Below are 56,993 nucleotides of genomic sequence, written 5' to 3'. Positions count from 1 at the left end.
GGGGAACGAATTCCAAAGTGGGAGCGAGCCTGCTCGCGAAGACGGCGGCAAGGTTTGGAACCTACATCTGCGTCGCCATCCCCTCGACATTCATCGCTGCCTGACGCAACGCTTCTGAACGCGTCGGGTGCGGATGGCAGGTCAGGGCAATATCCTCGGCCGAGGCGCTGAACTCCATCGCTACACAAAACTCGCCGATCATCTCGCTCACGCTCGGCCCGACCAGGTGCACGCCGAGGACTTCGTCCGTGCGCTCGTCGGCGAGGACTTTGGCGAAGCCTTCTGTCTCGTGATTGATCTTCGCCCGGCTGTTGGCAGTGAAGGGAAACTTGCCGACCTTGTATGCACGGCCCTCGGCCTTGAGCTGTTCTTCGGTCTGGCCGACGCTGGCCAGCTCCGGTTGGGTATAGATGACGTTGGGGATCAGCGCGTAATTGACCTCGCCAGCCTTGCCGTGGATCTGCTCGACGCAGGCCATGGCCTCGTCTTCTGCCTTGTGCGCGAGCATCGGCCCGGACGTGACGTCGCCGATCACCCAGACCCCGGCGGCTTCGGTGCGATGTTGCTTGTTGGCGAGCATGCCGCGTTTGTCGGTACTGAGGCCGACGTTCTCCAGCCCCAGGCCCTGGGTGTACGGCCGGCGCCCGATGGCCACCAGCACATAGTCGGCTTCGATCAGCTCAGCCGTGCCACCGGCGGCAGGCTCGACGCTCAGCTGCACGCCTGTAGCTGAGCTGGTAGCGCTGGTGACCTTCGAGCTCAGTTTGAAGGCAATGCCTTGCTTGCTCAGCGCGCGCTGCAAGGTCTTGCCGGCCTCGCCATCGACGCCGGGGCAGATGCGATCAAGGTATTCGACCACGGTGACCTGCGCGCCGAGTCGGCGCCATACCGAACCCAGCTCCAGGCCGATCACCCCGGCACCAATCACTACCAGATGTTTAGGCACTTCACTCAACGACAGCGCGCCGGTGGAATCGAGGATGCGCTGGTTGTCGATCTCGACGCCGGGCAGGGGAGTGGGTTCGGAGCCGGTGGCAATGATGATGTCCTTGGCGCTGAGCTCGCTCTTGTTGCCCTGATCGTCGGTCACGGAGACTTTGCCCGGGCCGTCGATGTGACCCCAACCCTTGATCCAGTCGACTTTGTTCTTGCGAAACAGAAACTCGATGCCCTTGGTCAGGCCGGCGACGCTTTCGTCCTTCTGTTTCATCATCTGCGCAAGGTTCAGCTTCGGTTCGACCTCGATGCCGAGATTGGCGAACTCCGTGCCCACCGCAGCGGCGTACAGCTCCGACGCGTGCAGCAAGGCTTTGGACGGCATGCAACCGACGTTCAGACAGGTGCCGCCGAGGGTTGCACGTCCTTCGACGCAAGCGGCCTTGAGCCCGAGCTGGCCCGCGCGGATCGCCGCGTTATAACCGCCGGGGCCACCGCCCAGAATTACCACGTCATAGTTGCTCATGCGCTTGCTCCAGATTGCTCGATGGGAATAGCCAAGATTAGTCGCGATAAAAATTATGCGCGTAATATGAGCTTCGCCGGACATTTCGGTCAAGGCTTCAGGCAAGCGACAGCTGCGGCATCCTTGAATAAGCGTAATTGTGTACGAATATTTCACAGTTTGCGTTATATCGTAACGCTATGAACGCTGAGCCGACATTTTCGGGGTGTTATGCAAGTCGATCTTGAGTTGGACGCCACGCCAGTCAATGGGCTGCCGCGCTTTCAGCAGGCAGCCGCGCAGTCACGCAAATTGCGTCGGTTGGCGTATGGGCTCGGCGCAGTGGCTGTGTCGGGCTGGGTGCTGGCGTTTTTCGTCGGCCTGTTTGCGCCGCAGTCCCTGTGGTTGCCGTTGTTGATCAATCAGGGCGCAGCGTTGCTGGTGCTGGTCGCCGGTCTGCAATCGGCGTGGTGGGTGACGCGATGGCGCGCGCGGGTGATGCATCCGCCCGCTTCGCAATCGACCGTCGTGGAGAAGGGAGCCGCAGCCGAGGGCTGGTACGAAAGGCTGCTGGAGCGATTGAGTCAGCAGAGCCGCCATCTGCTTGGACAAATCGGTGCGCCGACGTTGTGGCTCGGCGGCTGGGCGTTGCTGGTTCTGCTTGGTAGTGAGCAGGTGTGGAATCTCACGTTGCCTGCGGCGGCCTTGGGGCTGTCGGCGAGCATCGGTGCGGCATTGGCGTTGTTGCTGGCGTTTGCCCTGCTGGTGCTGGAGCGGCAAATGGCGCAGGAACCGCCGGCGCAATGGCCGGAAGCGGCTGCGCTGGCGCAACTGACCCGGGTGGTGGTCACCACCCTGTTGATCGGTGCGGTGTGTCTGTTGTTTGCCAGCGAAAGCGCAGTCTGGCCGGTACGCGTGGCGGTGCTCAGCGCAGTCCTGCCAATGTTGGTTGCCGGCGAACTGCTGTTGCGCGCGTTACTGTCTGTCTTCAGCCCGCGGCGTGAACAACTGGAACCGACCCTGCTCGCGCGCAGTTTTATCGCCGATATGCTGCGCTGGCCGCCGCAGCCGTGGCTGGCGCTGCAGCATGAAATGCACAATCGGTTCGGCATCGATCTGCGCCAGATCTGGGCCTTCAGTTACATGCGCCGGGCGTTGTTGCCGGTGTTGGCAGTGGTCGCCCTTAGCGGTTGGCTGCTGACAGGGGTACATGAAATTCCCCTGCAAGGTCGCGGCATCTACGAGCGCTTCGGTAAACCGGTACAGGTTTTCGGCCCGGGTCTGCATAGCGGCTTGCCTTGGCCATTGGGACGTGTGATCTCCGTTGAAAACGGCATGGTCCATGAACTGGCAACCAGCGTCGGCGACAAGCCAATCGCCGTGCAGTCCGACTCCGCTGAAGGCCCGGCGCCGCTGACCGCCAACCGTTTGTGGGACGCCAGCCACGTCAACGACAAATCCCAGGTCATCGCCAGCAGCCGCGGCGCGCAACAGGGCCTGCAAATCGTCAACATGGACGTGCGCTTCGTTTATCGCATCGGTTTGAACGACGAAGCGGCACTTGCTGCGACCTACAACAGTGCCGATGTACCGACGCTGATTCGCAGCACCGCCAGCCGCATCCTGGTTCACGATTTTGCCTCGCGCACCCTCGACGGTCTGCTCGGCGACGACAGGGCAGGGCTGGCCGAGGAAATCGGTCGCGCAGTGCAAAGCGATCTGAACAGATTGAACAGTGGCGTGGAAATCCTCGCCACAGTCGTCGAAGCGATTCATCCACCGGCCGGCGCGGCGAATGCCTACCACAGTGTGCAAGCGGCGCAGATCGGCGCGCAGGCGTTGATCGCTCGCGAACGCGGGGCGGCTGCGCAGGCCACTAACGAGGCGCAGTTGCAGGCGAGTACGGCGCGGGATCAGGCAATGGCAAACGCGCGGGAGATCAACGCCGCTGCGCAAACCGCCGACCTGAAATTCAGCGCCGAACAGAAAGCCTTCGTCAGTGCTGGCCAGGCTTTCGTGCTGGAGCAATATCTCAGCCAGCTCAGTCAGGGCATGAGTAAAGCCAGGTTGCTGATACTCGATCATCGACTCGGCGGCAGCGCAAATGCGCCAACCATCGATCTGCGTACTTTCACACTGCCGACTGATCCGTCGCCCGCCCGTACCACCGCTCAACCAGGAGCCACCCATTGAGCCAGTCGCCTGTTCATGACGTTCACGACCACAGCGGCCACGACCATGGCCACGGCGGGCATCACCATCATCATGGTCATCACCACCATCACGGCGAGGTGCCAGAAGTCGGACCATTTCCGTGGCGGCGTATAGGCTGGGCTGCGTTGCTGGTGGCGTTTGCCATCGCTGCCGCGAGTCTGGTGCAAGTGCGCTCCGGTGAAGCCACGGTCATCACCCGTTTCGGTAATCCTTCGCGGGTATTGCTTGATCCCGGGTTGAATTGGCGCTGGCCGGCTCCGTTCGAAGCGGCGATCCCGGTGGACCTGCGCCTGCGTACCACCTCAAGTGGTTTGCAGGACGTCGGCACCAAGGACGGTTTGCGCATCATCGTTCAGGCCTACGTGGCGTGGCAGGTGCAGGGTGATCCTGAACACGTGCAGCGTTTCATGCGTGCCGTGCAGAATCAGCCGGACGAAGCGGCGCGGCAGATTCGCACTTTTGTCGGCTCAGCGCTGGAGACCACGGCCAGCAGTTTCGATCTGGCCAATCTGGTCAACATTGATGCCAAACAAGTGCGCATCGGCGATTTTGAAACGCAGTTGCGTCAGCAGATCGAGCAACAGTTGCTCGCTACATATGGCGTGCGCGTTGTGCAGGTGGGTGTCGAGCGTTTGACTTTGCCATCGGTCACGCTTAGCGCCACGGTCGACCGCATGCGTGCCGAGCGTGAAACCATTGCTACCGAACGCACGGCTGTTGGCAAACGCGAAGCGGCGCAAATCCGTGCCGCCGCCGAGCGCGATGCGCGGATCGTCCAGGCTGATGCAATGGTGAAAGCCGCTGACATTGAAGCGCAATCGCGAGTCGAGGCTGCGCAGATTTATGGGCGCGCCTACGCCGGCTCGCCACAGCTTTACAACCTGCTGCGCTCGCTCGACACCCTCGGCACCATCGTCACGCCGGATACCAAATTGATTCTGCGCACCGATGCTGCGCCGTTCCGTGTATTGGTCGACGGCCCACCGACGCTCGACAACAAAGTCGGATCGCAGCCATGAGCGAAGAAGTTCCACGTGGAACACATGCATTGAACAGTCCGTGGATTCAGGCGGGACGTCTGACCTTCATCGCCCTGTATGCGATCACCGTGTTGGCGGCGCTAGCATGGGCGTTCTCGAATGTCCGGCAGATTGATCCGCAAAACCGCGCCGTGGTGCTGCACTTCGGCGCGCTGGATCGCGTTCAGAATGCCGGACTGTTATGGGCATGGCCGCAACCTTTTGAACAGGTGATTCTGCTGCCAGCGGCGGATCGGGTGATCGAGCGCCGAGTGGAAAATCTGTTACGCAGTGACGAAGCGCTCAAGGCAGACCGGGTGGCATCCTTCGCCACGCCATTAAGCGATGCACTCGCCGGATCTGGTTATTTATTGACCGGTGACGCCGGCGTAGTGCAACTGGACGTGCGGGTGTTTTACCAAGTCTCGGATCCCTATGCGTTCGTGTTACAGGGCGAACATGTGCTGCCAGCACTCGATCGGCTAGTGACGCGCAGCGCCGTGGCACTGACCGCCGCGCGAGACCTCGACACCATTCTGGTCGCTCGCCCGGAATTGATCGGCGCCGACAATCAGGCAGCCGAGCGCCGTGAGCGATTGCGCGGTGATCTGGTGCAAGGCATCAACGCGCGTCTCGCTGAACTGAAGGCGAGCGGGCAGGGCATCGGTATCGAAGTGTCGCGAGTCGATGTGCAATCGAGCCTGCCGGAGCCAGCGGTCAGTGCCTTCAATGCGGTGCTGACCGCCAGTCAGCAGGCTGACAAAGCAGTGGCTAACGCGCGCACCGATGCCGAGAAACTTGCCCAGTCCGCCAACGAACAGGCAGACCGCACGCTCCAGGTGGCTCACGCGCAGGCAGGGGAGCGTCTTGCCAAAGCCTCGGCCGATACCGCAACCGTCTCGAGTCTGGCCACGTCTGCCGACCCGCAAATGCTCCTGCGTCTGTATCGCGAGCGCATACCGAAGATCCTCGGTCAGGCCGGGTCGGTCACCACCGTCAACCCGAAAGACGATTCCCGGTTGATCATTCAAGGAGCCAGTCAATGACGGCGACCACCGCTGCTCCAAGCCTGTTGTCCTCCGCCGAACAACGTCGCGCCGCGCGCCAATTGACCCTGGCGATGCTTGCGCTCGGGCTGCTGGGTCTGGGGCTGGTCTGGCGCTGGATACTCCCGGAGCAAATCGGTGTCAGCCAGTTGCTGCTCGGTTTCGCCTCGTTGCTGGTAGCGGTTCCGGTGATGCGTTCGGCGTGGTACAGCCTGCGTTACCCAAGCCTGCACGGCATCACCGATCAGTTGATCGCGCTGGCCATGCTCGGTGCCTGGGCGACCGGTGATCTGCTCACTGCGGCGTTGTTGCCGATCATCATGATCTTCGGCCATGTGCTTGAGGAGCGCAGCGTGATCGGCTCCCAGGAAGCGATCAATGCGCTTGGCCAGTTGACCCGCAGCCATGCGCGCAAGCTGCAAGCAGATGGTTCGATCATCGAAGTGGACAACGGCACGCTCAGCGCTGGCGATGTTGTCGAGGTGCGGGCCGGTGATCGGGTGCCGGCGGACGGTCGGGTCTTATCGGGGCAGGCAAGCCTTGATACCGCGTCGATTACCGGTGAGTCGGTTCCGGTGGAAGCGGGCGTCGGCATGCTGGTGTTCGGCGGCGCGATCAACCTCGATGGATTGCTGCGCGTCGAAGTCACTCGCACCGGCGACGAATCCACCTTGGGCAAAGTCATCGCCCTGATGCAAAACGCCGAGCGCTCGAAACCGCCGATCACGCGATTGCTCGAACGCTATGCCGGCAGCTACATGGTGCTGGTCTTGTTGCTGGCGGCGGTGACCTGGTTCGTCACCCATGATTCCCAGGCGATGCTCGCGGTGTTGGTGGCGGCGTGTCCGTGTGCGTTGGTGCTGTCGGCGCCGGCCACGGCGATTGCCGGTGTCGCCGTCGCCGCGCGTCACGGGATCCTGATTCGCAGCTCGGCGTTCCTCGAAGAACTCGCCGATCTGACCTCGCTGGTGGTCGACAAGACCGGCACGCTGACTTACGGCACCTTGCGTTTGCAGTCGATCGACAGCCCGGATGCGGACACCGCCGAAGTGCAGACACTGGCCGCCAGTCTCGGCGCGGCGAGCAGTCATCCGGTGAGCCGGGCACTCGCCGGGATGGCCGATCAGGAAGCCTATTGGCCTCTGACCAACATCCATGAGCGCCAAGGCCTGGGCGTAGTGGCGACGACAGAGAAGGGCGAAGCTGCGCTCGGTCGTCCAGAGTTGTTCGCGCAACTGGGCATCACAACGACCCTCGTTCCTGAACACGATGGCCCGATTGCCGGCCTGGCTTTGAACGGTGAATTCCTCGCCTGGCTTTTGCTCGCCGACAGCATCAAACCGGAGGCGGGCTTTGCCTTGAACGAGTTACGCGAATTGGGGCTGGGACGCCAACTCCTGTTGACCGGTGATCGTCAGAGTGTGGCCCGAACCCTGGCGCAGGAAGTCGGGCTGAATGAAGTGCAGGCGCAAGCGCTCCCGGAGGACAAACTCAATCGCGTGCTCAAGGAAATCGATCACGGCTTTCGTCCGATGGTGGTAGGCGACGGTATCAACGATTCACTCGCGCTCAAAGCCGGCGTGGTCGGCGTGGCGATGGGCGCTGGCGGGGCCGACATTGCTCTGGCGTCAGCCGATATCGTGTTGATCGGCAGCGATCTGCGTCGCCTCGGTACTTGCGTGCGCCTGAGTCGTCAGTGCCGGCGTACTTTGCAGGTCAACGTGATTATCGGCCTCGGCTGGACGCTGGCCATCGTGGTCTTCGCGGCGTTCGGCTGGCTTGGTGCGGCCGGGGCGATGATCGCGGCGCTGCTGCATAACCTGAGTACCCTGTTGGTGTTGGGCAACGCCGGACGTTTGCTGCGCTTTCAGGAGCCATTGCTCAGGCTCGACCCTCGGGATAAATGAAAGAAAATTCATCGAACCGCCGTGTGCCCAGGCAGTCATCTATCGTAAGGCGCGCCGTCTGTGGCGTTCAGCCGATGTGCCGATCACGATAGACAAGGCCGATCGAATCGATAGCCTGCTATTTTTCCAGGTTGGTCTACCCTCAGATCAGACGTCTGAAACAAGGGGGGATTTTCCATGCTCGCGCAACTTCCACCGGCCTTACAGAATCTGCAGCTACCGCTTCGCCTGCGACTCTGGGACGGCCATGAGTTCAATCTGGGCCCGACGCCCAGCGTAACCATCGTCGTCAAGGACCCGCAGATGGTTACTCAATTCACCCACCCAAGCCTGGATGCACTGGGTGCGGCGTTCGTCGAAGGCAAGCTGGAACTGGAGGGCTCGATCAGCGAGGTCATCCGGGTTTGCGATGAATTGAGCAATGCGCTGCTCGACGAAGACGAAGAGAGTCAGCCGGTGCGTGCGCACCACGACAAAGACACCGACGCCAAAGCCATTTCCTATCACTACGACCTGTCGAATGCGTTCTACCAGCTCTGGCTGGATAGCGACATGGCGTATTCCTGTGCCTATTTCGAAACCGGTAGCGAAACCCTCGAACAGGCGCAGCAAGCCAAATTCCGCCATCTGTGCCGCAAGCTGCGCTTGCAGCCGGGCGAGTATTTGCTGGATGTCGGCTGCGGTTGGGGCGGTCTGGCGCGGTATGCGGCGCGAGAGTTCGGCGTAAAGGTGTTCGGTATTACTTTGAGCAAGGAACAGTTGGCGCTGGCGCAGGAGCGGGTCAAGGCCGAGGGTCTGGAAGATCAGGTCGAACTGCAATTGCTCGACTATCGCGATCTGCCGCAGGACGGCCGCTTCGACAAGGTTGTCAGCGTCGGCATGTTCGAACACGTTGGCCATGCCAATCTCGCCGAGTACTGCGCAACTCTGTTCGGTGCGGTGAAGGAGGGTGGATTGGTAATGAATCATGGCATCACCGCCAAGCACACCGATGGCCGCCCGGTTGGACGCGGCGCTGGCGACTTCATAGAAAAATATGTGTTCCCCAACGGCGAGCTACCGCATCTGGCGATGATCTCTACCGAGATCAGTGACGCGGGGCTGGAGATCGTCGATGTCGAAAGCCTGCGTCTGCATTACGCGCGCACGCTCGATCACTGGAGCGAACGATTGGAAGACAATCTCGAAACGGCGGCGCAACTGGTGCCTGAGCAGGCACTGCGAATCTGGCGCCTGTATCTGGCCGGTTGCGCTTATGCCTTCGCGCGGGGCTGGATCAACCTGCATCAGATCCTCGCCGTGAAAGCGCATCCGGATGGCAGCCACGAACTGCCCTGGACCCGCGACGATATCTACCACCCGTGAAACGGGGCGCTCAGAGTATCGGCGAAATCAGCCGGGCGATCCGCATGCCGACCTGTTGCAGGCGGTGGATTTCCCGGCTTTCTTCTTTGGCCACCTCATCGGCCTGGGCGAAATCGTCATTGAGCATGTGTTCCACGGCGGCGGCGAACTCACTGTCGACGGTCAGCAACATCACTTCGAAATTCAGGCGGAACGAGCGATTATCCAGGTTGGCGCTGCCGATGGCGCTGATCTCGCTGTCGATCAACACCACTTTCTGGTGCAGAAAACCCGGTCGATAGCGGAACACCCGCACGCCGGCACGCACCGCCTCGAAGGCATACAGGCTGGAGGCGGCATAGACGATGCGATGATCAGGCCGCGACGGCAACAGCAGGCGCACATCAACACCGCGCAACACTGCCAGCCTTAGGGCGGCAAATACCGCTTCGTCCGGGACAAAGTAAGGGCTGGTGATCCATACGCGTTGCGTTGCTGCGTGAATGGCTTCGACGAAAAACAGCGAGCAGGTTTCGTAGGCATCCGCTGGGCCGCTGGCGAGCAATTGGCAAAGCACGCCATCCTCCGGATACGCATCTGGAAGGATCAACGGCGGCAGAGTACGAGCAGCCCAGAACCAATCTTCGGCGAACGATTCCTGCATGCAGGCCACCACCGGCCCGCGGACTTTGACGTGGGTGTCACGCCACGGCGCCAATGGTGGCTTCTCACCCATGTATTCATCGCCGACGTTATGCCCGCCGACAAAGCCGACTATGCCATCAACCACAACGATTTTGCGGTGGTTGCGGAAGTTGACCTGAAAGCGGTTGAGCCAGCCGCTGCGCGTGGCAAAGGCTTTGACCTCGACGCCGGCATCACGCAGCGCCTGCACGTAATGATGGGGCAGGGCATGGCTGCCGATGCGGTCGTAGAGCAAATGAATTGACACGCCTTCGGCGGCTTTCCGCAAAAGCAAATCACGCAAGCGCTGGCCTAGCCGATCGTCGTGAATGATGAAGAACTGGATCAGCACGGCTTCTTTCGCTTGTGCGATCGCCTGGAAAATCGCATCGAAGGTCGCAGTGCCGTTCACCAGCAGTTGCACCTCGTTGTTCGCCAGGCACGGCATGCGTCCCAGTTTCGGCATCGCGCGCAATGAGGCGTAGGCACTCGAAGCGCGAGCGGTCAAGGCTTCCTCCACCCATGGACGCCAGTTCAGTTCGGAAATGGCCAGGCGCATCTGCTCGTTGGCCTGGCGCCGCGCCTTGATGTAGCCATCGAAGGTACTGCGACCAAATACCAGATACGGAATAAGCGTGAAGTAGGGAATGAAGATCAGCGACAATGCCCAGGCGATCGAGCCTTGCGCTGTGCGCACGGTGAGCACCGCATGGATTGCAGCGATCGAACCGAGTGTGTGCAACAGGGCGATCAGATAACCGAAAATGTGCGGTCCGAAAAAATCCATGGGGCAGCCTTGCTCCGTGAGATGCAATGCTTAACAGACCATGTTCTGCGGCGAATGTCTCTATTTAATCGGCGCATGAACCGACACAATCGGCCGGCGTCTAACGGCCACAACTGATCAGGAGTTACTCGATGAACGTTCGTCTGCTGGGTTTGGCGCTGGGCCTGGGTTTGGCATTACCGGTGGTTGCGCAGGCGCAAATGCTGCAGCCTGGGTTGTGGGAAATGTCTTCGAGCAATCTGAAGGTCGATGATCAGGCCATGGATGTGCAATCGATCCTTGGCCAGATCCAGGGCCAGATCACCCCGCAGCAGCGCGCGGCGCTGGAGAAGAACGGCATCAACATCGGCGGGAAGGGCATCCGCGCCTGCCTGACGCCGCAGCAGGTGGCGACCAACGACATCCCGCTGGCCGACCCGCAATCGGGCTGCAAGCAGCAGATCACCGAGCGCACCGGCAACCAGTGGAAATTCCGCTTCAGCTGCCCGAAAGCCCAAGGCACCGGTGTGGCGACATTCCTCAGTGACCGCGAATTCACCACCGTTGCCAATGGCACCTTCAACGCCATCGGCATCAACCAGAAGGGCAGCCTGGAAACCCGTGCGGTGTGGCTGGGTCAGGATTGCGGCACGGTAAAACCCCGCGCTTAAACCCTCTGCGACGCCCACAGTTGGAAGCCATTCCAACTGTGGGAGCGAGCCTGCTCGCGAATAGATCGCAAGTGCACCTCAAGTCATGGCTGACTCAACGCCTTGTACAGCGTATTGAGGTTGTATTCGAACAGCCCGGTAAAGGTGCTCGCCGGTCCGCTCGCCGCCAGTGCATCCGAGTACAGCGTGCCGCCAATGTGCGCGCCGCTTTCATCCGCGATCTGCTTGAGCAGGCGCGCGTCCTTGATGTTTTCCATGAACACCGCTTTGACCTTGGCCTGGCGAATCTGCGTGATCAGCGCAGCGACTTCGGCGGCGGAGGGTTCGCGTTCGGTGGATAAACCCTGTGGCGCGATAAAGTCGATGCCATAAGCCTGACCCAGATAGCCAAAGGCATCGTGGCTGGTGACGATCTTGCGATTGCCCGGCGGCAGCGCGCCGAGTTTGTTTTTGGCTTCGGCGAGCAGGGCATAGATCTGCTTGAGGTAGGTCTGGCTGTTGCGCTCGTAGTCAGCCTTGTTGCCCGGGTCGGCGGCGATCAGCGCCTTGGTAATGTTGGCGACGTACAACTCGGCGTTCGCCAGATTGTGCCAGGCGTGCGGATCCGCAACGGTCTCGCCGTCTTCATCGAGCGAACGTGGAATCACCCCGCGACTGGCACTGATCACCGTTGCCTTGCTGTCGGTGCTGGTCACCAGGCGATCCAGCCAAGGTTCGAAACCGAGGCCGTTCTTGATGATCACTTTGGCTTTGAGCAGCGCCTTGGCGTCATCCGGGGTCGGCTCGTAGGTGTGCGCATCGGCATCCGCGCCGACCATGTTGGTGATCTGAACGTGCTCGCCGCCGACCTGATGAACCATGTCGGCGAGGATGCTGAAGCTGGTGACCACCGGCAATTTTTCGGCGGCCGACAAGGACATCGACAGCATCAGGCTGAACAGCACGAGTAGAGCGCGCATCGGGAAACACCTCATTGGGATGTGAGTAAAGGCGGGCGGCGCAGCAAACCGTGAACCGGTCCCAACACCACCGACAGCAGATAGCCGACCCCCGCAACCAGCACGATGGCCGGGCCGCTGGGCAGCGAGTAGTAGAACGACAGCAGCAAGCCGAGCCACACAGACACGCAGCCCATGACGGCGGCGACGGCAATCAGTATCGGCAGACGACGACTCCAGAATCTCGACGCGGCAGCCGGAAGCATCATCAGCCCGACTACCATCAGTGCGCCGATGGCCTGAAAGCCGATCACCAGATTCAGCACGACCAGAGTCAGGAACACCCCATGAGCCAGTGGCCCGAGACGACTGACCGTGCGCAAGAACAATGGGTCCAGTGTGTCCAGCAGCAGAGGTTTGTAGATCGCCGCCATCGCCATGAGGCTGACCGCCGAGACCCACAGCATGCCGGTCAGCGTCGGTCCATCCACGGCTAGCGCCGAACCGAACAGCAAGTGCAGAAGGTCGAGGCGCTTGCCGGCGATGCCAAGGATCAAAACGCCGCTGGCCAGTGAGATCGGATAGATCGCGGCGAGGCTGGCATCTTCTCGCAACCCCGTTCGCCGGGTGATCCAGGCCGCGAGTCCGGCCATGCTCAGCCCGGCTCCCAAGCCACCGAGGGTGAGTGCGGGAAGGCTCAAACCGGCAAACCAGAATCCCAAAGCAGCGCCAGGAAGGATGCCGTGGGCGACAGCGTCACCGATCAAACTCATACGCCTGAGTATCAGAAAAACACCCAAGGGCGCCGTGCTGCATGCCAGCACCAGGCCGCCGAGCAAGGCACGGCGCATGAACACAAACTCGCTGAACGGCTGCCAGAAATGGCTGACGGTGGCGAGCATCAGGCGACCTGCATGTGCGCTGTCGGCTGGATTAGTTCCCGACTGGTGCCGTACACGCAGTGGCCGTTTTTGATCAGCAGGGTATGCGGAATGTGTTGGCGGACAGCCGCCAGGTCATGGCAGACCACAAGCAGTGTCCGGCCCTCGGCGTGCCAGTGGTGAATGTGCTGCCAGAGCAATTGCTGGCCGAGTTCGTCGAGTGCGGCGTGCGGTTCGTCCAGCAACAGCACCGGGGCGTCAGCAAGGCTCAGTCGCGCTAGCAGGGCACGTTGTAGCTCACCGCCGGACAGGGCCATCAACGGGCGCTGTTCGAGTCCACTCAAATGCCAGTCTTCCAATGCGTGTTTCAGTCGCTGCGTGCGCAGCTGTGTCGAGAGTCTACGGCCCCAGAAACCTGCGGCGATGAGCTCTTCGAGGCTGATTGGAAACTGCCGATCCAAATGCTGCTGTTGCGGCAGAAAGGAAATTCCGCTTTGGCGTGGAACAGCCATTTCCACCTTGCCGGCCAAGGGCTTCTGCAAACCGGCGATGACTTTCAGCAGACTGCTTTTGCCGCAGCCGTTGGCGCCGATGATTGCGGTCAGGCTGGCGCTTTCGAACTCAAGACTCAGAGGCGTCGTCAGCGGTTGGCCGGGTGCGCCCCAGACCAAGGATTGGCAGCGGATCATTTTTGCTCCCGTCGCCAGCTGCTTTCGGCGACGGCGTCATGGGCATGCAGGCTTTCGGCATGGATCACGCGGATGTGGAATTGGTTGATGCCGGGTGTGCGTTGCAGTGCCAGGTTGAGGCGGCGCGCGGCGTCTTCACAGAACATCAGGTTCTGCCCATTGGCGAGAGCGAATGCTTGCTCGTCGGGTCGCTTTACTGCGGTCTGCACGGCGGTGCCGAGGGCTGCTTCAGCGTCATTGATGATCGCGGTCAGCGGTAGCTCGTCGATGAAATCGTCGAGATGCAGGTGCAGTTGCGCATAGCTGCGCTGGCTGTGCGGAGTGGCTACGATCCCTTTGGTTGAGCCAAGCCATGCCAAAACATCTGCGTGTTGCAGAGCCTTGTTGGCGAAATCGTCGACGAATTGCTGCTGGATCAATTGCCTTGCCAAGGCTGCGGAGCATGGGCACGTCGAGGAATAGGGCAGTTCAATTTTTAGTTCCACGTGGAACATTTGCTGTTTCAGGCTCGCTGAAATGGACGCCGGATAGGATTTCCAGCCGGCCAAGGGGCTGACCAACGCGGGTCGTTTCAGCAACAATTCGGTGTGAATATTCAGATGCGCGCAGGCGGATAGACCTTGATGCCTTGTCAGAAAACACTTGAGTACCTGATGCAGCAAAGCGGGAGAAAGGCTTCGCTGTTCGAGGGTTTCGAGTGCCAGATACAAGCGCGACATGTGAATACCACGTGCTTCACCATCGTCCAGACTCACACCAGCGTCGACTCTGGCGCTGAGGCGTTGGCCTTCAAGCAAAACGGGCAGAGCAATCCCACGCATGCCTACCCAGTCGAGGGGCAGTGCCAAGCGTGCAGATTGGGCGGCGATATCCGGGAGAGTAAGAGCATTCATGGTTGAGACCGTCGTGTTGATCTCTTTTAACGTTACATTATAACAATCCATTCAGCGACGCTTTTTTCATGAAAAGGTTTTCACTAGCAGCCCGTCATCCGGCTGCAAGTGAACCTTGCGCTGCTACCGCCCGAGCTGGAGAAGCGGTTGATGGTTGTCCAGCCGACACGACGGGTGTAGCCAACCCAAGCCTCGCCATCGGAGGCAATACCGGTAAAAAAGGTTAATTGGCCGAAGCGGCTGTTGGTCTGCGCCCAATAGCGATGGCCGTCCTTCTCGAATCCGCGCAGGTAAAGCGTGGTGCCTACCGTATTGACGCTATAGGCATTGCCGTCGGCGTCCACGCATGCCAGCAGATTAGCGCTGCGCGTACAGTGCGCCGGCCCCGGCATGTGCGCCTGTGCTTGGCTGGCCAGCGACATGGCAAAGCTCAAAAGCAGGCATTTCAACCCCTTGTTCATTGCGAGTTTCCACGATCGGCGGTGCAGCAATTTGCGAAATCTCCTCTGCCGGACTGGCAAAACCAAGTTGTTATACTATAACATAAATCGCAACCAGCCTGAGCTGCCGATCACAATCGTATGCCTTCTTTGACCCGGTTAAATGAAGCGCAACACGCCAAGCGCACCTCAAAGCGCAAATTGGCTGCCATTTATGAGGATTATCCAATGTCAGCCAAATTGCCCGTGACCGTACTTTCAGGATTTCTCGGCGCGGGAAAAAGTACACTTTTGAATTACGTACTACGTAACCGAGACGGCTTGCGCGTTGCGGTGATCATCAACGATATGAGCGAGATCAACATCGATGGCAGTGAAGTCCAGCGCGATGTCAGCCTGAACCGCGCTGAGGAAAAACTCATCGAAATGAGCAATGGCTGTATCTGCTGTACGTTACGTGAAGATTTACTGGAAGAAGTCAGCAAACTCGCTCGCGAGGATCGTTTCGATTACCTGCTGATCGAATCCACCGGCATTTCCGAACCGCTTCCGGTTGCTGAAACCTTCACCTTCCGCGATGAACAGGGGCAAAGCCTCGCCGACATTGCTTGCCTGGATACCATGGTCACCGTGGTCGACGGTGTGAATTTCCTGCTCGATTACCAGGCGGCCGAAAGCCTTGCCTCTCGCGGCGAGATTCTCGGTGAAGAAGACGAGCGCTCCATCACCGATCTGTTGATCGAGCAGATCGAGTTCGCCGACGTCCTGCTGATCAGCAAAATCGACCTGATCAGCCAGCACGAGCGTGAAGAACTCACCGCCATCCTCAAGCGCCTCAATGCCCAGGCTGAAATCATTCCAATGGTGATGGGCGAAATCCCCCTGGAGAAAATCCTCAACACCGGTCGTTTCGATTTCGATCAGGCCGCACAAGCGCCCGGATGGCTACAGGAATTGCGCGGTGAGCACGTCCCGGAGACACAGGAATACGGCATCGCCTCGACGGCCTACCGCGCGCGCCGGCCATTTCACCCGCAACGCTTCTTCAGCTTCATCGATCGGCCTTGGCTGAACGGCAAGCTGCTGCGCTCCAAAGGCTTCTTCTGGCTGGCCAGCAAACCCACCGATGCCGGTAGCTGGTCGCAGGCTGGTGGCTTGATGCGGCATGGATTCGCCGGTCGCTGGTGGCGTTTTGTGCCAAAGAATCAATGGCCGCAGGATCAGGAAAGTGTCCAGGCGATCATGGGAAACTGGATTCCAAGCGTAGGAGATTGCCGCCAGGAGCTGGTTTTCATCGGTCAGAACATAGATTTCCTACAGCTCTCCGCCGAACTCGATGCCTGTCTGCTGACCGACGAAGAAATGGCCATGAGTGTAGAAGGCTGGCGCTTGCTGCCTGATCCATTCGGTCCTTGGCACGAAGAGGCCGCCTGATGCTCGCACTCAAAGATCAGCCGCTTCTTACCCGTCATCACCAAGGGCTGACACCGGAAACGTTGACGCGAATCCTGGAAGACCAGACCAATCTGGCCGTCTGGCAACGTCAGCTGCCCGTGCACATTGCCGATTTTGCGCAATTGGTGCTGTCGCTCAACGAGCCCTTGGCCGAGTCGCTGTGTCTGGAATTGCCCGACGAAGATGCCGAACCGGATCTCGCCGGTCTGGCTGCAGGGCTGCGTGATCTGCAAGGTTTCGAAGGTTTCATGAGCGATCTTAAATGGCTGATCAGTGCCTTCGCCTGCCTGCTCGGTGCGCGGCGTATCGGCGTGCGTTTGCGTGTGCTGGACAAGGCCATGTGTCCGCGTTTTTACGTCGATCACGTGCCGGTGCGCTTGATCACTACTTACGCTGGCATCGGCAGCCAATGGCTCGAGGAGGGCGCGATGGATCGCCTGCAACTTGGCCAGGCCAATGCCGAACCGCAAGATCCAGCGTCGATTCGTCAGCTCAACAGCGGCGACGTCGCGCTGCTCAAAGGCGAAAAATGGCACGGCAATGAAGGCTTCGGCCTGATCCATCGTTCGCCGCAACCGGCACCCGGTGAACGCCGTCTGTTGCTGACCCTCGACTGGCTCGGCTGACACATCAGGGCTTGCGCCAGGCGCCCTGGCTCTGGCCTTCGCAATACGGCTTGAGATACGCCGCATCAGTGGCCACGCCGTAATAGTGGATATCCTGGCGATAGGGCATATTGGCGACTTGCGCGTTGCTGCACACGCCGAAAGCGCCGCTGGGGCACTGGTCGACGTATTGCACCTCGACCTTCTGCCCGGCCAGCGTCGGTTGGCAGAAGCCGTCATTGAACAATTTCTGCGGAATCGTCCGGTTCTGCTGACAGACTTTGACGTCGAGCCGTTCGCCCTGTGTGTGCACCACGCAGGCCTGAGCCCACGCTTCACTCGACAGCAGCGCCAACAGCAACGACCATCCCGACCAGCGCATCTTCGATCTCCTCAATAACTGTCCGCAGAAAAGTGCCCGCCATGTTGCAGAACATTCCGACCCACGTCATCGCCGGCCCGTTGGGCGCCGGCAAGACCAGCCTGATTCGTCAGTTGCTGGCGCAACGGCCTGCGGACGAGCGCTGGGCGGTACTGATCAACGAGTTCGGCCAGATTGGTCTGGACGCCGCGTTGCTCTCTCGCGACGACGATGGTATCGCACTGGGTGAGGTGGCCGGGGGCTGCCTGTGTTGCGTCAATGGCGCGCCATTCCAGATCGGCCTCGGCCGCCTGCTGCGCAAGGCCAGGCCGGATCGACTGTTTATCGAGCCATCCGGGCTGGGCCATCCGGCGCAGTTGCTCAAGCAATTGAACGAGGCGCCGTGGCTGGGCGTGCTGGCGGTTCAGCCCTGTGTGCTGGTTCTGGACGCTCAGGCATTGCACGCGGATAGGGCCTTGCCGGACGCCCAGAAGCAAGCATTGACCAGCGCGGGTTTGCTGCTGTTGAACAAGGCGCAGGATCTTGATGATACGGCTCGTGAGAAAATCGCCAGCCAGTTGCCGCCCGTCAGACTGATCTGGACGCAGCAAGCGCAACTGCCTCTGAGCGAGCTGCCGGGGCTGGCAGTAAAAGCGAACGAAGGCGCAGGGCATCTGCCGCTGCCCACTGGATTGGCACAGCTGCCAGCAGTCTGGAGCGATCCGGCCGAACCGATTTGCTTAAATCAGGCGCAGGAGGGTGGGTGGAGCATCGGTTGGCGCTGGCATCCGCGGCAGGTATTTGATCAAGCACGCATCGCCTATTGGCTGAGCGCGCTGGACTGGAAGCGGGCGAAACTGGTTATCCACAGCACCGATGGCTGGGTTTCGGGCAATGCGCTGGAGCATGCCGAGCTGAGTTGGCAAGCCAGCGAATGGCGAAAAGACTCAAGAATCGAGCTGATCTTCGCCGAACCGCAGAACATCGATCAGCTACAAGCCGGTTTGGCTGAATGCCGGATTCAGTGAGTCAGCTCAAGGCTTCCACTTGGTATGTTCCTGGCGCCACTGGCTCAGCTCGATGACTTCGGCGCGAGGCTTGTGGACTTCGACTACCGGCGGCGTATCGTCGAACGGCGCCGGGTAGGGTGCCAGTTCAATCTGCGCACTGTGCGCGCCGAACTGGGTGACGGTGCCGTTGTGGCGGCTTTCGCCGGTCACGGTGAACTCGAAGTTGTAGACCCGCGCCAGTCGCCGGCGACCGTTGGCATCCCTGATCAGACCGATTTTTTTCAGCGCGACGTTACCGTCCAGGAGTTCAACGCCAACATTGGTGCAATGCTGCTTGACCCGCTCCAGCGCGCGCTCGCGCAAGCCGTGGTTGTGCCATAGCCAGGCACCAGCGGCGGCGAACAGCATCAGCACGAAGATGTTTTCCAGGGTCAGCATCTACATCGAACTCCAAATGATGGCGTCAGCTTAACTGTCTCGTCGGTCTGTCGTACAGGCTGTGTTTCGTCGCATACTGCGCGGCTTGAATTTCAATCGTTTTACGGAATGACCCGAATGAAACGTACGCCTCATCTGCTCGCCATCCAGTCCCACGTGGTGTTTGGCCACGCCGGCAACAGCGCTGCGGTTTTTCCGATGCAGCGCGTCGGGGTCAACGTCTGGCCGCTCAACACCGTGCAGTTCTCCAACCACACCCAGTATGGTCAGTGGGCCGGTGAAGTGCTGGCGCCGCAGCAGATTCCCGAGCTGATCGAAGGCATCGCCGCAATTGGCGAGTTGGGCAATTGCGACGCGGTGCTGTCCGGCTATCTCGGCAGCGCCGCGCAGGGACGGGCGATTCTCAGCGGTGTGGCGCGGATCAAAGCGGTCAATCCAAAGATGCTGTATCTGTGTGATCCGGTGATGGGCCATCCGGAGAAAGGCTGCAGCGTGCCCACCGAGGTCAGCGACTTCCTCCTGGATGAGGCCGCGGCCTTGGCGGACATCATGTGCCCGAATCAACTGGAGCTGGACAGTTTTTCCGGGCGCAAGCCGCAGTCGCTGTTCGATTGCCTGGCGATGGCACGGGCGCTGCTGGCGCGCGGGCCGAAAGCGGTACTGGTCAAGCACCTGGATTACCCGGGCAAACCGGCGGATGGCTTCGAAATGTTGTTGGTGACGGCTGAGGGCAGTTGGCATTTGCGCCGTCCGTTGCTGGCGTTTCCACGTCAGCCAGTGGGCGTCGGCGATCTGACCTCTGGTCTGTTCCTGGCCCGGGTGTTGCTGGGCGACAGCCTGCTGGCAGCGTTCGAATTCACCGCAGCGGCAGTGCATGAGGTGTTGCTGGAAACCCAGGCATGCGCCAGTTATGAGCTGCAACTGGTGCGGGCGCAGGATCGCATTGCGCATCCGCGGGTGAAGTTCGAGGCTACCGCGATCAGTCTGTAAGACCGCGTTGCCCCCATTCGCGAGCAAGCTCGCTCCCACATTTGGTTTGTGTACGCCACAGAGCCTGTGTGGGAGCGAGCTTGCTCGCGAAAGCGTTGTTCAGAGCGCTAAAAATCTCAGGCGTCGCCCTTGATCTCCTGATAACGCTTCTCCAGCTCCTGGCGAATCTGCCGGCGCTGCTGCGCCTGCATGAAGCGGCGTTTGTCTTCGCTGTTCTGCGGTTGCAACGGCGGTACGGCGGCCGGTTTGCGCTGATCATCCACCGCGACCATGGTGAAGAAGCAGCTGTTGGTGTGGCGCACCGAGCGTTCGCGGATGTTTTCGGTGACCACTTTGATGCCAACTTCCATCGACGTGTTGCCGGTGTAGTTGACCGAGGCGAGGAACGTCACCAGCTCGCCGACATGAATCGGCTCGCGGAAAATCACCTGATCCACCGACAGGGTCACCACGTAGCGCCCGGCATAACGGCTGGCGCAGGCGTAAGCCACTTCGTCGAGGTATTTGAGCAGGGTGCCGCCGTGGACATTGCCAGAGAAGTTGGCCATGTCGGGGGTCATCAGTACCGTCATCGACAGCTGGGCGTTTCCGGGTTCCATAACGTTCTCACGGATCAAGGCTGATTGCAGGAAGCGCCTCTGCGGGCACCTGGTGGCTTTTCAAAAAGCACCGTTATCGGGACGCCGCGCGGCGGGCCGCCGTCACGCTGGTAGCGATCTGTTTCCATATATTGCACCGGCTTCCAGAGCGAAGTCGCGGTGTTAACCTGCAAAAGCCCTGCCCAAGGGCAATTCCTACATTAAAAGCGGATTTTTACCCTGCTCGCGCAGAACTCTGACGTCTGTCCGCGCGCCTCGTCATCAAGGAGCCCACGCCATGCATGCCATCAGTTTCATTCAGGATCTGGCAGTGATCATGCTGGTCGCGGGCGTGGTAACCGTACTGTTTCATCGTTTCAAACAACCGGTGGTGCTCGGCTACATCGTCGCCGGCTTCATCATCGGCCCGCATACGCCGCCGTTCGGCCTGATTCACGACGAAGAAACCATCAAGACCCTGGCCGAACTCGGGGTGATCTTCCTGATGTTCTGCCTTGGTCTGGAGTTCAGCCTGCGCAAGCTGTTCAAGGTCGGCGCCACGGCGTTCATTGCCGCGTTTCTCGAAATCATCCTGATGATCTGGATCGGCTACGAAATCGGCCGCTGGTTCGACTGGAACACCATGGATTCGTTGTTCCTCGGCGCGATTCTAGCGATCTCCTCCACCACCATCATCGTCAAAGCGCTGAATGATCTGAAGATGAAGAACGAGCGCTTCGCGCAGTTGATCTTCGGTGTGCTGATTGTCGAGGACATCCTTGGCATCGGCATCATTGCGCTGCTGTCGAGCATCGCCGTCAGCGGCACGGTGAGCTCGGGCGAAGTGTTCTCCACGGTCGGCAAGCTGTCGCTGTTCATGATCGTTGCGCTGGTCATCGGCATCCTGCTGGTGCCGCGCCTGCTGGCTTATGTAGCGAAATTCGAAAGCAACGAGATGCTGCTGATCACCGTACTCGGCCTGTGTTTCGGCTTCTGTCTGCTGGTGGTCAAGCTCGAATACAGCATGGTGCTCGGCGCTTTCCTGATCGGCGCGATCATGGCCGAGTCCCGGCAATTGCTGAAAATCGAACGGCTGGTCGAGCCGGTTCGCGACCTGTTCAGTGCGATCTTTTTTGTCGCCATCGGGCTGATGCTCGACCCGCTGATTCTCATCGAATACGCCTGGCCGATCGCGGTGATCACCGTGGCCGTGGTGCTGGGCAAGATGTTGTCCTGCGGCCTCGGTGCGTTTATCGCCGGCAATGACGGACGGACCTCACTGCGGGTCGGCATGGGTCTGTCACAGATCGGCGAATTTTCCTTCATCATCGCCGCGCTGGGCATGACCTTGCAGGTGACAAGCAACTTCCTCTACCCGGTCGCCGTAGCCGTGTCGGTGATCACCACACTGCTGACGCCGTACCTGATTCGCGCGGCGGATCCGTTGTCGATCAAGCTCTCGGCAGTCGTGCCCAAGCGTCTCGGGCGTGTGCTCGGCATGTATGGCGAATGGTTGCGCAGCATCCAGCCGCAAGGTGAGGGCGCGCTACTGGCGTCGATGATCCGGCGGATCCTGTTGCAGGTCGGGGTCAATCTGGCGCTGGTGATTGCGATCTTCTTTGCCAGCGCATACTTCGCCGAGCGCATGTCGTTGTGGCTGCAGGACTGGATCAGCGATCCGAGCTGGCAGAAGGCACTGATCTGGGGCGGAGCGTTGTTGGTCTCGCTACCATTTCTGATCGCGGCTTATCGCAAGCTCAAGGCGCTGTCGATGCTGCTGGCGGAGATGGGCGTCAAGCCGGAGATGGCCGGGCGTCACACGCAGCGAGTGCGCCGGGTGATCGCCGAAGTGATCCCGATTCTCTCGCTGCTGGTGATTTTCCTGCTGTTGGCAGCCTTGTCGGCCAGTATCCTGCCGACCAACAAGCTGCTGGTGCTGATCGCCGTCGTCGCGGCCGCCGTAGCGGCGCTGCTGTGGCGCTGGTTCATCCGCGTGCATACGCGCATGCAGGTGGCGCTGCTGGAAACCCTCGACAACCACAAGGAGTCGTCGGGGCATTGACCAGCCGGGGCGTGTGGCGGATCAGCTTTCCAGCCAGACGTCCCGCGCCCAGTGCCACACCGATTCCCAGGTTTCTTCGGCAATCAGTTCTTCTTCGGCCTGCCACAGCACCACGGTGCCGTCTTCTTCGACACAGTAGTAGTCATCGCCGTCCTGACAGATCGGGATCAAGCTGCGATCAACACCCACATCCCATGCATTGGCTGCCACGTCCGGCAGGTAGGTGTGCGATTGCGGATCAGTGACGGTCACCGGCTCGAGGCTGCCATAGACCACATCGCTGACGGTCAGCAAAAATTCTTTGAAGACGAATGGAATGTCGATGAACAGTTGTTCTTCGATTTCCACCAGCAGGTCTTCATCAGGCAATTCCAAAGGAACCGGCACGGGTTCGTTGGCTTCGCGCAGTTGTTCGATGATTTCTTCCACGTCCGGGATCCTCTTGCTGAATGGCGCGGTTTATATGGGCCGGTTTATACAGTAGCTCGCCATAGATGCAACCGTGAAATGAAAAACCCCGGCCGAGGCCGGGGTTCTGTTACCGCAAGTGAAGCGCAGCAGGGATCAGCCGTTCTGGCGGATACCGGCGACCAGCCAAGGCTGGTTGTCGCCCTGCGGACGTTCCATGTTCCAGCTTTCGCTGAACACTTCGCCCTGGTCGAAACGCGAGGTTTTCGACACGCCGGTGAAGGTCAGGGTGGCGATGGTCTTGTCGGCACGATCGTCGACGCCGTCCAGCTGCACCTGCAGGTTGTCGATGTAGGTCGACTGGAAGCCGTCGCCCAGATCCGCACGCTCACGCTTGAGGAACTCAAGCATTTGCGGGGTCACGAACTCGGCGATCTTGTCCATTTCGTTGGCGTCCCAGTGCTGCTGCAGCGACTGGAAGTGGCTGCGCGCAGCTTCAAGGAAGCGCTCTTCGTTGAACCAGGCCGGTGCGTTGATCACCGGACGGGCGGCAGCCGGAGCAGCCGAACCACCAAAGATCGAACCCATGGCGGCAGGCTTCTGCTCGAACACTTCACGCTGCATCGGCGCGCCGGCCGGAGCGAATTGCTCCTGCTGCTTGCGACGACGGGCGGCGATGAAGCGGAAGATCACGAACGCGATCAGGGCCATGATCAGGATGTCGAAGATCTGCATGCCCTGGAAACCGTCGCCCATGAACATCGACGCGAGCAGGCCACCGGCGGCGATGCCCGCCAGCGGGCCGAGCCAGCGCGAAGCACCGCCGGCCTTGGCCGCGGCGCCAGCAGCACCGGCAGCGCCAGCGGTCGCTGCTGCGCCGCCCACGCCTGGAGAAGAAGGAGCCATCTGGCTGGTCTGGTGCGTCGGCGCAGCGCCGGCGCTTTTGCCACCACCAAAGCGCTTGGCGTTGGCGTCGAGGCTCATCGTCAGGCCGATGCACAACGCCATGGCGATGCTAAGAAAACGTTTCATAAAGGGTATTCCCGTTTTGTGGAGACACGCGCGCCATGTTGCACAGCTGAAGTGTTACTGGCTAGCGAGAGAGTGTTTCGGGCTTTTGCCTGACAGGTTGCGTTCAGCTTGGCGAGGCAATCAGCCGATGTACTTTTGTCTGTAGGAAAAGGCGATAGGTTCAGAGGGATTGATGTACTTGCGTCGCATAACCTGTGGGAGCGAGCCTGCTCGCTCCCACATGGGTTCAGTGCTGGTGGTTAGATCGCTTCCAGCTTGGCATAGCCGAGCATCAGCCACTTGCTGCCTTCGCTGAAGTTCACCTGCACCCGGGCCTGGGCGCCGGAACCTTCGAAGTTGAGGATCACCCCTTCGCCGAAGATCGAGTGACGTACGGCCTGACCGAGCACAAAACCGGTTTCCGGAATCTCGCTGCCGCTGAACAGGCTGCTGCCGCTCATCGACTGGTTGCCGCCGAACGGTCGGCTGACGCTATTGGACAGGCGCACTTCCTGAATAAGGCCTTTGGGCACTTCGCGGACGAAACGCGACACCTTGTTGTAGGTTTCGCTGCCGTACAGGCGCCGGGTTTCCGCGTAGGTCATGACCAGATTCTGCATCGCCCGGGTGATACCGACGTAAGCCAGACGCCGTTCCTCTTCAAGACGCCCCGGTTCTTCCAGGCTCATTTTGTGCGGGAACAGGCCTTCTTCCATGCCCACGAGGAACACGTAAGGGAATTCCAGGCCTTTGGCGCTGTGCAGGGTCATCAGCTGCACGCTGTCTTCGTGCTCGTCGGCCTGAGTGTCGCCGGCCTCCAGCGAAGCGTGGCCGAGGAACGCCGCCAGTGGGGTCAGTTCTTCGTCCTCTTCGGTGTTCTCGAAGTTGCGTGCAGCGCTGACCAGTTCCTCAAGGTTTTCCACCCGGGCCTGGCCTTTTTCGCCTTTTTCCGCTTCGTGATAGGCGATGAGGCCGGATTGCTCGATGACGGTTTGCGTCATCAGGTGCAGCGGCATCTCGGCGCACTTGGCGGCGAGGTTCTCGATCAGTTCGATAAATGCACCGAGCGCACTCGCTGCACGGCCGGTCAGGCCTTTGTTGGCCACCAGCTGGCGCATCGCTTCCCACATCGATACGTCGCTGTGCCGCGCATGCTCGCGAATGGCCTCTACAGTTTTCTCGCCGATGCCCCGGGCCGGCACGTTGATCACTCGCTCCAGCGCCGCGTCGTTGCCGCGACCTTCAAGCAAGCGCAGGTAGGCCATGGCGTTCTTGATTTCCGCGCGTTCGAAGAAGCGCTGACCGCCATAGATGCGGTACGGGATGCGCTCGCGCAGCAGGGCTTCTTCAAGCACCCGCGATTGGGCGTTGGAGCGGTACAGAATGGCGATATCGCTACGGGCCAGACCGGTTTTCAGCGCGCTTTCGATGGTTTCCACCACGTAACGGGCTTCGTCGTGCTCGTTGAACGCGGCGTACAGGTTGATCGCTTCGCCGTCGCCACCGTCGGTCCACAGCTCTTTACCGAGACGCCCGGTGTTGTTGGCGATCAAAGCGTTGGCGGCTTTGAGGATGCCGGCAGTGGATCGGTAGTTCTGCTCCAGGCGAATCGTTTCGGAGTCCGGGAAGTCGGAAGAGTACTGATGGATGTTCTCGATCTTCGCCCCGCGCCAGCCGTAAATCGACTGGTCGTCGTCGCCGACCACCATCAGGCTGTCGCCGCCCTTGCCGAGCAGGCGCAACCAGGCGTACTGCACGGCGTTGGTGTCCTGGAACTCGTCGACCAGAATGTGCCGGAAGCGCTTTTGGTAGTGCGCCAGCAGGCCGGGGTGATCGCGCCACAGATCGAGCGCGCGCAGCAGCAGTTCGGAGAAATCGATCACGCCAGCCCGCAGGCACGCCGCCTCGTAGGCTTCGTAGATGCCGCGCATGGTGGCCAGGAACAGGTCGCCGCTGGCCTGAATGTGTTGCGGCCGCAGACCTTCGTCTTTCTGGCCGTTGATGAACCACTGCGCCTGACGCGCCGGCCAGCGTTGCTCGTCCAGACCGAGCTCGCGGATCACCCGCTTGACCAGACGCTGCTGGTCATCGCTGTCGAGAATCTGGAAGGTCTGGCTCAGGCCCGCTTCCTGCCAATGCGCCCGCAGCAAGCGGTGCGCGAGGCCGTGGAAGGTGCCGACCCACATGCCGGCCGGGTTGATGCCCAGCAACTGCTCGATGCGATGGCGCATCTCGGCAGCGGCCTTGTTGGTGAAGGTCACCGACAGGATGGAGTGAGGCGAGGCGTTTTCGACCTGGATCAACCAGGCGATACGGTGCACCAGCACTCGGGTTTTACCGGAACCGGCGCCGGCCAGGACCAACTGACGGCCAACGGGGGCTGCTACGGCCTGGCGTTGGGCATCGTTGAGGGAGTTCAGCAGAAGGGAGAGATCATCGCGCATCGGGGCATTCTAGGGTGCGCCGCAGGCCCGGGCAAACCGTGCGTTGCATTAGCCGATGAAAGTGCTGCCGATGACGACCGGTCGGTCACTGGCTGCAGGCTTCGGCCCGTCTCGCCTGAGGGGTTGCAGCGGTGCGCAAGCGGCGGAAAATTTCCCTGCAATTGTGATCCGCAGCAGTTTGGCATCGGGATCGGCTTGTGTATGCTCCGTCCACGTTTCGGGCGCACGCCCTCCTATAAGAACAAGAACGTTGCCCATGATCCTCAGCGCCGAACTGTCGGGGCCCTCCGTGGACCCCCGGGTGATCCGCAAGCACTATGCCGTCGAAATGGCGGTGGAGCGCACGCGTCTGCTGTATCAGGGCTCGCTGTTGCCCACGCTGTTCATGTTGATCAATGGTCTGGTCTGCGCCGCTTTGCTCTGGAGCCCGCAGCGCTACTTCGTGGTCAGCGTCTGGCTGGTGTGGCTGCTGTCGCTGGTCGCGCTGCGGGTGATTCAGGTAGCCGCGTTCGATTCGGCGATTCCCGATCGTCAGGCCCAGCCGATCTGGTTCCGCATGTTCCTGCTCGGTTCGACCATGACCGGCCTGACGCTGGCCGGAGCCGGCATCGCTCTGGTACCCGCTGACAACTTCATGCAGCAAGCCTGGGTGTTCGGCCTGATCGGCGCGGCAACGCTGTCGGCCAGCGTCGCCTACGCGGTGAGCCTGCCGGCGTTCCTCTCGTTTACCTTGCCGTGCCTGCTGCCAGCGATCGGCTACCTGTTCTGGGGCGGCGACGATCAGGCACGGGGCTGGGGCTGGCTGGGTCTGATCCTGCTCGGTTCTCTGAGTGTGGTGGCATGGCAGGTCAATCGGCTGATCGACCGTGGATTGCTTCGGCGCTTCCAGAATCAGCACCTGATCGAGCATTTGCAGCAAGCGCAGACGCGCAGCGAACAACTCAATCAGGAGCTGGGCAAAGAGATCGAACAGCGCCGCTGTGCCGAGGCGCAGTTGCGTGAAGCGCAGGTCGATCTCGAAGATCGCGTGGCCCAGCGCAGCCGCGAACTGGATGCCGCCAATCAGGCCCTGAGCAAAAGCGAAGCGCGCCTGGCGCTGGCACTCAAGGCCAGTGAACTCGGATTGTGGGACTGGAACCTGCAGACCGACGAAGTCCACCACACACAGATTCAGGAACTGTTCGGCCTCGCCCCGGAATACGTCACGGCGCTGCTGCGCGACCTCAAGCCACGACTGCATCCTGAAGATGTGCCGTCACTCAAGTTCGCCCTGGTCGAGCATTTGAAGGGGCGTACCGAGGATTATCAGGTCGAATATCGCCTGCGCCATGGCGACGGCCACTGGGTGTGGATCGAGGACCGTGGCCGTGCCGTGGAGCGCAGCGCCAGCGGCCGGGTGATCCGCATGGTCGGCACTCGCCGCGATATCAGCGCCAGCAAAAGCCTCGAAGAGCAGCAGCGGCTGGCGGCCACGGTGTTCGAAGCGGCCAGCGAAGGCATCGTGATTCTCGACCCGGACTACGCGCTGATTGCGATCAACCAGGCGTTCAGCCGGGTCACCGGTTACGAGATCGACGACATGCTCGGGCGCAACGTCGTCGAGTTGCCGTGCAGCCGCGATGCCCGTCGTCACTATGTGGCGATTCGTCATGCGCTGGAGCAGTACGGCAGTTGGCAGGGCGAGCTGGTGGAGACGCGCAAGAACGGCGAGCTGTATCCGCAGTGGCTGCAACTCAATGCCGTGCGTGATAGCCGTGGCAATGTCAGCCACATCGTCGGCTTCTTCGCCGATCTCTCGGCGCGGCGGGCCTCGGAGGAACGCCTGCGCTATCTGACCCATTACGACGAGCTCACCGGCCTGGCCAACCGTTCGCTGTTCCGCGAGCGCCTGCACGAAGCCCATCAGCGGGTGCGCCAGGGCGGGCGCCGCAGTCTGGCGTTGCTGCACATCAATCTCGATCGCTTCAAATTGCTCAATGACAGCCTCGGCCACGAAGTCGCCGATCAGCTGCTGCAAAAAATGGCGCGGCGGCTGGTCAATGCCTTGCCGGAAGCCGACACCATTGCGCGCCTGTCCGGTGACGAATTCGCCGTGCTGTTCGATGCCTACGGCAATCTGTCGAGCCTGGCACGGGTAGCGACGCGGTTGTCGGCCAAGCTGCGTTTGCCGCTGAGCGTTGACGGGCATGAACTGGTGGTCAGCGCTTCGATGGGCATCAGCCTGTTGCCGGACAACGCGCGTGAGATCTCGGCGCTGGTCAGCCAGTCGAACATGGCCATGCAGCATGCCAAACATCTGGGCGGCAACAATTTCCAGTTCTTCACCGACAGTCTGCAAGCCAGCACACTCGAACGTTTGCAGCTGGAAAACCACCTGCGCAGAGCCATTGAAGAACAGCAACTGACGGTGTTCTACCAACCGAAACTGTGCCTGCGAACCGGTCGCCTGAATGCCGCAGAAGCGCTGGTGCGCTGGGATCATCCGAGCATGGGCCAGGTGCCGCCTGCGGATTTCATTGGCCTGGCCGAAGAGACCGGTCTGATTGGGCCGATCGGCGAATTCGTTTTGCGTCAGGCGTGCTGGCAAGCATGCGAATGGCAGCGCCAGGGCCTGGCGCCGATCCGCGTGTCGGTGAACCTGTCGGTGCATCAGCTGCGTCAGGGCAAACTGGTCAGTCTGGTGCGGCAAGTGCTGGAAGAAACCGGGCTGGCGCCGCACTACCTCGAGCTCGAGCTGACCGAAAGCCATTTGCTCGACAGCGTCGAACACATCATTGCGACGTTCCAGCAACTGCGCGATCTGGGGGTGAAACTGGCGATCGATGATTTCGGTACCGGGTATTCGTCGTTGAGTTACCTCAAGCGCATTCCGGTGGATTACGTGAAGATCGATCAGGCGTTCATTCGCGGCTTGAGCGAGGGCAGTGCGGACGCGGCGATCACTCGCGCGATCATCGCCATGGCCCACGGACTGGCGCTGAAAGTAGTGGCGGAGGGTGTCGAACGTGAGGATCAACTGGCATTTCTGCGCGCCGAACACTGCGACGAAGTGCAGGGTTATCTGATCAGCCGGCCGGTAGACGCTGCTTGTCTGGCCGGGCTTTTGCGTGATCAGAAAAACTCGCAGTAAGGGCTACATGCTCCTCAGCGTGCCTGACGCCGGGACATCGAGTTACGCATTGAGCAGGCAAAATGCCCATTCATGTAGTATAACTACAAGCTTGCTACATCCTTGCCCACAAGAAGAGTCCAGCCCCTTGAATCTGCTGCAACACATCGCCCAGTCACGTCACCTGTTACGCAAGTCGGAGCTCAAGGTCGCCGACCACGTGCTGCTTGACCCTGCGGCAGTGATGCACAGTTCCATGGCCGACCTGGCTCACAGCGTCGGCATCAGCGAGCCGACCATCGTGCGTTTCTGCCGCGCGATCGGTTGTTCCGGCTTTCAGGATCTCAAACTGAAACTGGCGCAAAGCCTGGCCGCCGGCGCCAGCTTCGGCCAGTTCGCGATCCACGAAGACGACTCCGTCGCCGACTACAGCCTGAAGATTTTTGACACCACGCTGCACACCTTGATGGAAGTGCGCGAGAAGCTCGATCCGGTGGAGCTGCAGCGCGCGGTGACGCTGATGTCCCAGGCGCAGCGTGTCGAGTTCTACGGCTTCGGTGCTTCCGGTGCGGTGGCCGCGGATGCACAGCACAAGTTCTTCCGTTTGCTGCTGACCGCGGCGGCGTACTCCGACCCGCACATGCAGGCCATGTCAGCCGTTACTTTGAAACCGACTGATGTGGCGATCTGTATTTCCCAGTCGGGGCGCTCCAAGGATCTGCTGATCACAGCTAACCTCGTTCGCGAGAGCGGGGCGTCCTTGATCACCCTGTGCCCGAGCCAGACGCCGTTGGCCGAACTGTCGACCGTCAATCTGGCGATCGATGTGCATGAAGACACCGAGATCTACACGCCGCTGACCTCGCGAATCGCGCACCTGGTGGTGATCGACGTGCTGGCGATGGGCGTGGCCATGGCGCGCGGGCCGAGCCTGGTCAATCACCTCAAGAGCGTCAAGCGCAGTCTGCGCAGTTTGCGTTTGTCTCCAAAAGCCGTGAAAGCCCTGGATGATTGAGCAAGGTCGTTCCGACCTTGTTCGCGAGCAGGCTCGCTCCCCTAGGAGATCTCCCGAGAGCAAAAATTCCGGGTCATAACGGGATCAAATGTTGGAGCGAGCCTGCTCGCGAAAGCGTCCCCATACCCGCCGCACATTGAAATTTTCATCAGTCTGTAACCCGGACGCAGCCAAACCGTCATCCCCCACGCCTATCGTGAAACTCCCGTACTCGCCCTGGGAGACTCGAAATGGCTCAGCCCTACGAAGAACGCAACAGCGCCGCGAAAACCCGTCGTCAGCAGGAAGACCAGCGCCGCATGGAATTTCGCCGCGCAATCGAAGATCGCTTCGAACTTCGCCAGCTTCAGGCCGAGATCGGCGATTTTCCCGAGATCACGCACTGGCAGGCGACCCCCGCAGCTTCCCGTCGAAACGCTCAACCAACGCAATAATCTGCGCCCGCTCGCTGCGGATAAACGCCAGGAAGGCGTGCGCCACCGGTGACAGCCGCTTGGCTTTGGCCTGCACCAGACACCAGCTGCGCAGCAGCGGCAACTCTTCGACCGGCAGCTCGACCAGGCCGCCGGTCGCCAGCTCCAGGTTCAGGGCGTGGCGCGTCAGCAGCGCCAGGCCCAGACCCGCCACCACGCATTCGCGCTGGGCTTCGGCCGAGGCTACCTCCTGGGTCTGGGTGAAGTGCACGCGCTTTTCCTTGAAATATTCTTCGCAGGCCAGACGTGTGCCCGAGCCCGGCTCGCGGATCAGCAGCGTATACGGCTCCAGATCCTGCAAGCGCAACGGGCCCATGTGCGCCAGCGGATGATCCGGGCGCGCGACGGCGACAATCGGATTGTTGAGAAACGGCAGAAATTCCAGGCCCATGTCCTGCGGCACCATCGACATGATCACCAGATCATCGCGATTGTCCGAGAGGCGGCGAATGACCTGGCCACGGTTGACCACAGTCAGCTGCAAATTGACTTCCGGATGCTGGCGCTTGAACGCGGCGAACAAATGCGGCACGAAATATTTGGCGCTCGATTCCACTGCCAGTTTCAGCTGACCCTGCAGCGAACCCTGCATGTCCGACAGTTGCATATCGAGGTTTTCCAGCCGCCCGAAAATGTCGCGACTGGCACGTTGGAGCGCTTCCGCCGCCTCGGTCATGTAGAGTTTTTTGCCGACATAGTCGAACAGCGGCTGACCGATCAGCTCTTCAAGCTGACGAATCTGTAGGCTCACGGCCGGTTGTGTGAGGGACATTTCCTCAGCAGCGCGGCTGTAGGAACGTAAATCACACACCTCATTGAAGATCTGCAACTGACGCAATGTCATACGCATCAATGACTTACGCATTTTATTCAGGCTCTCACGGCACACGGATGTTGCGACTATAAGTGTTTACTTATGCCTGACCCAATTTTTATTCATTTTTGTTAATCCCTCAGCAGCGCTAGTGTGGACCTGCGACTGAATTGAAACATTTGGTCACGCGTCGACCTGGCTCCAGCAGGTCGTGGTGCCACCGGCTCAAGGGAATTTCCAAGTGATAAAAAAGATCCTGATCGCCAACCGTGGTGAGATTGCCGTACGCATCGTACGAGCCTGCGCCGAAATGGGCATTCGCTCGGTTGCGATTTTCTCCGATGCCGATCGCCATGCCTTGCATGTGAAGCGTGCGGACGAGGCCCACAGCGTGGGTGCCGAGCCACTGGCCGGCTACCTGAACCCGCGCAAGCTGGTGAACCTGGCCGTGGAAACCGGCTGCGATGCGCTGCACCCCGGCTACGGTTTCCTGTCGGAAAACGCCGAGCTGGCGGAAATCTGCGCTGAGCGCGGCATCAAATTCATCGGCCCGTCGGCGGAAGTCATCCGGCGCATGGGCGACAAGACCGAAGCGCGGCGCAGCATGATCAAGGCCGGCGTACCGGTGACACCCGGCACCGAGGGCAACGTCTCCGGCATCGAAGAAGCCTTGGTTGAGGGCGACCGCATCGGTTACCCGGTAATGCTCAAGGCCACCTCCGGTGGTGGCGGTCGCGGTATCCGTCGCTGCAACAGCCGCGAAGAACTCGAACAGAACTTCCCTCGTGTCATCTCCGAAGCCACCAAGGCGTTTGGTTCGGCGGAAGTGTTCCTGGAAAAATGCATCGTCAATCCCAAGCACATCGAAGCGCAGATTCTCGGCGACAGCTTCGGCAACGTCGTGCACCTGTTCGAGCGTGACTGCTCGATCCAGCGCCGCAATCAGAAGCTGATCGAGATCGCGCCCAGCCCGCAGCTGACCCCGGAACAACGCGCCTACATCGGCGACCTGTCGGTGCGTGCGGCCAAGGCTGTGGGTTACGAGAACGCCGGTACCGTGGAGTTCCTGCTCGCCGAGGGCGAGGTGTACTTCATGGAAATGAACACGCGGGTGCAGGTGGAACACACCATCACCGAAGAAATCACCGGCATCGACATCGTCCGCGAGCAGATTCGCATCGCTTCCGGCCTGCCGCTGTCGGTGAAGCAGGAAGACATTCAGCACCGTGGCTTTGCGTTGCAGTTCCGTATCAACGCCGAGGATCCGAAGAACAACTTCCTGCCGAGTTTCGGCAAGATCACCCGTTACTACGCCCCCGGCGGCCCGGGCGTGCGCACCGACACGGCGATCTACACCGGTTACACCATTCCGCCGTTCTACGACTCGATGTGCCTGAAACTGGTGGTCTGGGCGCTGACTTGGGAAGAGGCGATGGACCGTGGTCTGCGGGCGCTGGACGACATGCGTCTGCAGGGCGTGAAGACCACCGCCGCGTACTACCAGGAAATCCTGCGCAACCCGGAATTCCGTAGCGGCCAGTTCAACACCAGCTTCGTTGAAAGCCACCCGGAACTGACCAACTACTCGATCAAGCGCAAACCCGAAGAGCTGGCCCTGGCCATCGCCGCCGCCATCGCCGCCCACGCAGGCCTATGAATGAAGCAGCTGCGAGCTTTCAGCTGCAAGCGGCAAGTAAAAGCAGATTGGCTTTTTCTTGCTGCTCGTAGCTTGAAGCTTGCCGCTATGAGGAGATACCAATGACTAAGAAGATCTTCGTTACCGACACCATCCTGCGCGACGCTCACCAATCGCTGCTCGCCACCCGCATGCGCACCGAAGACATGCTGCCGATCTGCGACAAGCTCGACAAGGTCGGCTACTGGTCGCTGGAATGCTGGGGCGGCGCGACGTTCGACGCCTGTGTGCGCTTTCTCAAGGAAGACCCGTGGGAGCGCCTGCGCCAACTGCGTGCGGCGTTGCCCAACACCCGTCTGCAAATGCTCCTGCGCGGGCAGAATCTGCTCGGCTATCGCCATTACAGCGACGACGTGGTCAAAGCCTTCGTCGCCAAAGCAGCGGTGAACGGCATCGACGTGTTCCGCATTTTCGATGCGATGAACGATGTGCGTAACCTGCGCGTGGCCATCGAAGCGGTGAAGGCTGCCGGCAAACACGCACAGGGCACCATCGCTTATACCACCAGTCCGGTGCACACCATCGATGCTTTCGTCACCCAGGCCAAGCAAATGGAGTCCATGGGTTGCGACTCGGTGGCGATCAAGGACATGGCCGGTCTGCTGACCCCGTATGCCACCGGTGAACTGGTGCGCGCGTTGAAAGCCGAGCAGTCGCTGCCGGTGTTCATCCACTCCCACGACACCGCTGGCCTGGCCGCCATGTGCCAGCTCAAGGCGATCGAAAACGGTGCCGACCACATCGACACCGCGATCTCCAGCTTCGCCTCGGGCACCAGCCACCCGGGCACCGAATCAATGGTCGCCGCGCTCAAGGGCACCGAGTACGACACCGGCCTGAATCTGGAACTGCTCCAGGAAATCGGCCTGTACTTCTATGCCGTGCGCAAGAAGTACCACCAGTTCGAAAGCGAATTCACCGCCGTCGACACCCGTGTGCAGGTCAACCAGGTGCCGGGCGGGATGATCTCCAACCTCGCCAACCAGTTGAAAGAGCAGGGCGCTCTGAACCGCATGGGCGAAGTGCTCGCAGAAATCCCGCGCGTACGTGAAGACCTCGGCTTCCCGCCGCTGGTGACCCCGACCTCGCAAATCGTCGGCACCCAGGCGTTCTTCAACGTACTGGCCGGCGAGCGCTACAAGACCATCACCAACGAAGTGAAGCTGTATCTGCAGGGCGGCTACGGCAAGGCACCGGGCGTCGTGAATGAAAAACTGCGGCGTCAGGCGATCGGCAGCGAGGACGTCATCGACGTGCGCCCGGCCGATCTGCTCAAACCGGAAATGACCAAGCTGCGTGCCGATATCGGTGCACTGGCCAAGTCCGAAGAAGACGTACTGACCTTCGCCATGTTCCCGGACATCGGCCGCAAGTTCCTCGAAGAGCGTGCCGCCGGCACCCTCACGCCGGAAGTGCTGTTGCCAATCCCGGAAGCGGGCGCCGTTGCTTCGGCGGGCGGCGAAGGCGTGCCGACCGAGTTCGTCATCGACGTCCACGGCGAAACCTATCGCGTCGACATCACCGGTGTCGGCGTCAAGGCTGAAGGCAAGCGCCACTTCTATCTGTCCATCGACGGCATGCCGGAAGAAGTGGTGTTCGAGCCGCTCAACGAATTCGTTGGCGGCGGCAGCAGCAAACGCAAACAGGCCTCGGCACCAGGCCATGTCAGCACCACCATGCCCGGCAACATCGTCGATGTGCTGGTCAAGGAGGGCGACAGCGTCAAGGCTGGCCAGGCGGTACTGATCACCGAAGCGATGAAGATGGAAACCGAAGTCCAGGCCGCCATTGCCGGCAAGGTTGCCGCGATTCATGTGGCCAAGGGCGACCGGGTCAACCCGGGCGAAATCCTCATCGAGATCGAAGGCTGAGATAACAGTCGCGATCCAACGCTTTAAACCTCGGGGGAGCATGTGCTCCCCTTTTTTTTGCCTGTGATTTTCGACCTTGTCAGGTCATTGCCAAGGATCACATGTGGGAGCGAGCAGGCTCGCTCCCACAGGAGGCGTGCTTAATGCATCAGAACGCCATGCGCCATTGACCCGCCACGCCATACGTTCGGCTGTCATTACCCAGCTCACCCGTTAAGCCCACGCCCAGTGTGTGCACCGCCGAAAGACCAAGATCGAGCCCCGCATCCAGCGACAGACTGTTCCGATCCAGCGTCGCGCCGGTCACTTCAAAGCGCTTGCCGCCCTTGCGCAGTTGCTGGCGGGTATCGCTGTCGATGTCGCCGAAGGTATGTTTCCAGCCTGCACTCAATCGCGGGGTCAAATGCATGCCGTTATCCAGCGTATTGATCTGCGCAAGCCGCAGTCCAACGGTGCTGCTGAAGTTGTCGCGAGTCTGCCCGAAGACTTTCAGTGCCGCATCGCCGCCCTTTTCGTTGTAGCTGTCGCGTTGATAACGCTGGTAGCCGAGGCTGGCGAAGGGTTCGAGGGTAAGGTTGTCGCGGCCCAAATTGAACCCGGCTTCGGCGAATGCCTGTTGAGTATTGGCGTCGTAGTTGCCCTTGAGACGATCGCTGAAACCCTTGAACTCGACCCGCCGTGTGCTGCTGCCGTCATGGCTCGCGTAGGTCGCGCCGAGGCGCAGTGACAGCGGGCCATCCTGACGCATGGCGTAGGCGCCGAGGTGCCAGCTGTCGAGGTCGCCGTCGTACTGGCGGGCATCGAGTTTGGTCTGCGATTTGCCGCCAAGCAGGCCGACATGCCAGTGCTCATCGAGTCGCCAGTCAGCGCCCACGACCAGCCCTTGCGTGGCATGTAGGAGGATGCCGTCAGCGTCGCGGTCAACCTTGCCGCCGTGGCCCAGCGCCTGAACCCACACCCGCCCGGAGTCTTCGCTGCCTGCGGCCTGACGAGGTGAACTGCGCGAGCCGTCAGTAGAGCCGGAACGGTTGTCCAGTTGGCGCATCGCCGAGAGCATGCTCGTACTGACCGGCGTGATACTGCTCAGCGTGGCTTTGGCGAGGTTGGCATTGCTGCCTGCGGCAAGTTGATCGAGGGCGATGGGCGCGGTGGTTTTATCGCTGGTCAGCAGTGCGGCGACGGCCCTGTTGGTGCCGATATCGAAAGCTTGAGTGTAAGCCCCTCGATTATCCAAGCTCTGCGCAATCGAACGAGCACTGCGCGTTCGGGCCAGTTGTTCGAACCCTACATCGTTGCGCACGTAGTGCAGGTTCACCGCGTTTGGCTCATAGGAGAGCGTTGGTGTCATGTAGGCCAGATTGGTGGTGACCTCACCGAACTCGCCATCAATGACGTTTGCAGACAACAGCCGATACTCATTGGTACGAGCGTAGTCGCCCGGTACGCCATAAATCTCGACACGCGCACCTCCCAGGCTCGCGGTGCCCTGAACATGCACGGGATCTGAGCCGCGGTCGGCAGATACGGCGTAAGAAAACACAGCGTCCTCATGGAGCGTCAGATTGCCTTTGATATTGGGAGAGCCGTGTTGCTGGCTGGCAAGCAGGGTTCCTGCGACATACAGCCCCGTCACGTGTCCATAACCGCCAAAAACCGCTCCCGGGTCGACATCGACACCATTGATCGATGCGTAGTTGAGCAGCACGGCGTCGGCTTTGACGTCAGCATCACCCTCGAAAACGTGACGCAATGTCCACTGCCCGCGTGCGATTCGCATAGCCGAGAAGTTGCGCGTCTCACCGATCTCGCCGCCTTCTACGGCATTGAACAGCAGCCCGTTCGCACCTTTGCCACCGTCCAGGCGACCGTCCCAACGCGCGCCCTTATTGATCACCAGCAGGTCATCTCCATCGCCCAGTTGCAGGGATACGCCGTCGATATTCTCGAGCGGGCTCGAGACAAAAGAGCGCTGCGTCGTGATCGCCAACATGTCGCGTTCAAACGGGTCGACGAGATCGAATTCCTCATCGCCGGTTTCCTCCACTACGAACTCTGGAAACTCCAGCCCTTCATAAAAGGCCGGACTGAAATCCTCGATCGCAACCGTCGCGCGTATGGCATCGACCGAAGGCGCGTCAGAGGCCTGCCCGGGCGACGGAGAAGTGTGCTCCAGCGCGCCGATGAATTCCTTGATCGCAAACAAGTCATCAGGATCCACTTTCGGTGTGGGTGTTTTCTTCTTTCGAGGCTTGGCGGTTTTGTCTTCGCTGATCTGCGCAGAAACCTGGACGTCTGGCAGCTGTTCGATGGACGCCTCGGCAGATCCGATCGTCAGCGCGATCGCCAGAGCGAGGTGATGGGGACGGTATTTGTGTAGGGCAGGCATCGAGTTCAACCTCCTTGTATGAAAGGCTCAACTCTATTGCTGCCTTGAAAAAAACGATGTCGGTCGGTTCCTGATGCTGTGCAGGCTACATCGGATCGGTCTGTCGAAAATCCTCGCGGGATTTCGCAAACAGAGCTTTTACGCAGCATCGCCGGTTCTTTTTCCTACGGCTTGGTACTGTTGGCGCATTCTTATCGGAGTGAGGTCAGGCGCTTACCTGCATTATTTTGCATGCACCTTGCCAATGGCTAAGATAGAACTGCATTTTGTTGCAGATATCCTGCACCTGAAACTCCGCGAATGCACTATATTGCATTTATAGACAGTTTTCTCTCCTCCAGCTGCATTTAAATGCATACGGAATCAACATGTACAACCTGACAATCCAGATCTTCACCGCCGGGCAATGGCACGACGCGATGACTCTTGACTTCGATGATCCGGAAAAAGGCTTCGAAAGCCGCTGCAGTTTTGGCCATGAAGCGGACTATCTGGTGGAAAACATCGAGTTGATCGGGTCGCCTTTTTCCCAAGCCGTGAGTGCCCTGTATCCGCTGGATTGGGAAGGTCGGCGCGCGAAGACACCAGCCTTTGTCCACGACATCGCACCGGCAGGCGCAGCCAAGCGGTTTCTGCTCGCCCGCCTGGGTCAGGAAAGACCCGCCGAGATCAGCGCCGATCTGTTTCTGCTGGGTCGCAGTACACCGGCTCCCATTGGCAACATGCGAATAAAGGAATCGGCGGAAGCAGTCGATGAGAGGAAGCCGATCGGATTCAAGCGCGAGGAGGTCATTAGCCGCGACAACCGCTTTCTTGAATATGTCTACGAGCTGGGCGCGGCCATCGGTGGCGCGACGGGGGCAGGTGGGGAAGCTCCGAAGCTATTACTGGCAGAGAACAGCGCCGGGCTTCTGTATCCCGATGCGGTACTGGACGATGAAGAAGTGCGACAGCACTGGTTTGTGAAATTCGCCAGAAACAGGGGCGGGCAGACCGACCAGGACATCCTGCGCAGCGAATTCCATTACTACAAAGCACTGCAAACATTGGACATCGAAACGGTCGCGGCAGAAGGCCTGGCCTTGGAAGAGGCGAACAAACCGAGTTTGTGGATGCGGCGTTTTGATCGACAAGTGAAAGATGGGGCGGTGTCGCGCTTTGCCGTCGAATCGATTTATTCGCTGGCAGAAGTGACGACGCCAGGCAGCGCCATGAATCATCTGGAAGTGATCCGCATGCTCGCCGGGCTCTGGCGCAAAGTGGGTCAGGCCAGCCAGATTGCCGGCCTCGTCGCCGATTATCTGCGTCGCGACCTGATCAATAAAATCCTCGGAAACTCAGATAACCACGGTCGTAACACGGCGATCATCCGGCAAGAGAACGCTTTCCAGCTCGCGCCGATTTATGACCTCGCCCCGATGGTCATGGATGACGAAGGCGTGACTCGTACGACCAAATGGCCAAGAGAATTGGAGCGGGCGGGCGATGTCGATTGGCGAGGTGTCTGCCGGGTATTGGCCGATAGCGCAGATCCGCACGATTCGTTGGCGGGGCTGGATGCCTCGGCGCTGTTCGAAGGCCTGCGCGCGGATGCCCGCCGTCTGGCCGCACTGCCGGATATTCTTGCGGCCAGCGGTTTGCCCGCCAGAACCATGAATCACCCAAGCGTTCATCTGAAAAACCTCGAGCAACGTTTGCAAGAGTGGGACCTGCAATGAGTCTGACCGTCCTCGAGCGCACGGCGCTCATCGAAAGCATTCAGCAATCACTGGCCGAAGGCACTCTGGAAATCGGTGACGCCGTGCGCCGTTTACGGGTCGAAGTCACCGGTCTGCATCAGTCCCAGTTCGCGAAGATGTGCAAGATTTCAGTGCGCACGCTGGTGCATATCGAACATGGCGAAGGCAATCAGACCCTGAAGTCGCTGAACGCGGTGTTCCGCCCCTTCGGCATGAAAATGGGCGTAGTGCGGATTCGCCGGGACACCATTTGAATGCACCTCAACTACGGCGCACATACGCCTTGCCGTAATGCCGCTCCATCCGTGCCTGAATCAGCTCCAGCCCGATCGACATCAGCCAGTAGATGATCGCCGCCGTGGTGAGCATTTCGATGTAGCGATAGCTTGAGCGCCCGTAGGACTGGGCGAGAAACATCACTTCCCAGACGCCCATTACCGAGATCAGCGACGAGTCCTTGAGCATCGAGATGAACTGGTTGGTAGTCGGCGGGATAATCGTGCGCATGGCCTGGGGCAGGGTGATGCGCCAGAAGATCACGCTTTCGCGCAGGCCAAGCGCCAGGGATGCTTCGCGTTGGCCGTGATCGACGCCGAGGAAGCCGGCGCGGAAGATTTCGCTCAGGTAGGCGCCGTAATTCAGCGAAAGGGCAATGATGCCGGCGACGATGGCGCCGGGGACGATGCCCAGTTGCGGCAAGCCGAGGTAGATCAGCAGGATCTGGATCAGCAGTGGCGTGCCGCGAAAGAACGAGGTGTAGAAACTGGCGATGCCAAATGCCACGGCGCTGTTCGACAGGCGCGCCAGCGCGGTGATGAAACCGAGCAGCGACGAGGCGATGATCGAGCAGGCGCAGAGAAACAGCGTCAGCGCTGCGCCTTGCAGGAAGCCGTTCGGCGCCAGCTTCAGGCCAACGAGGTTGGGCAGCTTGTCGAGGATGATCGCGAACTTCAGGTCGAAGCTGAGGAAGAATCCGGCAAACAGGCAGAACAGCGCCGCCCACGTCAGGTACAGGCGCGTACGGAAACCAAAGAGCTTTTGCAGGCGTGTTTCAGCCACCGGTTGCGGTGGCTGTGGCGGGGTCGGAAAAGAAGTCATTGGCTGATATCGGCGCCGATCCATTTTTGCGACAGCTTGCTCAGGGTGCCGTCCTGTTTCAGTTGGGCAAACACCTCGCGCACCTTGGCGTCCCACTGCGGGTCACCCTTTTCGATGGCCACGGAGTTGGGTTCCGAGTAGAGCGGTTCGCCGGCCAGTTTGAAGCGCTGGTCCTGGTTCAGGCGCGGCTGCGCGGTGACCAGATTGGTGAGGATCGCATCCAGGCGCACGCCGGCGCCCAGGCCCAGATCCTGGAAGGCGACGTTGTCGGTGTCGTACGGAGCGATCTGCACATCCTCGAACGGATACTGCAACTGCGTATCCTCGGCGCCTTCGATGACCAGGTTCTTGTTCAGATAACTTTCGTAGCTGGAGGCGCTGGTGAGGCCAACCTTTTTGCCGCTCAGGTCCTTGGCGCTGTGAATGCGATCGTCCTTGGCGTTGACCACGATCACCGCTGGCGAAGCGTAATACTCGACCGGGAAGTCGAACACTTCGGCGCGGGCCTTGCTCGGGGTCATCGAGCAGATGCAGATGTCGTAGCGCCCGCTCCAGCGGCCGGCGGCGATCACGTCCCAGGACGGCGTTTCGAGACGCAGTTTGACGCCAAGCTTGTCCGCCACCGCTTTGGCAACGTCGACATCGAAACCGTCGAGTTGATTCTGCTCATTGAGAAACGAGAAGGGCGGATAGCTTTCCATAAGCACGCCGACCAGCTCTTTTTTCTGCTCGACGCGGTCCAGCGTCGCGCCGCCGAAGGCTTGGGTGGAGGCCAGAATGGTCAGGCCCAGGGCCAATAGCGGTTGGAGTTTCACAGTCGCTTCCTGTTGAAAAAAGAGGTTGTTATTAACTGAGTGGTGCGTATTAAATAGTTATAAGAACGACTCTGATAGTGAGTTATTTTCATAAGCATATGAGTGAAAAGCATATGGGCGCAGCGAACAGGGTCATTCTCGATGGCGGCATGGGCCGCGAGTTGCAACGCGCCGGCGCACCGTTTCGCCAACCGGAGTGGTCGGCACTGGCGCTGAGTGAAGCGCCGCAGGCGGTCGAGGCGGTGCATGCCGCGTACATCAATAGCGGCGCCGACGTGATCACCAGCAACAGTTACGCGGTGGTGCCGTTTCACATTGGCGAAGCGCGATTTGCGGCTGAAGGCCAGGCGCTTGCGGCACTGGCGGGGGAGTTGGCACGGCGGGCGGTGCAGGCATCCGGCAAGTCAGTGCGTGTTGCCGGTTCGTTGCCGCCGCTGTTTGGTTCGTATCGTCCGGATCTGTTCGAAGCGGATCGCGTGAGCGAGCTGCTGACGCCGCTGGTCAATGGGCTGGCCCCGCACGTTGATCTATGGCTGGCGGAAACCCAGAGTTCGATTATCGAGGCGCGGGCCATTCACGCCGGGTTGCCGAAGGACGGCAAACCGTTCTGGCTGTCGTTCACCCTCAAGGATGAAGACACCGATGAAGTGCCGCGCCTGCGCTCCGGTGAGCCGGTAGCCGAAGCGGCTGCGCTGGCGGCTGAACTTGGCGTCGAAACCCTGCTGTTCAACTGCAGTCAGCCGGAAGTGATTGGCGCGGCCATCGACGCGGCGCGCGCAACCTTTGAGCGTCTCGGCGTCACGATCAACATCGGCGCGTATGCCAACGCGTTTCCTCCGCAACCGAAAGAAGCCACGGCCAACGACGGGCTCGACCCGTTGCGTGACGATCTCGATCCGCCGGGGTATCTGCACTGGGCGCTGGACTGGCAACAGCGCGGCGCCAGTCATCTGGGGGGTTGCTGCGGGATCGGCCCGGAGCACATTGCGGTGCTGGCGCAAGAACTGCGTCGTTAAGAAAGAACCCGCCAATTGTGGGAGCGAGCCTGCCCGCGAAAGCGGTCAGTCAGTCAATATTTCAGTGACTGACACAGCGCCTTCGCGAGCAGGCTCGCTCCCACAGGGGCTTTGTGACGATCAGCTACGGCACTCGGCCAAGCCTTTCACCTGGCCATCAGGCGTCTGGTTTTCATCGCTCAGCCAGCGCTCGAATCCCGCACCGATCGCCGGCCATTCCGCATCCAGAATCGAATACCACGCGGTGTCGCGGTTCTGCCCCTTGACCACCATGTGCTGGCGAAACACGCCTTCGAAACTGAAGCCCAGACGCTCGGCTGCGTATTTGGAGCGGGCGTTGCCGTTGTTGCACTTCCATTCCAGGCGCCGGTAACCCAGCTCGAACGAATACTTGGCCAGCAGGTACACCGCCTCGGTGCTTTTCGGCGAGCGCTGCATCGGCGCACCGAAAGTGACGTGGCCGATTTCGATGCGGCCCTGCGCCGGAACGATCGACATCAGGCTGAGGATGCCTTGGACCTGACCAGTCGCACGGTCGATGACGCTGAAGAAGTACGGGTCGCTGTTGGCCGCATGATTGTTCAGCCAGTCGTTGAACGCGCTGCGCTCGCGAAACGGACCGTAAGGCAAGTAATCCCAGAGCTTCGGATCGGCACCCGGCCCTTCGAGGGCGGCGTACAGTTGCTCGGCATGCCGCGCTGGGTCAAGTTTTTCCAGACGAATGAAACGGCCCTCGAGCAGGGTGGCGGAGGGGGCGGGGACGTCTTTCCAGTCAGCGAGTGAAGCGGTCATGTGCGCGTCTCCTTAAAGGGCTTTACGAAACTGGATGAATCCCGGACGTTCGGCAATGCGCTCGTAGAGCTGGATCGCCGTGGCGTTGGTTTCATGGGTCAGCCAGTGGACTTTGCAGCAACCATCAGCCTTGGCGGTAGCGTAGACATGCTCGATCAACAGCCGACCGACACCGGTGCCACGGGCTTCCGGCACCACCAGCAGATCCTGCAGATAGCAGGAATTTTCGATGCTCCAGTTCGAGCGATGATAGATGTAATGCACCATGCCCAGCGCTTTGCCTTCAGCCCAGGCGAGGGCGGCGTGGGTCGGTTCGTTCGGGTCGAGAAAACGCTGCCAAGTGCTTTGGGTGACAGCGTCCGGCAGTTCCGTGTTGTAGAAGCGCAGGTACGCCTGCCACAGCGGCAGCCAAGCGGCGTGGTCATTGGCGCTGACCGGGCGAATGTCGATCTGGGTCATGGGTAGATCCTTAGCGCATCAGGCTGGCAAGGGTTTGGTCGTTGGCGTCGGGGCTTGCGGCGAGGCCTTCGCGCACCCCGGCAATATCTTCGGCGCTGCGGTTCTGGCTGAGCTTGCGTTTGCCTTCGAGGCGGTCGATGGGAATGGCGAAACCGACGATGGCTTTGAGCATGGTGTCGATGTAATCGGCTGGCGCATCGTCCACCGACCACGGCTGGGCACGGCCTGCCTCGTGACGGTCGGTGAGGGTGCTGACGATGTCGAGCAAGCGGCCGCCATCGCTGAAGGTCTCGGCCTGACCGTAGGCGTGCACGGCGACGTAGTTCCAGGTCGGCACGACCTTGCCGTGCTCGGCTTTGCTCGGATAGAAGCCCGGGCTGACGTAGGCGTCCGGGCCGGCAAAGATCAGCATGGCCTCGGCGCCGTCACGCAGGTCTTTCCACTGCGGATTGGCCTTGGCCAGATGGCCGTAGAGCGTGCCGTATTCGCCCTGTTCGCGATGCAGCAGCACCGGCACGTGGCTGGCTTGCAGGCCGCTTTCGCCGTGGCTGACCAGAATGGCCAGGCGCGTGGCGAGGATCAGTTCGTGCAGTTGGGACAAGTCTTCGATGGCAAAGGCGCGTGGCGTGTACATGGACAGATTTTCCTTGGCGAATGCCTGCATCCTAGGCAGGCTATTGGTCCGTTGTAAGAGCCATTGCTGAGCCATTTCATAGGTCCATTCGCCATGCCTGATCTGCCACCCTTGTCGATGCCTTTCAATCCGGCCGGAATCGAGCTTGATCGCCGTCAGGGCCTGAGCCGCCAGCTCTATCAGGCGTTACGCCTGAGGGTGCTGGATGGACGTCTGGCCAGTGGCACGCGATTGCCGGCCAGCCGAGACCTGGCCTCGGCGTTGGGCATTTCCCGCAACAGCGTGGTGCGCGCCTACGATCAGTTGTATGCCGAGGGCTTTATCGAAGGGCGCGTGGGCGACGGCACTTACGTGGCGCAATTGGCTCAGGCATCCACGCCTGAGAAAAAACTATCCACAAATTCATCCACAGGCTTGTCAACAGGCTTACCCACAGCCTTATCCACAAATTGGCTGGATTTACCTGTGAATCCATCCAGCAAAGTTATCCACAGCGACGGATTTTCCCGCATTGAAAAGCATCATTTGCCGCGACCACCGAGCGGTCCGCCGCGTGCTTTTCGGGTGGGTGTGCCTGCATTCGATCTGTTTCCGTTCGAGGTCTGGGCCAAGCTCAACGCGGCTTTCTGGCGCAAACCGGATCTGCAGCAGCTGTGTTACGGCGATCCGGCCGGTGACGCGCGGCTGCGCGGCATGATTGCTGCCTATTTGCGCAGCTCGCGGGGCATGCAGTGCACGGCTGAGCAAATTGTGATCACCAGTGGCGCGCAGCAGGGCATCAGCCTTTGTGCACAGCTGCTGGTCGAGCCAGGGGACGGTGTGGCGATCGAGAATCCGGGCTATCGCGCCGCCGGACATGCCTTCGCTGTAGCGGGGGCGAAATTGCATGGGGTGGCGGTAGACAGCGACGGCATTGATTGCAGCGCCATGGCTCAGCTCAGTGATTGTCGGGTGGCTTACGTGACGCCGTCTCATCAGTACCCGACCGGCGTGGTGATGAGCCTGGCCCGGCGTCTGGAGCTGCTCGCCTGGGCCGAGCGTGTCGGCGGCTGGATCGTCGAGGATGATTACGACGGCGAGTACCGCTACACCGGCGCACCGCTGGCGCCGTTAGCGGCACTTGATCGTCAGGGGCGTGTGCTCTACGTCGGCACGTTTGGCAAGGTCGCTTTTCCGGCGTTGCGCCTGGGCTATCTGGTGCTGCCGCCCGCGCTGGTCGAGGCGTTCGCGCAACGCCGCGCCGTCGATGTGCGGCACTCGGAGGTCAGCACGCAAGCGGTGATGGCCGAATTCATGGCCGCCGGGCATTTCCAGCGGCATATCCGCCGCATGCGCCGGGCTGCGCTGAGCCGACGCAACTGCCTGCTCGAAGGCTGGCCGACGGTCGCCGGCGTCGGTCAACTGCCCGCCATGCCGGCCGGGCTGCACTTGACCGTCGCCGTGGACAGCATCGAGCGCGAGCAGCAATTGATCGCTCGGGCCGCTGAGGTCGATGTCGAAATCAACGGCCTGAGCAGCTACTGGCTCCCCGATTCGACTACGCCCATGGATAAGCGCGCCGGCCTGGTGTTGGGGTTCGCTGCTGTACCAGAGCCAGCAATCAAAGCGGCGCTGTCGCGTCTGCGGCAGGCTTGGCGAGATTGAAGAACAGCGTTTCGGCGCTGCGACTGGAAATTTCGCTGCGATGGATTTCAATCAGTCTCTGATTATCCACATCGGTTATTTCAGAGGTGCCTCCGAGGCGGTGCTGGGCAACTGTCTTCATGTGTCCACGCAAAAATGCGCCATCGGGCGCGTCGGCGCTGCTGTAATGGAAATGCGCATAGCAGAGGATTTTGTCGGTATGCGCATCGCGAATCTGATACTCGTCGAGGAAGTCATTCTTATGGCGCCTCAGGCGCCGTCGGGTCAGGGTTTTCGAAATGTTCACTTCGCCCTTGTCCTTGAGCCACTCGACCCCGGCGGCTGTTGGTAGTTGTTGCTTGACCAGACGGATTCGCGTGCTGGTGCCCTTTTCCTCCAGCGTCGTAGCCGCAGCGTCGAGCTTGTGGTTGAGCGTTTCGGACGGTTCATGCAGAGCTGCGGTGAGGTTACTCGCCGTCAACGCTTCATCGATGGCGGCACCGGCCTTGCGCAACAGGGCGGCGTGGTTGTGGTATTCCTCTTCGACTTCCACCGGAATGCGCGAGCCGCGTTTGAGGCGCGCCTCGATGCGCCGATGAAACGCCGCCAGCCCGTCGATCAAGGCCTGCCCTGCGCTGATGCTGTTGTTGAGGTTGGGCCGGGCTTTCGGCGACGGTGCCGGCCGTGCACTCTGTTCGACCCAGATACCTGGCGACTCCTCCTTGAATGTCGCGATGACTCTCGTCAGTGCTGTACTGACCTCGACCAGATCGGTGTCTTTGCCGTCGAGGCTTTTTTTCCGTTCGCCGACCAGGATGCCCTTATTGCGCGTCTTGATGATCTGCCGATTCGAAGATGACGCAGAAGGTCTCGACGGACCGGCTTGCGGCACCAGTAAATGCCGGTAGCGCAACAGATCGGCGAGTCGATTGTCGGCGCTTTCCTTGAATGCGGCCACGCGCGCCTGCAACTGCTTGAGTCGCTCCGTGTGTATGTGTTCGGAATATTCACTCGCCAGGTCATCGAATCGCTTGTCCACGGAAGCAAACTGTTCGCTCACCTGGCTCAGGGCGTCGATGCGGATGCGCAGATCACTGAGGCTTTCATCGGCGCTAAGGTCCCGTGAACTCTGAACGTTCAGTGCGGCATCTTCGAACAGACCGGCCAGCGCTTGTTGTGCCTCGACATGAGCGGTGGAATCGCCGGGCTTGATGCAGGTGTACTGGCCGAGACTGATCTGCAGAGTCTTCAGGTCATCCAGCGGGTAGGGCGCCAGGCTGATGTTGTATTTCTGCTTTATATCAAGGCCATCCGGTCCCAGCCTGGTGAGCTCCTCCATGCAGGCTTCAGCCGACTCCATTTTCTCGATAATGGTTTGAGTGACATCGTTCAACTGTTCAAACGCAGAGGTGGCGGCCTGCGATTCGCTGCGCAGTTCGTCGTCGAGTATCGCCTGCACCGCCAGTACCCGCTGCTGGTAATCCGAAGCGTTATTACTCAGCCACTCCTGTCCCAGAAACAACTGCATGTCCAACCGCTCCGGCATTACCGTGCGGTAGTTGGGAATCGACTGCTTGCAGTTGAGCTGCTTGATCAGCTTGATGTTTGCGGCATATTCGTTGTGCTGTGAATCGAGCGTGGCAAGGTACTGCGCAAGCGCTTGCTCGCGTGCCTGCGCAGGGGCATCGTGCAGGCTGTTGCGGTCTGCATCGAGACGGCTCCCTTTGCTCTCCATCGTCAAATCGAACGCAGTAATCTGCTCGGCCAATACGGCCACCTCCTTGTTTCTAATGCCTTGCGCGGCTTGGCGACCTTCCTCCAGTCCGCCGCCGCGCAAACGCAAGCGCAGATCGATTACCCACTGGCCGTTGGCGGTATAGGCCAGCCTGGGTCCGGCAGGTCGGGTGGGCTGACGCGTATCGACGATGTGCACATCGCCATGCGCGTTGCGCGCGACTTCGAACCAGCGTTCACCGACGCGGGCGTACCATTTGTCTGCGTGGGCGTAGAGGCCTCGCTGCGCACCCTCTCTGGTGGCAGCGCCAAGCCCTTTGGGCTTGGCGAGCTTGAACGTATCCAACAGCTTGGCGAGGGCCAACGGGGATCGTTTCAACGCCGTGATGCTGTCGATCGATGTGCCATGGGCTTCGGTCAATTGCGGGCCGGTGATGTCCGGCTGGCGCAGCGCTTTGACGATTCTGGCGGCAGGTTTGCTCGTCGCTGTGTCCTCTTCGAGCGTTGTGGCCACGGGCGTCGATGGCGCATCACCGATTGCCGCACGATGGGCGAGCACCATGCCCAGCGCCAGAAGGATATCGGCGATGGCCGTCCAGGCGACTTTCGCCGATTGCTCGTTGGCGCCGTCGGTGATTTCCTGCAGATCATCCATGATCTGCCAGATCCACGCCGCTGTACCTACGCTGCGGCCCAGAAACGGCAGTGCGGCATTGAGCATCACCCATCCACCCTGTTTCAGCGAGGCCCAGCGTGCTTCTGCATCGGAGACCGATTGCCGGTCGGCTTGAGTGACAAGCGCCTTGACGTTGCGTTCGTGCAGGGTGGCGAGGACATCGCTGGCGATCACCTGAGTGCCCAGCGCGACCGCGCCTGACATGTCCAGTGCTGTGGTCGGGTTGATCATCAGTTGCGGGATCGTCCACACCGACGGCAGCCTGGCGGTGAAGACGAACTGGCTGTAATTGAAGCGCACATCGTCCGGCAACCAGGCCAGTACCGAGTCGCGCAGATGTCGCGAATGCTGGATCGCAAAAAGCAGATTGGCCGGCCCCGGATATTGCAGCAGAGCTTTGTCGAACAGCGGTCGATACAGCACGCACGGCCCTTTGTCGGCATCGCGCGGGCCTATGACATACATGTTGTCGACAGTGTCTGCGGTGGAGCGGCTGCGATGGGCCACGAACGCCAATGGGCGAATGACGATTTCCTCACCATCGACGTAGCGTTCTGCGTCAGTCGTGGCCAATGCGGCAACCACGTATCGATAACCCGATTCGTCAATGCCGGCTCTGCCCTGGATCTTGTGCTGCAACGCCAGCAATGGCAGCTCGACGCGTAGCTGACTGGTATAGAGCCTTTCCAACCGTGACGCTTGCTCTGCGTCGTCTATCAGTACGGCCTTGAGATGCGCCGGGTAGGTCTTGCCGATGTCGACCGTGCTGACCAGTTTTTCCAGAAAAGTCGCGCTCAACCACTCGGGTACCGGGCTGCCATCCTTGTACCGCACAGTCTTGTTGCCCAAGGGCAGGCCAGCGAGGTTTTGCAGGGCGAGCTCGGTCAGCGTCCATGTCTGAGTCTGAGTATTTCCCGGCAACACAAACGTGCCCCAGACCACGAGACTGGTGATGGTGATTTCGATGTTGTCGATGTCCAGGTCTTTGGCGTCGGGCTGCTCCTTGAGAATCTGTTTGATCAGCGCTGCCCGAGTGAACGCCTGCAGGCTGGTGATTTCGTTCTGAAAGGATTTGCCGTTGTTCTCGTGCTGCAGCGTCGTCAGGTCCAGCAGGTGCCGGCTGTAACGTGTCTGATCGATGGGCAAGGCGTCGTTCAGCCAGTCTGGAAGCATCGGCTGTAAACGCTCGAAGTGCGCTTCGAGGCGCGGTGTCGGTTGTGCCGGTTTGCCGGCCGTGCCGGTATGCGGATAGACGCGTTTATCAGGGGAGTCCTGAAAAAAACTGATTTTGCCCAAGGCATCCGCTTCCAGGGAAATCAGGGTGCAGGCCTGCTGGTCGAAGAAATTTCCCTGCGGTTCGACCAGCCGCCACTTGAGATCTTCGCCAGAGGCGCTTGCGCCATATATCCGCAGCAGAGCTTCGCCGAGTTCCTCCAGTGAATCGAAACGCTGAAAGCCCTGAGTAATCGCGTGGGTGAGAATCAATGTACGGTCTGCGATGCTGCCGACCAACACTGCGGCGTCGAGCAGGGTCAAGTGGCTTTGCGTGTCGGCGTTCCCCCGATCGAGATCAATCAGATATGCCTTTGCCGAGTACGGGTCGGGGGCCAGGCGTTGTTGCGGGTCGGGCTGTTTGAAAATCGCCTGGGCCATGGCGATTTCATCGGCATCCCAGCCGACGCTGGCATCGACGTTCCACAGGTTGCGCAGTGCCTCGGACAATTGCTGCCAGCGCGGTTGCCCGGGATAGGTGAACTCGTCCCAGTAGTCGACGTGCTGCTCCTTGTAGGCGATGAACAGCAACGGTGCCAGTTCGTTGAGCAACAGGCCGATCGCATCGATCTTCACCGGCAGATGCGCAGGGGCGGGCACGCCGGGTTGCAGGGTCAGGTAATGCTCACCATCGAGGTACGTCACCGTGGTACCGGACAGGCCGAGCCGCACCAGGGCGTTGGTCAGCGATCCAGCCTGATACCCGTCGGGTATCACTCGACCATCCACAATGGTCCAGGTGGGTTGCACGACCATCGCCAGACGCGGGTCTATGTCGAGATTCGGATACAACGTCTTGAGGGCTTCGCGCAGCGTTTTTGATGCGACTTCTTGCAGCGAGGGGCCGGTAACCAGCTGAGTCACGATATCGACGGCACTGGCTTTGGGAATGGCGGTCATGTTGGTTTCCTGCTCTGTCGGGACGCCGCGAGGGCGGCGGAGCAGGGCAAGTTAAAAGGCGCGACAGCGACCCGTGCGGTAGATAAAGCTGCCAGGCAAAAAAAGACCCGCCTCGGCGGGTCTTCGGCAAACGAGCCGGTTTCAGGTCCCGGACTTGATTTTCGTCCAGGCTCGCGTGCGTGCACGCTCGGCATCCCGAGGCAGCGGCTGCAAGGTGTAGAGCGTACTCATTGCCGCATCGGTCGGGTACAGGTTCGGGTTGTTGCGAATGGCCGGATCGACCAGGCCGGTGGCATCCTTGTTCGGGTTCGGATAGCCGACAAAATCGCTGACCGGGGCAATCACCGCAGGTTGCAGCAGATAGTTGATGAAGGTGTAGGCGTCCTCGGTGTTCTTTGCGCCCTTGGGAATCGCGAGCATGTCGAACCAGATCGGCGCACCTTCCTTCGGCAGACGCATATCGACCACCACGCCGTTCTTCGCTTCCTTGGCGCGGTTGGCCGCCTGCGAGAAACTGCCGGAATAACCGACGGCCACGCAGATGTCACCGTTGGCGATGTCGGCCATGTATTTGGAGGAATGGAAGTACGTCACATAGGGGCGGATCTTCAGCAGCAGCGCTTCAGCCTTGGCGTAATCCGCCGGCTTCTTGCTGTTGGGGTCCAGACCCAGGTGTTGCAGGGCCAGCGGCAGAATCTCCGACGGCGAGTCGAGCAGGGCGACGCCGCACTGCTTGAGCTTGCTGATGTTCTCTTCGTTGAAGATCAGGTCCCAACTGTCCACGGGCGCATTGTCGCCCAGCGCTGCCTTGATCCTGGCCGGGTTGAAACCAATCAGGATGGTGCCGTACATGTACGGCACGGCGAACTTGTTCCCCGGATCATTGGCCTCGATCAGCTTCATCAGTTTCGGATCAAGGTGATTCCAGTTCGGCAGTTTGCTGCGATCCAGCGGCTGGAACACCCCGGCCTCGATCTGCTTGGCGAGGAACACGTTGGACGGCACCACCACGTCATAACCGGAATTGCCGGTGAGCAGCTTGGCTTCGAGTGCTTCGTTGGTGTCGAAGATGTCGTAGATCAGTTTGGTCTGGCTGTTCTGTGCCTTGAAGTCGTCCAGCGCCTTGGGCGTGATGTAGTCGAACCAGTTATAGACGCGCAGCGTGCGTTCTTCGGCGTGGGCGCCAGCGTTGAGCAGAGCCGCGCACAGCGCCGAGGCGATCAGTCGCTTTTTCATTGTTCGAAACCTTCCAGCACGTTCACTGCGTTGATGCCGATTTCTTCCACCGCGTAGCCACCTTCCATGACGAACAGGGTCGGCTTGCCGAGGGCGGCGATGCGCTTGCCCATGGCCAGATAATCCGGGCTGTCGAGTTTGAACTGCGAGATCGGGTCGTCCTTGAACGTGTCGACGCCGAGGGAGACAACGATGATGTCCGCGCCATAGCGATCGATCTCGTCGCAGGCCTGATCCAGCGCCGCGCTCCACACATCCCAGCCGGAACCGGCCGGCAGTGGATAGTTGAAATTGAAACCTTCACCGGCGCCTTCGCCGCGCTCGTCGTCGTAGCCGAGGAAGAACGGAAACTCCGCTTCCGGGTGGCCGTGGATCGAAGTGAACAGGACGTCGCTGCGTTCGTAGAAAATCGACTGAGTGCCGTTGCCATGGTGGTAGTCGACGTCAAGGATCGCAACTTTCTTGTGGCCCTGATCGAGAAAGGCTTGAGCGGCGATGGCGGCGTTGTTGAGGTAGCAATAACCGCCCATCAAGTCGCTGGCGGCGTGATGTCCCGGCGGACGGCAGAGGGCGAAGGCCGCGCGTGCGCCACGCTGGATTTCTTCTTGTGCGGTCAGGGCCACTTGCGCTGCGCTGTAGGCCGCTTGCCAGGTGCCGGCGGTAATCGGCGCGCCGCCGTCGAAGCTGTAATAACCGAGCTGGCCGTGCAGGCTGGTCGGTTTGATCGCACGCAGCGTGCGCGCCGGCCAGGTGTAGGGCAGCAGGTCGCCGTCAGTGTTGAACTCGGTCCAGCGTTGCCATGCACCTTTGAAAAATTCCAGATAGTCACGGCTGTGAATGCGCGCGATCGGCTCCAGGCCGAAATCCTTCGGCGCTTCGACCGCCCCGAGATTTTGCTTCTGCACGCGTTGCAGCACATGGTCGGCACGCGACGGCATCTCGAAGCACGGCTTGAGCTGGCCATCGATGAGTTCGCAGCGGCCGTGGTGCAAGTGGTGATCGTCTGAGTAGATCGTCAGCATTTGTTGTTCTCCGCAAGGCTGATTCGGTGGTCTTCAGTGTTGCGGCGCAAGTTGAATCGGAGAACGTCGGGAGCGGCCAAAAGGGGATCGATATGGCCAAAACCTCTGACCGCAATTCGCCCCTTGTTCATGCAGGCTCATGCCTGGAGCAGACATCAATGCGGTCGGAACTGACTCGGCGCCACGCCGCTCCAGCGCACAAACGCATGGCGGAAACTCGCGGTCTCGCTGAAGCCCAGCGTCTCGGCGATCCGATAGATCGGCAGCTGATCCTCACACAACATCTGCTTGGCCCGTTCGAAGCGCAGTTCATCGAGCAGTTCCTGATAGCTGCTGCCCATGTCTTTCAAATGCCGGCGCAGGGTGCGCGGTGAGCACTTCATCTGCTGCGCCAACCCCTCCAGGCCCGGCGCGGCATTCAATTGCGCGCTGAGCAACTGCCGAATCCGCCCCAGCCAGGCCTGGCGTCCGGTGAACTCCAGATTCTGCTTGCGGCAACGTTCGGCCATGGCCTGATGGGTGATCGCGTCGGCCAGCGGCAGCGGCTGATCGAGCCAATGGCGGTCGAAGGCGAAGGCGTTGTCCTTGGCTGAAAAGTGCAGCGGCGAGTCGAAGGGTTCGGCGTAGCTGTCGCGGTAGTCCGGCGCTGCATGTTCGAAGCGCGTGGCCCGCAGCGGCAGGGAATGGCCGAGCAAGTCGTCGCAGATGACTTTCAGGGACACCAGACAGAATTCGGCATTGAACACCGCCATCGCCGCGCTTTCACGGTAATCAGCAGCGACGAACCAGACCTGCTCGCCATCGTCTTCCAGGCTCAGTTCGAACAGCGTGCCCAGCAGCGCCGGATAACGGATCGCCAGCCGCAAAGCGTCACCGAAGGTGGCACAGGTCAGCAGGGCGTAACCGAGCATGCCGTAACAGGACACGTGCATGCGCCGACCCAACTCAAGACCAATGTCACGTTTGAGCGCGACCGCGTTGGTGCAGACCTGCATCTCTTGATGGGTGGTGATGCGCGTATCGGCACGCTGCAGATCGGCCGCCACGATGCCGCTGCCAGCCAGCAGCGCCTCACTCGACAGGCCTTCGGCCTTGAACGTGTTGAGGATCAGCGAGACCGCGTTGAGGGTGGTGAGGTGGGAGTGGAGCATGGGATCTTCCAGCCTGGAGGTGGCTGGGACGCAGCAAGTTGCATGCCGCAGGCCCTCACCCCAGCCCTCTCCCAGAGGGAGAGGGGGCCGAACGGGGGATATTGCAGAAATACACCGACGTGAGACACCGCCGCCGAATCCATAATCGACACTGTTTATCAGGTCGGTGTATAGCGCAAGACACTACGATCAGTTCCCTCTCCCTCTGGGAGAGGGTTAGGGTGAGGGGCAATCCAGCGCCGTGCTCAGATCAACTCACCACACAAATCCAGTTCGATCAATCGTCGCACTTCCGCCGTTTCCAGCCCGGCCCCCAGCAAGCCATGCAACTTGCCGAACGCCGCCTCGCGCGTCATGCCGCCACCGGACAACACGCCGACCCCACGCAAGCGGCTGCCGGCCTCGTAGATATCCAGCTCGACCCCACCTTCATGGCATTGCGTCACTGCAACCACCACCACGCCGTTATCCCGTGCGCGGCCAAGGCTGGCGAGGAACTCAGGGTTATCGCTCGGACCGGTCCCACTGCCGTAGCATTCCAGCACCAGACCTTGAATGCCGCTGTCGAGCAGGCCGTCGAGAACCTCGGCACTGATCCCGGGAAACAGCGGCAACACCGCCACTTTCGCCAGTTGCTTCGGCTGGTTGTAGTTCAGCGCGACTGGGATCGACGGCGCCTTCACACCACCGCCCTGACGCTCCAGGCGTTTGAACGGATGGCGGCCGAAGCTGCGCACTTTCGCGCAGCGGGTCGGCGCCAGCAGTTCGCCGTGGAAGTACAGGTGCACGCCCGGCGCCAGACCCTGGCCGAGGGCGACCAGCGCGCCGCCGAGGTTTTCCCAGGCATCGCTGTCGGTCACGCCCGCCGGCAACATCGAGCCGGTGAAACACACGCGGGCATGCAGGCCGAGCAACTGAAAACTCATCGCCGCCGCGCTGTACGCCAGGGTGTCGGTGCCGTGCAGGATCAGCACGCTGTCGCAGCCTTGCACGTCCACGGCATCGACCACCGCTTCGCGCAGTTGCTGCCAGTAGGCCGGGGTCATGTTGGCGCTGTCGATCAGCGGCGACATTTCCCGAAACTGCCACTGCGGCACTACCAGCTCAGGCTGGCTGTGCAGGTAGTCGCGCATCCGCGCTCCGAAACCGGACGCCGGGGCCAGACCGTTGGCGCTGGCCTGCATGCCGATGGTGCCACCGGTGTAGAGCACCATGACGTGTTGAGCGGCGGGATAGGTCGACGAACTCATAGGATTCTCCGAAACGATGAGGGCCTTGCAGGAGCGAGCAGGCTCGCTCCTGCAGGTTATTGCATCACAATAACTGACGGGCGCGGGGGATGCGCCCGTCATTCACCTGTCAGCGTTGCGCTGCAGGTACGCCTTGCGGCGAAGTTTCAGTCTGGCCCGCTGCTGCTGGCGGGTTGACCGGCCAGGCGTTGCGATCCAGATCCAGATCGGCGAATTTGCTCGAATCAAACACTGGCTGTTTGACGCCGGCGCGACGCTGCTCATCGTAGTCGCGCATCACGCGCAGGCCGACCTTGAACAGCATGGCCAGGGCCACGAGGTTGACGAAGGCCAGACAGGTCATAGTGATGTCGGCGAAGGCGAACACCGTCGTCAGGTCCTGCATCGAACCCCACACCACCAGCGCCAGCACCAGGCCGCGGAACAGCATCAGCAGGGCGCGGTTGCGGCTGAGGAACTGCAAGCTGTTCTCGCCCAGGTAGTAGTTGTAGAGGATGCAGGTGAAGACGAACAGTGACAGCGCGACGCTGACGAACATGCGACCCCAGTCACCGACCACGGCCGCCAGCGAGTTCTGGGTCAGGACGATGCCGTCACCTTCGAAGCCCGGGGTGTAGAAGCCCGACAGCAGGATCAGCAGCGCGGTGCAGGTGCAGATCACGAAGGTGTCGAGGAACACGCTGAAAGCCTGGACCACGCCCTGCGCGCCCGGATGCTTGACGGCGGCCACAGCGGCGACATTCGGCGCACTGCCCAGGCCCGCTTCGTTGGCGAACACGCCACGCTTCACGCCCATGACAATGGCGCTGCCGAGCAGACCCGCAAACGCCGGGTCGAGGCCGAAGGCGCTCTTGAAGATGGTTTCCAGCATGGCCGGTACGTGTTCGATCTGGGTGCCGATCACGTACAGGGTCACGCCGATATAGGCCAGGGTTTTGATCGGTACCAGCAGGTCGGAGACCGAAGCGATGCGCTTGATCCCGCCGATAAAGGTGATGGCCAGCAGCACCGCGAGGACGATCCCGGTGTGTTGCGGGTTGAAGTCAAAGGCGTTCTGCAGCGAGTGGGTCACCGTGTAGGACTGCAGGCCGATGAAGGCGAAGCCGTAGGTGACCAGCAGCAGAACGGAGAACACTATCGCCATGCCCTTGAGCTTGAGCCCGTGCTGGATGTAATACGCCGGGCCACCACGGTACAGGCCGTCGCCATCGGCGCGCTTGTAGACCTGGGCCAGGGTGCACTCGAAGAAGCTGCTGGACATACCGACCAGTGCGGTCACCCACATCCAGAACACCGCACCCGGACCACCGAGGGTCACGGCGATGCCGACACCGGCAATGTTGCCTGCACCGACGCGGCCGGCGAGGCTGAGCATCAAGGCCTGAAACGAGCTGAGCTGTCCGGCGCTGCCTTTGAGGCTGTCGCGGAACACCGCGAACATGTGGAAGAAGTGACGCAGTTGAACGAAACGCGAGCGAATCGTGAAGTAGCTACCGAGCCCGACAATGAGCACGATCAGTACTTTCCCTGAGAGGAAGTCGTTGATGACTTCGAGCATGGATTTATCCTCGCTGTTTTTTGTGGGTGCAAATGCTGGATCGGAGAAACATCGTGTTACACCGGTCTGCGCGCGGCACGACGGGTGAGGCGAAGGTTTCGTCCCGGATCCATATCGCGGGTTTTGTTATTAGTTCGGGTTTCGCATGGGTTATGGCCTCGTTACCGACGACCGCTCACGCGAAGAGGGGCGGCACTATACCGATCAGTGGCGCGCCCGTCTGCACGGTAGTGGTGCAAGCGACGAAACGAAGCTTTGAAACACTTGGTGTTTGTGGCGAGGGGATTTATCCCCGTTCGGCTGCGAAGCAGTCGTAAACCATTGCACGCGGTGTTTCTGGTACATCCTTATTGTTGGTA

The 56,993-nt window shown here is 60.6% G+C and carries 46 protein-coding genes; 20 read left to right on the top strand and 26 right to left on the bottom strand.

All coding sequences use genetic code 11. The features are described from left to right. Positions 1–61: 61 nt before the first annotated feature. The gene (lpdA, locus tag F8N49_RS02825) at positions 62–1,462 is read right to left on the bottom strand and encodes a dihydrolipoyl dehydrogenase (RefSeq protein ID WP_151550740.1); all 1,401 of its coding nucleotides are present in this window, start codon (positions 1,460–1,462) and stop codon (positions 62–64) included. Between the two features lie 210 nt (positions 1,463–1,672). Between lpdA and hflK (F8N49_RS02820) the strand changes: the two genes are divergently transcribed. From hflK (F8N49_RS02820) to cfaB, 5 genes are all read left to right on the top strand, one after another. After that, entirely contained in the window at positions 1,673–3,634 is a 1,962-nt protein-coding gene (gene hflK, locus F8N49_RS02820; RefSeq protein ID WP_151550739.1) for a protease modulator HflK, read from the top strand. Next, positions 3,631–4,674 carry a protease modulator HflC gene (gene hflC, locus F8N49_RS02815; RefSeq protein WP_151550738.1) on the top strand — a complete coding sequence of 348 codons (1,044 nt, stop codon included), beginning with the start codon at positions 3,631–3,633 and terminating at the stop codon, positions 4,672–4,674. Before hflK (F8N49_RS02820) ends, hflC begins: the two co-directional genes overlap by 4 nt. Continuing rightward, a complete protein-coding gene (hflK, locus tag F8N49_RS02810; RefSeq protein WP_151550737.1) occupies positions 4,671–5,720 on the top strand; it encodes a protease modulator HflK in 1,050 nt (349 codons plus the stop codon). The genes hflC and hflK (F8N49_RS02810) overlap by 4 nt, the downstream gene beginning before the upstream one ends. Beyond that, positions 5,717–7,627: a cation-translocating P-type ATPase gene (locus F8N49_RS02805; RefSeq protein WP_151550736.1), complete on the top strand. Its 1,911-nt coding sequence runs from the start codon at positions 5,717–5,719 to the stop codon at positions 7,625–7,627. Before hflK (F8N49_RS02810) ends, F8N49_RS02805 begins: the two co-directional genes overlap by 4 nt. 177 nt (positions 7,628–7,804) lie before the next feature. Further along, the gene (gene cfaB / locus F8N49_RS02800) at positions 7,805–8,992 is read left to right on the top strand and encodes a C17 cyclopropane fatty acid synthase CfaB (RefSeq protein ID WP_071171358.1); all 1,188 of its coding nucleotides are present in this window, start codon (positions 7,805–7,807) and stop codon (positions 8,990–8,992) included. Between the two features lie 10 nt (positions 8,993–9,002). On the opposite strand, the gene cls is transcribed toward cfaB, so the two are convergent. After that, a complete protein-coding gene (gene cls / locus F8N49_RS02795) occupies positions 9,003–10,442 on the bottom strand; it encodes a cardiolipin synthase (RefSeq protein WP_151550735.1) in 1,440 nt (479 codons plus the stop codon). A 131-nt stretch (positions 10,443–10,573) separates the two neighbouring features. Between cls and F8N49_RS02790 the strand changes: the two genes are divergently transcribed. After that, positions 10,574–11,092: a DUF3617 domain-containing protein gene (locus F8N49_RS02790; protein WP_016772436.1), complete on the top strand. Its 519-nt coding sequence runs from the start codon at positions 10,574–10,576 to the stop codon at positions 11,090–11,092. Between the two features lie 83 nt (positions 11,093–11,175). Here the strand turns inward: F8N49_RS02790 and F8N49_RS02785 are convergent, their stop codons facing one another. The 5 genes from F8N49_RS02785 to F8N49_RS02765 all read right to left on the bottom strand — a co-directional run bounded on the left by F8N49_RS02785 (position 11,176) and on the right by F8N49_RS02765 (position 14,954). Continuing rightward, a complete protein-coding gene (locus F8N49_RS02785) occupies positions 11,176–12,051 on the bottom strand; it encodes a metal ABC transporter substrate-binding protein (protein ID WP_073470853.1) in 876 nt (291 codons plus the stop codon). A gap of 11 nt (positions 12,052–12,062) precedes the next feature. Continuing rightward, entirely contained in the window at positions 12,063–12,932 is an 870-nt protein-coding gene (locus tag F8N49_RS02780; protein WP_073470854.1) for a metal ABC transporter permease, read from the bottom strand. Next, positions 12,932–13,600, bottom strand: a complete 669-nt coding sequence (locus F8N49_RS02775; protein ID WP_151550734.1) for a metal ABC transporter ATP-binding protein — start codon at positions 13,598–13,600, stop codon at positions 12,932–12,934. Before F8N49_RS02775 ends, F8N49_RS02780 begins: the two co-directional genes overlap by 1 nt. Continuing rightward, positions 13,597–14,493, bottom strand: coding sequence for a GTP cyclohydrolase FolE2 (folE2, locus tag F8N49_RS02770; RefSeq protein WP_151550733.1), 897 nt, complete (start codon positions 14,491–14,493; stop codon positions 13,597–13,599). Before folE2 ends, F8N49_RS02775 begins: the two co-directional genes overlap by 4 nt. An 83-nt stretch (positions 14,494–14,576) precedes the next feature. Then, a complete protein-coding gene (locus F8N49_RS02765; protein ID WP_122748244.1) occupies positions 14,577–14,954 on the bottom strand; it encodes a glutamine synthetase in 378 nt (125 codons plus the stop codon). A 207-nt stretch (positions 14,955–15,161) separates the two neighbouring features. Here F8N49_RS02765 and zigA point away from each other — a divergent pair, with 207 nt between their 5' ends. Both zigA and F8N49_RS02755 read left to right on the top strand, forming a co-directional pair. Further along, positions 15,162–16,367: a zinc metallochaperone GTPase ZigA gene (zigA, locus tag F8N49_RS02760; protein WP_071171364.1), complete on the top strand. Its 1,206-nt coding sequence runs from the start codon at positions 15,162–15,164 to the stop codon at positions 16,365–16,367. Then, the gene (locus tag F8N49_RS02755) at positions 16,367–17,014 is read left to right on the top strand and encodes a DUF1826 domain-containing protein (RefSeq protein WP_151550732.1); all 648 of its coding nucleotides are present in this window, start codon (positions 16,367–16,369) and stop codon (positions 17,012–17,014) included. Before zigA ends, F8N49_RS02755 begins: the two co-directional genes overlap by 1 nt. A 4-nt stretch (positions 17,015–17,018) precedes the next feature. Here the strand turns inward: F8N49_RS02755 and F8N49_RS02750 are convergent, their stop codons facing one another. Next, the gene (locus F8N49_RS02750) at positions 17,019–17,375 is read right to left on the bottom strand and encodes a hypothetical protein (RefSeq protein WP_016772443.1); all 357 of its coding nucleotides are present in this window, start codon (positions 17,373–17,375) and stop codon (positions 17,019–17,021) included. Between the two features lie 41 nt (positions 17,376–17,416). Between F8N49_RS02750 and F8N49_RS02745 the strand changes: the two genes are divergently transcribed. Continuing rightward, positions 17,417–18,382: a GTP-binding protein gene (locus F8N49_RS02745; protein WP_151550731.1), complete on the top strand. Its 966-nt coding sequence runs from the start codon at positions 17,417–17,419 to the stop codon at positions 18,380–18,382. Between the two features lie 6 nt (positions 18,383–18,388). Here the strand turns inward: F8N49_RS02745 and F8N49_RS02740 are convergent, their stop codons facing one another. Further along, entirely contained in the window at positions 18,389–18,802 is a 414-nt protein-coding gene (locus tag F8N49_RS02740; RefSeq protein ID WP_038861179.1) for a DUF3301 domain-containing protein, read from the bottom strand. Between the two features lie 117 nt (positions 18,803–18,919). On the opposite strand from F8N49_RS02740, the gene pdxY reads away from it, so the two are divergent. Beyond that, positions 18,920–19,792 (top strand): pyridoxal kinase PdxY, encoded by an 873-nt coding sequence (gene pdxY, locus F8N49_RS02735; protein ID WP_151550730.1) that lies wholly within the window; start codon positions 18,920–18,922, stop codon positions 19,790–19,792. Positions 19,793–19,908: 116 nt separating this feature from the next. On the opposite strand, the gene F8N49_RS02730 is transcribed toward pdxY, so the two are convergent. Then, positions 19,909–20,391 (bottom strand): acyl-CoA thioesterase, encoded by a 483-nt coding sequence (locus tag F8N49_RS02730; protein WP_016772447.1) that lies wholly within the window; start codon positions 20,389–20,391, stop codon positions 19,909–19,911. 277 nt (positions 20,392–20,668) lie between these two features. Here F8N49_RS02730 and F8N49_RS02725 point away from each other — a divergent pair, with 277 nt between their 5' ends. Continuing rightward, positions 20,669–22,432, top strand: a complete 1,764-nt coding sequence (locus tag F8N49_RS02725) for a cation:proton antiporter (protein ID WP_151550729.1) — start codon at positions 20,669–20,671, stop codon at positions 22,430–22,432. Between the two features lie 21 nt (positions 22,433–22,453). On the opposite strand, the gene F8N49_RS02720 is transcribed toward F8N49_RS02725, so the two are convergent. From F8N49_RS02720 to uvrD, 3 genes are all read right to left on the bottom strand, one after another. Further along, complete coding sequence (locus tag F8N49_RS02720; RefSeq protein ID WP_038359443.1) at positions 22,454–22,861, bottom strand: SMI1/KNR4 family protein; 408 nt, start codon at positions 22,859–22,861, stop codon at positions 22,454–22,456. Between the two features lie 135 nt (positions 22,862–22,996). After that, positions 22,997–23,872: a Tim44 domain-containing protein gene (locus tag F8N49_RS02715; RefSeq protein WP_016772449.1), complete on the bottom strand. Its 876-nt coding sequence runs from the start codon at positions 23,870–23,872 to the stop codon at positions 22,997–22,999. A 239-nt stretch (positions 23,873–24,111) separates the two neighbouring features. Continuing rightward, positions 24,112–26,295, bottom strand: a complete 2,184-nt coding sequence (gene uvrD / locus F8N49_RS02710; RefSeq protein ID WP_041476575.1) for a DNA helicase II — start codon at positions 26,293–26,295, stop codon at positions 24,112–24,114. A 256-nt stretch (positions 26,296–26,551) separates the two neighbouring features. Between uvrD and F8N49_RS02705 the strand changes: the two genes are divergently transcribed. From F8N49_RS02705 to F8N49_RS02695, 3 genes are all read left to right on the top strand, one after another. Next, positions 26,552–29,425, top strand: a complete 2,874-nt coding sequence (locus F8N49_RS02705) for a GGDEF domain-containing phosphodiesterase (RefSeq protein ID WP_151550728.1) — start codon at positions 26,552–26,554, stop codon at positions 29,423–29,425. A gap of 127 nt (positions 29,426–29,552) precedes the next feature. After that, positions 29,553–30,419 carry a transcriptional regulator HexR gene (gene hexR / locus F8N49_RS02700; RefSeq protein WP_007962240.1) on the top strand — a complete coding sequence of 289 codons (867 nt, stop codon included), beginning with the start codon at positions 29,553–29,555 and terminating at the stop codon, positions 30,417–30,419. Positions 30,420–30,649: 230 nt separating this feature from the next. After that, the gene (locus tag F8N49_RS02695) at positions 30,650–30,853 is read left to right on the top strand and encodes a PA3496 family putative envelope integrity protein (protein WP_081932351.1); all 204 of its coding nucleotides are present in this window, start codon (positions 30,650–30,652) and stop codon (positions 30,851–30,853) included. Here the strand turns inward: F8N49_RS02695 and F8N49_RS02690 are convergent. Further along, on the bottom strand, positions 30,795–31,757 hold the full coding sequence (locus tag F8N49_RS02690) for a LysR family transcriptional regulator (RefSeq protein ID WP_071171371.1): 963 nt from the start codon (positions 31,755–31,757) through the stop codon (positions 30,795–30,797). The genes F8N49_RS02695 and F8N49_RS02690 overlap by 59 nt on opposite strands. A gap of 190 nt (positions 31,758–31,947) precedes the next feature. On the opposite strand from F8N49_RS02690, the gene F8N49_RS02685 reads away from it, so the two are divergent. Both F8N49_RS02685 and oadA read left to right on the top strand, forming a co-directional pair. After that, on the top strand, positions 31,948–33,363 hold the full coding sequence (locus F8N49_RS02685) for an acetyl-CoA carboxylase biotin carboxylase subunit (RefSeq protein ID WP_024014853.1): 1,416 nt from the start codon (positions 31,948–31,950) through the stop codon (positions 33,361–33,363). Positions 33,364–33,464: 101 nt separating this feature from the next. Beyond that, entirely contained in the window at positions 33,465–35,273 is a 1,809-nt protein-coding gene (gene oadA, locus F8N49_RS02680) for a sodium-extruding oxaloacetate decarboxylase subunit alpha (RefSeq protein ID WP_071171372.1), read from the top strand. A 148-nt stretch (positions 35,274–35,421) separates the two neighbouring features. On the opposite strand, the gene F8N49_RS02675 is transcribed toward oadA, so the two are convergent. Further along, positions 35,422–37,659 (bottom strand): autotransporter domain-containing protein, encoded by a 2,238-nt coding sequence (locus F8N49_RS02675; RefSeq protein WP_256675382.1) that lies wholly within the window; start codon positions 37,657–37,659, stop codon positions 35,422–35,424. Between the two features lie 368 nt (positions 37,660–38,027). Between F8N49_RS02675 and F8N49_RS02670 the strand changes: the two genes are divergently transcribed. Next, positions 38,028–39,377, top strand: a complete 1,350-nt coding sequence (locus tag F8N49_RS02670; RefSeq protein WP_151550727.1) for a HipA domain-containing protein — start codon at positions 38,028–38,030, stop codon at positions 39,375–39,377. Beyond that, on the top strand, positions 39,374–39,652 hold the full coding sequence (locus tag F8N49_RS02665) for a helix-turn-helix domain-containing protein (RefSeq protein WP_071171374.1): 279 nt from the start codon (positions 39,374–39,376) through the stop codon (positions 39,650–39,652). The genes F8N49_RS02670 and F8N49_RS02665 overlap by 4 nt, the downstream gene beginning before the upstream one ends. A gap of 7 nt (positions 39,653–39,659) precedes the next feature. On the opposite strand, the gene F8N49_RS02660 is transcribed toward F8N49_RS02665, so the two are convergent. Both F8N49_RS02660 and F8N49_RS02655 read right to left on the bottom strand, forming a co-directional pair. Beyond that, positions 39,660–40,496, bottom strand: coding sequence for an amino acid ABC transporter permease (locus F8N49_RS02660; protein WP_151550726.1), 837 nt, complete (start codon positions 40,494–40,496; stop codon positions 39,660–39,662). Beyond that, on the bottom strand, positions 40,493–41,311 hold the full coding sequence (locus tag F8N49_RS02655; RefSeq protein ID WP_016772458.1) for an ABC transporter substrate-binding protein: 819 nt from the start codon (positions 41,309–41,311) through the stop codon (positions 40,493–40,495). The genes F8N49_RS02660 and F8N49_RS02655 overlap by 4 nt, the downstream gene beginning before the upstream one ends. A gap of 113 nt (positions 41,312–41,424) precedes the next feature. On the opposite strand from F8N49_RS02655, the gene F8N49_RS02650 reads away from it, so the two are divergent. Continuing rightward, positions 41,425–42,327: a homocysteine S-methyltransferase family protein gene (locus tag F8N49_RS02650; protein WP_071171377.1), complete on the top strand. Its 903-nt coding sequence runs from the start codon at positions 41,425–41,427 to the stop codon at positions 42,325–42,327. 120 nt (positions 42,328–42,447) lie between these two features. Here the strand turns inward: F8N49_RS02650 and F8N49_RS02645 are convergent, their stop codons facing one another. From F8N49_RS02645 to F8N49_RS02635, 3 genes are read right to left on the bottom strand one after another with little or no spacing between them, the layout of a single operon-like run. After that, positions 42,448–43,119, bottom strand: a complete 672-nt coding sequence (locus F8N49_RS02645; protein WP_151550725.1) for a GNAT family N-acetyltransferase — start codon at positions 43,117–43,119, stop codon at positions 42,448–42,450. 12 nt (positions 43,120–43,131) lie between these two features. Then, positions 43,132–43,578, bottom strand: a complete 447-nt coding sequence (locus F8N49_RS02640; RefSeq protein WP_024014846.1) for a GNAT family N-acetyltransferase — start codon at positions 43,576–43,578, stop codon at positions 43,132–43,134. Between the two features lie 10 nt (positions 43,579–43,588). Then, entirely contained in the window at positions 43,589–44,212 is a 624-nt protein-coding gene (locus tag F8N49_RS02635; protein ID WP_122751243.1) for an FMN-binding negative transcriptional regulator, read from the bottom strand. Positions 44,213–44,305: 93 nt separating this feature from the next. Between F8N49_RS02635 and F8N49_RS02630 the strand changes: the two genes are divergently transcribed. Beyond that, on the top strand, positions 44,306–45,856 hold the full coding sequence (locus tag F8N49_RS02630) for a PLP-dependent aminotransferase family protein (RefSeq protein WP_151550724.1): 1,551 nt from the start codon (positions 44,306–44,308) through the stop codon (positions 45,854–45,856). Here F8N49_RS02630 and F8N49_RS02625 read toward each other — a convergent pair. From F8N49_RS02625 to F8N49_RS02600, 6 genes are all read right to left on the bottom strand, one after another. Further along, positions 45,813–50,417: a dermonecrotic toxin domain-containing protein gene (locus tag F8N49_RS02625; protein WP_151550723.1), complete on the bottom strand. Its 4,605-nt coding sequence runs from the start codon at positions 50,415–50,417 to the stop codon at positions 45,813–45,815. The genes F8N49_RS02630 and F8N49_RS02625 overlap by 44 nt on opposite strands. A 141-nt stretch (positions 50,418–50,558) precedes the next feature. Then, entirely contained in the window at positions 50,559–51,653 is a 1,095-nt protein-coding gene (locus F8N49_RS02620) for a polyamine ABC transporter substrate-binding protein (protein WP_151550722.1), read from the bottom strand. Beyond that, on the bottom strand, positions 51,650–52,675 hold the full coding sequence (locus F8N49_RS02615; protein ID WP_122751239.1) for a histone deacetylase family protein: 1,026 nt from the start codon (positions 52,673–52,675) through the stop codon (positions 51,650–51,652). Before F8N49_RS02615 ends, F8N49_RS02620 begins: the two co-directional genes overlap by 4 nt. Positions 52,676–52,830: 155 nt before the next feature. Further along, complete coding sequence (locus tag F8N49_RS02610; protein WP_151550721.1) at positions 52,831–53,826, bottom strand: AraC family transcriptional regulator; 996 nt, start codon at positions 53,824–53,826, stop codon at positions 52,831–52,833. Between the two features lie 245 nt (positions 53,827–54,071). Then, the gene (locus F8N49_RS02605; protein ID WP_151550720.1) at positions 54,072–55,076 is read right to left on the bottom strand and encodes an asparaginase; all 1,005 of its coding nucleotides are present in this window, start codon (positions 55,074–55,076) and stop codon (positions 54,072–54,074) included. A gap of 109 nt (positions 55,077–55,185) precedes the next feature. Next, the gene (locus F8N49_RS02600) at positions 55,186–56,634 is read right to left on the bottom strand and encodes a sodium:alanine symporter family protein (RefSeq protein WP_076564612.1); all 1,449 of its coding nucleotides are present in this window, start codon (positions 56,632–56,634) and stop codon (positions 55,186–55,188) included. Positions 56,635–56,993 lie beyond the last annotated feature (359 nt).

It is taken from the genome of Pseudomonas sp. GXM4 (assembly GCF_008923895.1).
Classification (GTDB): Bacteria; Pseudomonadota; Gammaproteobacteria; order Pseudomonadales; family Pseudomonadaceae; genus Aquipseudomonas; species Aquipseudomonas atacamensis.
This window is presented reverse-complemented; position numbering and strand designations above follow the sequence as displayed.

What these genes read in the sequence shown, in the direction of transcription:
- zigA (WP_071171364.1), top strand. Translation starts at nt 15,162, where the DNA reads ATGTCAGCCAAATTGCCCGTGACCGTACTTTCAGGATTTCTCGGCGCG.
- F8N49_RS02670 (WP_151550727.1), top strand. Translation starts at nt 38,028, where the DNA reads ATGTACAACCTGACAATCCAGATCTTCACCGCCGGGCAATGGCACGAC.
- F8N49_RS02780 (WP_073470854.1), bottom strand. Translation starts at nt 12,932, where the DNA reads ATGCTCGCCACCGTCAGCCATTTCTGGCAGCCGTTCAGCGAGTTTGTG.
- F8N49_RS02605 (WP_151550720.1), bottom strand. Translation starts at nt 55,076, where the DNA reads ATGAGTTCGTCGACCTATCCCGCCGCTCAACACGTCATGGTGCTCTAC.
- F8N49_RS02620 (WP_151550722.1), bottom strand. Translation starts at nt 51,653, where the DNA reads ATGAAAAAGCGACTGATCGCCTCGGCGCTGTGCGCGGCTCTGCTCAAC.
- F8N49_RS02725 (WP_151550729.1), top strand. Translation starts at nt 20,669, where the DNA reads ATGCATGCCATCAGTTTCATTCAGGATCTGGCAGTGATCATGCTGGTC.
- F8N49_RS02630 (WP_151550724.1), top strand. Translation starts at nt 44,306, where the DNA reads ATGCCTGATCTGCCACCCTTGTCGATGCCTTTCAATCCGGCCGGAATC.
- F8N49_RS02665 (WP_071171374.1), top strand. Translation starts at nt 39,374, where the DNA reads ATGAGTCTGACCGTCCTCGAGCGCACGGCGCTCATCGAAAGCATTCAG.
- F8N49_RS02625 (WP_151550723.1), bottom strand. Translation starts at nt 50,417, where the DNA reads ATGACCGCCATTCCCAAAGCCAGTGCCGTCGATATCGTGACTCAGCTG.
- F8N49_RS02755 (WP_151550732.1), top strand. Translation starts at nt 16,367, where the DNA reads ATGCTCGCACTCAAAGATCAGCCGCTTCTTACCCGTCATCACCAAGGG.
- F8N49_RS02745 (WP_151550731.1), top strand. Translation starts at nt 17,417, where the DNA reads ATGTTGCAGAACATTCCGACCCACGTCATCGCCGGCCCGTTGGGCGCC.
- F8N49_RS02650 (WP_071171377.1), top strand. Translation starts at nt 41,425, where the DNA reads ATGGGCGCAGCGAACAGGGTCATTCTCGATGGCGGCATGGGCCGCGAG.
- cfaB (WP_071171358.1), top strand. Translation starts at nt 7,805, where the DNA reads ATGCTCGCGCAACTTCCACCGGCCTTACAGAATCTGCAGCTACCGCTT.
- F8N49_RS02695 (WP_081932351.1), top strand. Translation starts at nt 30,650, where the DNA reads ATGGCTCAGCCCTACGAAGAACGCAACAGCGCCGCGAAAACCCGTCGT.
- F8N49_RS02600 (WP_076564612.1), bottom strand. Translation starts at nt 56,634, where the DNA reads ATGCTCGAAGTCATCAACGACTTCCTCTCAGGGAAAGTACTGATCGTG.
- uvrD (WP_041476575.1), bottom strand. Translation starts at nt 26,295, where the DNA reads ATGCGCGATGATCTCTCCCTTCTGCTGAACTCCCTCAACGATGCCCAA.
- F8N49_RS02750 (WP_016772443.1), bottom strand. Translation starts at nt 17,375, where the DNA reads ATGCGCTGGTCGGGATGGTCGTTGCTGTTGGCGCTGCTGTCGAGTGAA.
- F8N49_RS02675 (WP_256675382.1), bottom strand. Translation starts at nt 37,659, where the DNA reads ATGCCTGCCCTACACAAATACCGTCCCCATCACCTCGCTCTGGCGATC.
- F8N49_RS02805 (WP_151550736.1), top strand. Translation starts at nt 5,717, where the DNA reads ATGACGGCGACCACCGCTGCTCCAAGCCTGTTGTCCTCCGCCGAACAA.
- F8N49_RS02640 (WP_024014846.1), bottom strand. Translation starts at nt 43,578, where the DNA reads ATGACCCAGATCGACATTCGCCCGGTCAGCGCCAATGACCACGCCGCT.
- hflK (WP_151550737.1), top strand. Translation starts at nt 4,671, where the DNA reads ATGAGCGAAGAAGTTCCACGTGGAACACATGCATTGAACAGTCCGTGG.
- F8N49_RS02690 (WP_071171371.1), bottom strand. Translation starts at nt 31,757, where the DNA reads ATGCGTAAGTCATTGATGCGTATGACATTGCGTCAGTTGCAGATCTTC.
- F8N49_RS02705 (WP_151550728.1), top strand. Translation starts at nt 26,552, where the DNA reads ATGATCCTCAGCGCCGAACTGTCGGGGCCCTCCGTGGACCCCCGGGTG.
- pdxY (WP_151550730.1), top strand. Translation starts at nt 18,920, where the DNA reads ATGAAACGTACGCCTCATCTGCTCGCCATCCAGTCCCACGTGGTGTTT.
- F8N49_RS02785 (WP_073470853.1), bottom strand. Translation starts at nt 12,051, where the DNA reads ATGCGCGCTCTACTCGTGCTGTTCAGCCTGATGCTGTCGATGTCCTTG.
- F8N49_RS02660 (WP_151550726.1), bottom strand. Translation starts at nt 40,496, where the DNA reads ATGACTTCTTTTCCGACCCCGCCACAGCCACCGCAACCGGTGGCTGAA.
- F8N49_RS02610 (WP_151550721.1), bottom strand. Translation starts at nt 53,826, where the DNA reads ATGCTCCACTCCCACCTCACCACCCTCAACGCGGTCTCGCTGATCCTC.
- F8N49_RS02645 (WP_151550725.1), bottom strand. Translation starts at nt 43,119, where the DNA reads ATGACCGCTTCACTCGCTGACTGGAAAGACGTCCCCGCCCCCTCCGCC.
- folE2 (WP_151550733.1), bottom strand. Translation starts at nt 14,493, where the DNA reads ATGAATGCTCTTACTCTCCCGGATATCGCCGCCCAATCTGCACGCTTG.
- oadA (WP_071171372.1), top strand. Translation starts at nt 33,465, where the DNA reads ATGACTAAGAAGATCTTCGTTACCGACACCATCCTGCGCGACGCTCAC.
- F8N49_RS02775 (WP_151550734.1), bottom strand. Translation starts at nt 13,600, where the DNA reads ATGATCCGCTGCCAATCCTTGGTCTGGGGCGCACCCGGCCAACCGCTG.
- F8N49_RS02615 (WP_122751239.1), bottom strand. Translation starts at nt 52,675, where the DNA reads ATGCTGACGATCTACTCAGACGATCACCACTTGCACCACGGCCGCTGC.
- F8N49_RS02765 (WP_122748244.1), bottom strand. Translation starts at nt 14,954, where the DNA reads ATGAACAAGGGGTTGAAATGCCTGCTTTTGAGCTTTGCCATGTCGCTG.
- cls (WP_151550735.1), bottom strand. Translation starts at nt 10,442, where the DNA reads ATGGATTTTTTCGGACCGCACATTTTCGGTTATCTGATCGCCCTGTTG.
- F8N49_RS02740 (WP_038861179.1), bottom strand. Translation starts at nt 18,802, where the DNA reads ATGCTGACCCTGGAAAACATCTTCGTGCTGATGCTGTTCGCCGCCGCT.
- hflK (WP_151550739.1), top strand. Translation starts at nt 1,673, where the DNA reads ATGCAAGTCGATCTTGAGTTGGACGCCACGCCAGTCAATGGGCTGCCG.
- lpdA (WP_151550740.1), bottom strand. Translation starts at nt 1,462, where the DNA reads ATGAGCAACTATGACGTGGTAATTCTGGGCGGTGGCCCCGGCGGTTAT.
- F8N49_RS02715 (WP_016772449.1), bottom strand. Translation starts at nt 23,872, where the DNA reads ATGAAACGTTTTCTTAGCATCGCCATGGCGTTGTGCATCGGCCTGACG.
- F8N49_RS02635 (WP_122751243.1), bottom strand. Translation starts at nt 44,212, where the DNA reads ATGTACACGCCACGCGCCTTTGCCATCGAAGACTTGTCCCAACTGCAC.
- F8N49_RS02790 (WP_016772436.1), top strand. Translation starts at nt 10,574, where the DNA reads ATGAACGTTCGTCTGCTGGGTTTGGCGCTGGGCCTGGGTTTGGCATTA.
- F8N49_RS02730 (WP_016772447.1), bottom strand. Translation starts at nt 20,391, where the DNA reads ATGGAACCCGGAAACGCCCAGCTGTCGATGACGGTACTGATGACCCCC.